The 57,671-nt window shown below is 56.9% G+C and carries 49 protein-coding genes, 1 pseudogene and 1 riboswitch (1 of these 51 running past the window's edge); of the genes and pseudogenes, 24 read left to right on the forward strand and 26 right to left on the reverse strand.

Features of this window, described 5'->3' with window-relative positions:
* Nucleotides 1-242: 242 nt before the first annotated feature.
* Nucleotides 243-1,094 carry a glutamate racemase gene (gene murI, locus D5066_RS18955; protein WP_028014824.1) on the reverse strand — a complete coding sequence of 284 codons (852 nt, stop codon included), beginning with the start codon at nt 1,092-1,094 and terminating at the stop codon, nt 243-245.
* On the reverse strand, nt 1,039-2,886 hold the full coding sequence (gene btuB / locus D5066_RS18960; protein WP_119916893.1) for a TonB-dependent vitamin B12 receptor BtuB: 1,848 nt from the start codon (nt 2,884-2,886) through the stop codon (nt 1,039-1,041). The genes murI and btuB overlap by 56 nt, the downstream gene beginning before the upstream one ends.
* A gap of 66 nt (nt 2,887-2,952) precedes the next feature.
* A riboswitch (cobalamin riboswitch) is annotated at nt 2,953-3,128 on the reverse strand.
* 104 nt (nt 3,129-3,232) lie between these two features.
* On the opposite strand from btuB, the gene trmA reads away from it, so the two are divergent.
* Nucleotides 3,233-4,333 carry a tRNA (uridine(54)-C5)-methyltransferase TrmA gene (trmA, locus tag D5066_RS18965; protein WP_119916894.1) on the forward strand — a complete coding sequence of 367 codons (1,101 nt, stop codon included), beginning with the start codon at nt 3,233-3,235 and terminating at the stop codon, nt 4,331-4,333.
* Between the two features lie 79 nt (nt 4,334-4,412).
* On the opposite strand, the gene D5066_RS18970 is transcribed toward trmA, so the two are convergent.
* Nucleotides 4,413-4,772 (reverse strand): YijD family membrane protein, encoded by a 360-nt coding sequence (locus D5066_RS18970; protein ID WP_119916895.1) that lies wholly within the window; start codon nt 4,770-4,772, stop codon nt 4,413-4,415.
* A 9-nt stretch (nt 4,773-4,781) separates the two neighbouring features.
* The gene (fabR, locus tag D5066_RS18975) at nt 4,782-5,420 is read right to left on the reverse strand and encodes an HTH-type transcriptional repressor FabR (protein WP_008501784.1); all 639 of its coding nucleotides are present in this window, start codon (nt 5,418-5,420) and stop codon (nt 4,782-4,784) included.
* A 196-nt stretch (nt 5,421-5,616) separates the two neighbouring features.
* Here fabR and sthA point away from each other — a divergent pair, with 196 nt between their 5' ends.
* Entirely contained in the window at nt 5,617-7,017 is a 1,401-nt protein-coding gene (gene sthA / locus D5066_RS18980; RefSeq protein WP_008501785.1) for a Si-specific NAD(P)(+) transhydrogenase, read from the forward strand.
* Here sthA and oxyR read toward each other — a convergent pair.
* From oxyR to argC, 4 genes are all read right to left on the reverse strand, one after another.
* On the reverse strand, nt 7,000-7,917 hold the full coding sequence (gene oxyR, locus D5066_RS18985) for a DNA-binding transcriptional regulator OxyR (RefSeq protein WP_023309664.1): 918 nt from the start codon (nt 7,915-7,917) through the stop codon (nt 7,000-7,002). The genes sthA and oxyR overlap by 18 nt on opposite strands.
* Nucleotides 7,918-8,211: 294 nt before the next feature.
* On the reverse strand, nt 8,212-9,585 hold the full coding sequence (argH, locus tag D5066_RS18990; RefSeq protein WP_119916896.1) for an argininosuccinate lyase: 1,374 nt from the start codon (nt 9,583-9,585) through the stop codon (nt 8,212-8,214).
* 74 nt (nt 9,586-9,659) lie between these two features.
* Nucleotides 9,660-10,436, reverse strand: coding sequence for an acetylglutamate kinase (gene argB, locus D5066_RS18995; protein WP_119916897.1), 777 nt, complete (start codon nt 10,434-10,436; stop codon nt 9,660-9,662).
* Nucleotides 10,437-10,442: 6 nt separating this feature from the next.
* Entirely contained in the window at nt 10,443-11,447 is a 1,005-nt protein-coding gene (argC, locus tag D5066_RS19000) for an N-acetyl-gamma-glutamyl-phosphate reductase (RefSeq protein WP_119916898.1), read from the reverse strand.
* 88 nt (nt 11,448-11,535) lie between these two features.
* Between argC and argE the strand changes: the two genes are divergently transcribed.
* The 3 genes from argE to D5066_RS19015 all read left to right on the forward strand — a co-directional run bounded on the left by argE (nt 11,536) and on the right by D5066_RS19015 (nt 16,559).
* Nucleotides 11,536-12,687, forward strand: a complete 1,152-nt coding sequence (gene argE / locus D5066_RS19005; RefSeq protein ID WP_119916899.1) for an acetylornithine deacetylase — start codon at nt 11,536-11,538, stop codon at nt 12,685-12,687.
* Between the two features lie 276 nt (nt 12,688-12,963).
* On the forward strand, nt 12,964-15,615 hold the full coding sequence (gene ppc, locus D5066_RS19010; RefSeq protein ID WP_080330342.1) for a phosphoenolpyruvate carboxylase: 2,652 nt from the start codon (nt 12,964-12,966) through the stop codon (nt 15,613-15,615).
* A 95-nt stretch (nt 15,616-15,710) separates the two neighbouring features.
* Entirely contained in the window at nt 15,711-16,559 is an 849-nt protein-coding gene (locus D5066_RS19015) for a helix-turn-helix transcriptional regulator (protein WP_119916900.1), read from the forward strand.
* Here the strand turns inward: D5066_RS19015 and D5066_RS19020 are convergent.
* From D5066_RS19020 to D5066_RS19040, 5 genes are read right to left on the reverse strand one after another with little or no spacing between them, the layout of a single operon-like run.
* Nucleotides 16,546-16,902, reverse strand: a complete 357-nt coding sequence (locus D5066_RS19020) for a PTS fructose-like transporter subunit IIB (RefSeq protein ID WP_119916901.1) — start codon at nt 16,900-16,902, stop codon at nt 16,546-16,548. The two genes, D5066_RS19015 and D5066_RS19020, sit on opposite strands and share 14 nt — an antisense overlap.
* 2 nt (nt 16,903-16,904) lie before the next feature.
* A complete protein-coding gene (locus tag D5066_RS19025; protein ID WP_119916902.1) occupies nt 16,905-17,780 on the reverse strand; it encodes a [formate-C-acetyltransferase]-activating enzyme in 876 nt (291 codons plus the stop codon).
* Nucleotides 17,746-20,040 (reverse strand): formate C-acetyltransferase, encoded by a 2,295-nt coding sequence (locus D5066_RS19030; protein WP_119916903.1) that lies wholly within the window; start codon nt 20,038-20,040, stop codon nt 17,746-17,748. Before D5066_RS19030 ends, D5066_RS19025 begins: the two co-directional genes overlap by 35 nt.
* 52 nt (nt 20,041-20,092) lie before the next feature.
* A complete protein-coding gene (locus tag D5066_RS19035; RefSeq protein ID WP_119916904.1) occupies nt 20,093-20,413 on the reverse strand; it encodes a PTS fructose-like transporter subunit IIB in 321 nt (106 codons plus the stop codon).
* A 14-nt stretch (nt 20,414-20,427) separates the two neighbouring features.
* On the reverse strand, nt 20,428-21,507 hold the full coding sequence (locus D5066_RS19040; RefSeq protein ID WP_119916905.1) for a PTS fructose transporter subunit EIIC: 1,080 nt from the start codon (nt 21,505-21,507) through the stop codon (nt 20,428-20,430).
* A gap of 301 nt (nt 21,508-21,808) precedes the next feature.
* On the opposite strand from D5066_RS19040, the gene ptsP reads away from it, so the two are divergent.
* Genes ptsP through gldA form a run of 3 tightly spaced genes read left to right on the forward strand, consistent with a single transcriptional unit; the run spans nt 21,809 to nt 26,103 of the window.
* A complete protein-coding gene (gene ptsP / locus D5066_RS19045; RefSeq protein WP_119916906.1) occupies nt 21,809-24,310 on the forward strand; it encodes a phosphoenolpyruvate--protein phosphotransferase in 2,502 nt (833 codons plus the stop codon).
* Between the two features lie 14 nt (nt 24,311-24,324).
* The gene (fsa, locus tag D5066_RS19050) at nt 24,325-24,987 is read left to right on the forward strand and encodes a fructose-6-phosphate aldolase (protein WP_119916907.1); all 663 of its coding nucleotides are present in this window, start codon (nt 24,325-24,327) and stop codon (nt 24,985-24,987) included.
* A 12-nt stretch (nt 24,988-24,999) separates the two neighbouring features.
* Entirely contained in the window at nt 25,000-26,103 is a 1,104-nt protein-coding gene (gene gldA / locus D5066_RS19055) for a bifunctional L-1,2-propanediol dehydrogenase/glycerol dehydrogenase (RefSeq protein WP_119916908.1), read from the forward strand.
* An 83-nt stretch (nt 26,104-26,186) separates the two neighbouring features.
* On the opposite strand, the gene katG is transcribed toward gldA, so the two are convergent.
* The 4 genes from katG to metB all read right to left on the reverse strand — a co-directional run bounded on the left by katG (nt 26,187) and on the right by metB (nt 33,224).
* The gene (gene katG, locus D5066_RS19060; RefSeq protein ID WP_119916909.1) at nt 26,187-28,367 is read right to left on the reverse strand and encodes a catalase/peroxidase HPI; all 2,181 of its coding nucleotides are present in this window, start codon (nt 28,365-28,367) and stop codon (nt 26,187-26,189) included.
* Between the two features lie 146 nt (nt 28,368-28,513).
* A complete protein-coding gene (metF, locus tag D5066_RS19065; RefSeq protein WP_080330332.1) occupies nt 28,514-29,401 on the reverse strand; it encodes a methylenetetrahydrofolate reductase in 888 nt (295 codons plus the stop codon).
* 227 nt (nt 29,402-29,628) lie between these two features.
* Nucleotides 29,629-32,061: a bifunctional aspartate kinase/homoserine dehydrogenase II gene (locus D5066_RS19070; protein WP_041911800.1), complete on the reverse strand. Its 2,433-nt coding sequence runs from the start codon at nt 32,059-32,061 to the stop codon at nt 29,629-29,631.
* A gap of 2 nt (nt 32,062-32,063) precedes the next feature.
* A complete protein-coding gene (gene metB / locus D5066_RS19075) occupies nt 32,064-33,224 on the reverse strand; it encodes a cystathionine gamma-synthase (RefSeq protein WP_014885697.1) in 1,161 nt (386 codons plus the stop codon).
* 276 nt (nt 33,225-33,500) lie between these two features.
* On the opposite strand from metB, the gene metJ reads away from it, so the two are divergent.
* On the forward strand, nt 33,501-33,818 hold the full coding sequence (metJ, locus tag D5066_RS19080) for a met regulon transcriptional regulator MetJ (RefSeq protein ID WP_003862042.1): 318 nt from the start codon (nt 33,501-33,503) through the stop codon (nt 33,816-33,818).
* Nucleotides 33,819-33,866: 48 nt separating this feature from the next.
* Here the strand turns inward: metJ and rpmE are convergent, their stop codons facing one another.
* Nucleotides 33,867-34,079, reverse strand: a complete 213-nt coding sequence (gene rpmE / locus D5066_RS19085) for a 50S ribosomal protein L31 (RefSeq protein WP_003862040.1) — start codon at nt 34,077-34,079, stop codon at nt 33,867-33,869.
* A gap of 200 nt (nt 34,080-34,279) precedes the next feature.
* On the opposite strand from rpmE, the gene priA reads away from it, so the two are divergent.
* The 7 genes from priA to rraA all read left to right on the forward strand — a co-directional run bounded on the left by priA (nt 34,280) and on the right by rraA (nt 42,236).
* A complete protein-coding gene (gene priA / locus D5066_RS19090) occupies nt 34,280-36,475 on the forward strand; it encodes a primosomal protein N' (RefSeq protein ID WP_119916910.1) in 2,196 nt (731 codons plus the stop codon).
* 119 nt (nt 36,476-36,594) lie between these two features.
* A complete protein-coding gene (cytR, locus tag D5066_RS19095) occupies nt 36,595-37,620 on the forward strand; it encodes a DNA-binding transcriptional regulator CytR (RefSeq protein ID WP_119916911.1) in 1,026 nt (341 codons plus the stop codon).
* Between the two features lie 93 nt (nt 37,621-37,713).
* Complete coding sequence (gene ftsN / locus D5066_RS19100; protein ID WP_080330328.1) at nt 37,714-38,700, forward strand: cell division protein FtsN; 987 nt, start codon at nt 37,714-37,716, stop codon at nt 38,698-38,700.
* Nucleotides 38,701-38,794: 94 nt separating this feature from the next.
* On the forward strand, nt 38,795-39,325 hold the full coding sequence (gene hslV, locus D5066_RS19105) for an ATP-dependent protease subunit HslV (protein ID WP_014072345.1): 531 nt from the start codon (nt 38,795-38,797) through the stop codon (nt 39,323-39,325).
* Between the two features lie 9 nt (nt 39,326-39,334).
* Nucleotides 39,335-40,669, forward strand: a complete 1,335-nt coding sequence (gene hslU, locus D5066_RS19110) for an ATP-dependent protease ATPase subunit HslU (RefSeq protein ID WP_028014840.1) — start codon at nt 39,335-39,337, stop codon at nt 40,667-40,669.
* Nucleotides 40,670-40,737: 68 nt separating this feature from the next.
* Nucleotides 40,738-41,658, forward strand: a complete 921-nt coding sequence (menA, locus tag D5066_RS19115) for a 1,4-dihydroxy-2-naphthoate polyprenyltransferase (RefSeq protein WP_119916912.1) — start codon at nt 40,738-40,740, stop codon at nt 41,656-41,658.
* A 92-nt stretch (nt 41,659-41,750) separates the two neighbouring features.
* Nucleotides 41,751-42,236: a ribonuclease E activity regulator RraA gene (gene rraA / locus D5066_RS19120; RefSeq protein ID WP_048210859.1), complete on the forward strand. Its 486-nt coding sequence runs from the start codon at nt 41,751-41,753 to the stop codon at nt 42,234-42,236.
* Nucleotides 42,237-42,823: 587 nt separating this feature from the next.
* On the opposite strand, the gene zapB is transcribed toward rraA, so the two are convergent.
* A complete protein-coding gene (gene zapB, locus D5066_RS19125; protein ID WP_010436935.1) occupies nt 42,824-43,063 on the reverse strand; it encodes a septal ring assembly protein ZapB in 240 nt (79 codons plus the stop codon).
* A gap of 398 nt (nt 43,064-43,461) precedes the next feature.
* On the opposite strand from zapB, the gene D5066_RS19130 reads away from it, so the two are divergent.
* The 4 genes and pseudogenes from D5066_RS19130 (at nt 43,462) to fpr (ending at nt 47,832) form a co-directional block, all read left to right on the forward strand.
* Nucleotides 43,462-44,307 (forward strand): MIP/aquaporin family protein, encoded by an 846-nt coding sequence (locus tag D5066_RS19130; protein ID WP_080330325.1) that lies wholly within the window; start codon nt 43,462-43,464, stop codon nt 44,305-44,307.
* A 21-nt stretch (nt 44,308-44,328) separates the two neighbouring features.
* Entirely contained in the window at nt 44,329-45,837 is a 1,509-nt protein-coding gene (glpK, locus tag D5066_RS19135) for a glycerol kinase GlpK (RefSeq protein WP_062936027.1), read from the forward strand.
* Between the two features lie 141 nt (nt 45,838-45,978).
* Nucleotides 45,979-46,989 (forward strand): annotated as a pseudogene (gene glpX / locus D5066_RS19140) (class II fructose-bisphosphatase).
* Between the two features lie 96 nt (nt 46,990-47,085).
* A complete protein-coding gene (gene fpr / locus D5066_RS19145; protein WP_080330323.1) occupies nt 47,086-47,832 on the forward strand; it encodes a ferredoxin--NADP(+) reductase in 747 nt (248 codons plus the stop codon).
* Here the strand turns inward: fpr and D5066_RS19150 are convergent, their stop codons facing one another.
* Nucleotides 47,833-48,252 (reverse strand): DUF805 domain-containing protein, encoded by a 420-nt coding sequence (locus D5066_RS19150; protein WP_119916913.1) that lies wholly within the window; start codon nt 48,250-48,252, stop codon nt 47,833-47,835.
* A gap of 112 nt (nt 48,253-48,364) precedes the next feature.
* On the opposite strand from D5066_RS19150, the gene D5066_RS19155 reads away from it, so the two are divergent.
* Entirely contained in the window at nt 48,365-48,961 is a 597-nt protein-coding gene (locus D5066_RS19155) for a DUF1454 family protein (protein ID WP_080330321.1), read from the forward strand.
* Between the two features lie 111 nt (nt 48,962-49,072).
* Complete coding sequence (tpiA, locus tag D5066_RS19165) at nt 49,073-49,840, forward strand: triose-phosphate isomerase (protein WP_119916915.1); 768 nt, start codon at nt 49,073-49,075, stop codon at nt 49,838-49,840.
* Nucleotides 49,841-49,878: 38 nt separating this feature from the next.
* Here the strand turns inward: tpiA and D5066_RS19170 are convergent, their stop codons facing one another.
* The 6 genes from D5066_RS19170 to cpxP form a co-directional block, all read right to left on the reverse strand.
* Nucleotides 49,879-51,183, reverse strand: coding sequence for an SLC13 family permease (locus D5066_RS19170; protein ID WP_119916916.1), 1,305 nt, complete (start codon nt 51,181-51,183; stop codon nt 49,879-49,881).
* Nucleotides 51,184-51,256: 73 nt separating this feature from the next.
* The gene (locus tag D5066_RS19175) at nt 51,257-52,000 is read right to left on the reverse strand and encodes a CDP-diacylglycerol diphosphatase (RefSeq protein WP_119916917.1); all 744 of its coding nucleotides are present in this window, start codon (nt 51,998-52,000) and stop codon (nt 51,257-51,259) included.
* Between the two features lie 107 nt (nt 52,001-52,107).
* Nucleotides 52,108-53,097 carry a sulfate ABC transporter substrate-binding protein gene (locus tag D5066_RS19180; RefSeq protein WP_080330317.1) on the reverse strand — a complete coding sequence of 330 codons (990 nt, stop codon included), beginning with the start codon at nt 53,095-53,097 and terminating at the stop codon, nt 52,108-52,110.
* A gap of 218 nt (nt 53,098-53,315) precedes the next feature.
* Nucleotides 53,316-54,278 carry a 6-phosphofructokinase gene (pfkA, locus tag D5066_RS19185; RefSeq protein WP_028014852.1) on the reverse strand — a complete coding sequence of 321 codons (963 nt, stop codon included), beginning with the start codon at nt 54,276-54,278 and terminating at the stop codon, nt 53,316-53,318.
* Between the two features lie 174 nt (nt 54,279-54,452).
* Nucleotides 54,453-55,346, reverse strand: coding sequence for a CDF family cation-efflux transporter FieF (fieF, locus tag D5066_RS19190; RefSeq protein ID WP_119916918.1), 894 nt, complete (start codon nt 55,344-55,346; stop codon nt 54,453-54,455).
* Between the two features lie 153 nt (nt 55,347-55,499).
* Nucleotides 55,500-56,006 (reverse strand): cell-envelope stress modulator CpxP, encoded by a 507-nt coding sequence (gene cpxP, locus D5066_RS19195; RefSeq protein WP_080330314.1) that lies wholly within the window; start codon nt 56,004-56,006, stop codon nt 55,500-55,502.
* Between the two features lie 150 nt (nt 56,007-56,156).
* Here cpxP and cpxR point away from each other — a divergent pair, with 150 nt between their 5' ends.
* Nucleotides 56,157-56,855 (forward strand): envelope stress response regulator transcription factor CpxR, encoded by a 699-nt coding sequence (cpxR, locus tag D5066_RS19200; protein WP_006179159.1) that lies wholly within the window; start codon nt 56,157-56,159, stop codon nt 56,853-56,855.
* Nucleotides 56,852-57,671: the 5' portion of an envelope stress sensor histidine kinase CpxA gene (cpxA, locus tag D5066_RS19205; RefSeq protein ID WP_014885717.1), read on the forward strand. The gene runs 554 nt beyond the window's last position; only the first 820 of its 1,374 coding nucleotides appear in the window; it begins with the start codon at nt 56,852-56,854; its stop codon lies beyond the right edge, outside the window. The genes cpxR and cpxA overlap by 4 nt, the downstream gene beginning before the upstream one ends.

The raw sequence follows: 57,671 nt of genomic DNA on the forward strand, positions 1-57,671 counted from the left end.
GCAGTTGCAACGCGGCTTTCAGCTCACCGTTGCGAGGTCACGTATATTACGTTTTCCTCATTCAGAGTCAAGCGATTATTTTCACTTTTCTCTGTTGGCGTTCATCTCTGAACCCCGCTAACCCGGCGGCTTGCAAGCCGTTGTTCCGTGTCAGTGGAGGCGCATTATAGGGAGTTCTCAGACGTTGACAACCCCTCTTTTAAAAAAAACTTTCAACCGTCTCTTTTTTGCTCAAAACCGTGCTACAGCGCCAGTTTTTCGAGCGTTTCAAAGCCATAACGGCGTAAAACGGGTAAAAGTTGCTCAGTCTCTTTCGTGATAGCCATGCAAAACGCGATATTCGCATCGGTAGATTTCGCATCCGGAGCTTCATGCTCCAGCAGCCAGGCCGTACGACGAGCGATTGCCGCACCAGAATCCACCAGGCGCGTTCCCTCCGGAAGCACTTCTAATAGCTCTTCCTGCAAGAGAGGGAAGTGGGTGCAGCCCAGCACAACCGTATCCGGTGGTTCGGGCATCCGCAGCCACGGACGAAGAATACGACGCAGCTCTTCGAGCGATACCGTCTCGCCGTGCAGTTTCGCTTCCGCCATCTCCACCAGCTCTGCGGAGCCAAGCATTGCAATCTGGCATTCGTTAGCAAAACGGTCGATCAGCTCGCGGGTATAAGGACGCTTTACCGTACCACGCGTGGCCAGTAATCCCACGATGCCGTTAGCCGTCAGGCGCGCGGCAGGCTTTATGGCAGGCACGACGCCCACAACCGGGAACTGGAATTTCTCACGCAGGGCGGGAAGAGAAACGGTGCTCGCCGTATTACAGGCAATGACCGCCAGCGCAAGGGGATAGCGCTTTTGTACCGCGGTGACGATTTCAACCACGCGCTCAACGATAAAGTCCTCACTCTTCTCCCCATACGGAAAAGCGACGTTATCGAAGGCGTAGATGTAATGGAGATCCGGCAGGAGATGCCGAATCTCGTCGTAGACCGAAAGCCCACCGACGCCGGAATCAAACACCAGCACGGTAGGGCGCGGATTAGAAGGTGTAGCTGCCAGACAAGGTGTATTCCCGTCCTGCAGTTTGGTAGCCATAAACTGTCTCGTAATCTTTATCGAACAGGTTGGCTATTTTACCACGAACTGTGAGGTGTGAGGTGATCGGATATGAAACTGCGACATCCCACAGGCTCACGCCGCCCATTTTAACTTTCTCTGACGGATAAGAACCAAAATCAGTGTCGTAACGCGTGCCGAGATAGTGATACGTCAGGCTCCAGTCGAAATCATAGATCTGCGTATCAAGCTGATATTTCACCTGCTGCTTAGCACGACGGTCCAGAAGTTCGTTGGTTGCCGCATTGCGGGCATCCACATAGTCGTAGCCAACGGTATGCGTCAACGGACCTGTATCAAACGACGCCGTCGCTTCCACACCCTTAATGCGTGCTTTGCCGACGTTGTAATATTCCTGAAGGTTATTATTGAAGTCGATGAGATTATCAACGTCATTACGATAGCCGGATACGCGCCAGCTCACGCCTGCCGTCAGGCCTTCAAACGCCCCTTCCCACTGCTTGCTCTCTTCAGGGTCAAGATGGTCATTGCCATAGAAGCCATAGAGTTGGCCCAGATTCGGTGCTTTATAGGCCGTACCATAAGAGGCAATGACGCGGTAACCGTCTACGAACTCCCACGCCGCACTGCTTTGCCAGGTGCCATGGCGACCAAACTGAGAGTTGTCATCGCTGCGAACCGCCCCTTCGAGAGTGACATCACCAAACTGCTGCAGCCCGGTCAGGTAGACGCCGGTGTTACGCAGGTCGTAGCCGTTGGTCACATAGTTTGTACCCGGCTCGGTGCTCTGCTTCTGCCAGTCAACGCCCGCGCCAATGTTTCCGTGCCCCACATCAACGGAGTTGAGCCACTGGACGTTGTACTGTTTGATTTCATCCAGCGTGGCCGTCGAATCGTAACGGCCCAAATTAGGGTCGTAGTTATAGTCCTTGCTGTGGCTATAGCTGGTGAGCAGTTGTGAATGGAAGATGTCATCGTTGAAGCGTAATCCTGCGTCCCAGGTCTGGCTGTAGAGCTGGCGGGTATCGACCAGTACATCAGGGGTAAATGAGCTGTAGTAACCGTCATAGGCCGTACGGTTGCTGTAGCCAAAGCCGCGAACAAATCCGCTCCACTGGTTTGAGAATGCGTGATCCACTGCTCCGTAGAGCGTTTTATTCATAAAGCCGTCGCGATCGGTCTGGGCAAGGCCGCCATTGTTGCCGTCCGCAACCACGTCGAAACCTTTAGTATAGGTGTAATCACCCGCCAGCGTGACGCGCGTGCTGTCGCCCAGCGTTTGCTGAGTACTGCCGCCATAATTCTGGTAACCGTGCGAGCCTGCGCCTGCATTCAGGGTCGTGCCGTCCTTTACGCGGGTGGTAATAATGTTCACTACACCGCCAATCGCATCCGAGCCGTATACCGCAGAACGCGGTCCACGAACATATTCGATACGCTGCACCAGAGAGATCGGGAACTGGCTGAGATCGGACGATCCCGTGACGCCCGCCTGGTTAAGGCGGATGCCGTCAACGAGAATCAGGACGTGACTGGAGTTGGTGCCACGGATAAAGAGAGAAGAGAGTTGCCCCATCCCGCCATTTTGTGCCGTATCCACGCCGGGCAGGCGACGCATAACGTCCAGGACCGAGGTTGACTGCCAGCGGTCAATATCGGCACGCGTAACCACCGACGTTGCTGCCAGAATAGTTTTTTTAGGTTGTTCAAAACGATTTGCCGTCACCACCAACGAGTCAGCGCTATCCTGCGCCCAGCCCGAAAATGCCGTGACGGACAGTGCCGTCAACAGCGATACTTTTTTAATCATTGTTAAAGCATCCACAATATAAGAAGGATGCCGCAGGCCTCATCTATAGCACGCGATGATGAAACCAAATGCGACGTGATCCCGGCAGGTCTTCGGGCTAGGTGGCGTTATACGGATGAAGACTTCCCATTTTCACAGTGTCTACAACGTTCATCCCGCCAGTCTTTACCGCTGCGCGTCAGCTCCAGATTTTCACTGGATTCCCTTTTCACTCTCAGGAGACCGGAAACAGAATGCTACAATTAGACACGTATAGATGTCCAGACAGCTATTGGCCATTAAATCTGGACATCCCCTGAACAATCCCTACAATCCCCGCGTAATTCTTTATCACTCAGGACGCATCATGACCCCAGAACACCTCCCGACAGAACAGTACGACGCGCAGCTGGCAGAGAAAGTTGTCCGCCTGCAAAGTATGATGACGCCGTTCAACGCGCCCGTTCCCGAGGTGTTCCGCTCCCCTGTCAGCCACTACCGCATGCGCGCTGAGTTCCGCATCTGGCATGACGGTGACGACCTGTACCACATCATTTTCGATCAGCAGACAAAATCCCGCATTCGCGTCGACAGCTTCCCGGCAGCGAGCGAGCTTATCAACCAGCTGATGACGCTGATAATTGAAGGCGTGCGTAATAATCCGGTGCTGCGCCACAAGCTGTTCCAGATTGATTACCTGACCACCCAAAGCAATCAGGCGATTGTCTCTCTGCTGTACCACAAAGCGCTGACCGACGAATGGCGCGAGCAGGCCGAAGCCCTGCGCGATGCGCTGCGTGGGCAGAACATCAACGTGCACCTGATTGGCCGCGCGACCAAAACCAAAATCATGCTGGATCAGGATTACGTCGACGAGCGTCTGCCGGTGGCGGGTAAAGAGATGGTTTATCGTCAGGTGGAAAACAGCTTCACCCAGCCCAACGCCGCGATGAACGTGCAGATGCTGGAGTGGGCGCTGAAGGCGACGGAAGGGTCAACGGGCGACCTGCTGGAGCTGTACTGTGGTAACGGCAACTTCTCGCTGGCGCTGGCGCGTAACTTCGATCGCGTGCTGGCAACGGAAATCGCCAAACCGTCGGTTGCCGCCGCGCAGTACAACATTGCCGCCAACCATATCGACAACGTGCAGATCATTCGTATGGCCGCAGAAGAGTTCACCCAGGCGATGAACGGCGTACGTCAGTTTAACCGTCTGGAAGGGATCGATTTGAAGAGCTACCAGTGTGAGACGATTTTTGTCGACCCGCCGCGCAGTGGCCTGGACAGCGAAACAGAGAAGATGGTGCAGGCGTACCCGCGCATTTTGTACATCTCCTGCAATCCGGAGACGCTGTGCAAGAATCTGGAAACATTAAGCCAGACGCACAAGGTTGAACGTCTGGCGCTGTTCGATCAATTCCCGTATACGCACCATATGGAGTGCGGTGTTTTACTTACCGCACGGTGATCTGTAGGCCGGATAAGCGTAGCGCCATCCGGCGTTTTTGGCAGGTGGCGCTTCGCTTACCTGCCCTACAAATAATTCCTTACTCCGGCAACTGGCTCTTACGGCTGCGCATGCGAGAGCCAATCCAGAACACCAGCGCCACAGACAACACAGCCGGGAAGAAGTTAGACCCGATATCCGGATACTCCGCGCGCACCACCGTGCTATACAGCAATACACCCAGAATAAAGCAGGCAGCGGCCAGCCCCGGTAACCCCACCGGCATGGTGCGGTTCAGGTAACGCTGATGCAGGCAGTAAACCGTCAGCACCAGCGCAATAAGTGGGAAAATCGAAAATGGCACGATTGAGCTAAAAATAGCGGCAAGCGTACCATTAATGGATAAGCCAGCGATCAATGCCAGCAACAGCGTCCCTTTATCCTGACCTGACTGTTTCATTACTCACCTTCACTCTTCGGTTTGATGTGCCAGTTTCTCTTGTTCACGGCGATACCAGTAATACGCGCCTTTGGAGATCATCCTGAGCTGCAATACCAGTCGCTCTTCGAGCTGCTTACGTTGTTCAATGCTGACATCCAGCGCTTCGGCACCCGCGCTGAATACAATCGTCACCATCGCCTCGGCCTGTGCTTCGGTAAACGCACGCGGCATATGGTTTTCGAGTTCAAGATAGTCGGCAAGTTCCGCGATGAAATGCTGAATTTCCCGCGCGACGGCGGCACGAAACGCTGCCGACGTGCCCGAACGCTCGCGCAGAAGAAGACGAAACGCGTTTGGGTTATTGCCGATAAATTCCATAAAGGTCGACACGGAGGTGCGGATCACGCTGCCCCCTTTGGCGATACGCTGACGCGCCTGGCGCATCAGCTGGCGCAGCATAAGCCCGCTCTCATCGACCATGGTCAGGCCCAGTTCATCCACATCACGGAAGTGACGATAGAAGGACGTTGGGGCAATCCCGGCCTCGCGTGCGACTTCGCGCAGGCTCAAACTGGCAAAACTCCGCTCAGCACTCAGTTGACTGAATGCGGCTTCCACCAGCGAACGCCGGGTTTTCTCTTTTTGTTGTGCTCTTACGCCCATCACGATAGTTGAATCCTTCCAAAGGCCTGATGGCACTATACCAGAGAATAAAATTAATCTGTTTGCCTGGCTTTGTGAATGATTGTTTACGTGCGGTTTGTGCTCCACTGCCGGAAAAAAGCACAACGATAATTGGGTTACTTCTGCAATGATGTTATGATTCTGTTGCTTTTATGTATAAGAACAGGTAAGCCTTGCCATGCCACATTCCTACGATTACGACGCAATAGTTATTGGTTCCGGCCCCGGCGGCGAAGGTGCTGCTATGGGTCTGGTGAAACAGGGAGCCAGAGTAGCGGTCATTGAGCGCTACCATAATGTCGGCGGCGGTTGCACCCACTGGGGCACCATCCCTTCGAAAGCCCTCCGCCACGCCGTTAGCCGCATTATCGAATTCAACCAGAACCCTCTTTACAGCGACCACTCCCGACTTCTTCGTTCCTCCTTTGCCGACATCCTGAATCACGCGGATACCGTCATTAACCAGCAGACGCGCATGCGTCAGGGTTTTTATGAGCGTAACCACTGTGAGATCCTGCAGGGCAACGCGCATTTTGTGGATGAACACACCCTGGCACTCGAATGCCACGACGGGTCGGTTGAGACGATCACCGCTGAAAAATTTGTTATCGCCTGCGGTTCACGCCCGTACCATCCGGCCGACGTCGACTTCTCGCACCCGCGCGTCTACGACAGCGACTCGATTCTGAGCCTGCACCATGAACCCCGCCACGTCATTATCTATGGTGCAGGGGTCATCGGCTGCGAATACGCGTCGATCTTCCGCGGCATGGACGTCAAAGTTGACCTGATCAACACCCGCGACCGCCTGCTGGCATTCCTCGATCAGGAGATGTCAGACTCCCTCTCCTACCACTTCTGGAACAGCGGCGTGGTGATTCGCCACAACGAAGAATACGAGAAGATCGAAGGCTGCGACGACGGGGTGATCATGCACCTGAAGTCTGGTAAGAAGCTGAAAGCCGACTGCCTGCTGTACGCCAACGGTCGTACCGGCAACACCGATTCACTGCAGCTGGAAAATATCGGGCTTGAAACCGACAGCCGCGGCCAGCTCAAGGTCAACAGCATGTACCAGACCGCGCTGCCGCACGTTTACGCGGTCGGCGACGTGATTGGCTACCCGAGCCTGGCCTCCGCCGCTTACGATCAGGGCCGCATTGCCGCTCAGGCGCTGGTGAAAGGCGAAGCAACGGCGCACCTGATTGAAGATATCCCGACGGGTATCTACACCATTCCGGAAATCAGTTCCGTAGGGAAAACCGAGCAGCAGCTGACGTCAATGAAGGTGCCGTACGAGGTGGGTCGTGCGCAGTTTAAACATCTGGCGCGAGCGCAGATCGTGGGGATGAGCGTAGGTACGCTGAAAATCCTGTTCCATCGCGAGACGAAAGAGATCCTCGGCATTCACTGCTTTGGTGAACGCGCGGCGGAAATCATTCATATCGGCCAGGCGATAATGGAGCAGAAAGGGGGTGGTAACACCATTGAGTACTTCGTTAACACCACCTTTAACTACCCGACCATGGCGGAAGCCTATCGGGTAGCCGCGCTGAATGGCTTAAACCGCCTGTTTTAACGCGCTGTCGAAATGGCCATCCATCGAACCACGGATGGCCTCTGCCAGCTGCTCATAGCGGCTGCGCAGCGGTGACCCCGGACGATACACCAGGCCGATCGTGCGACGCGGCTCCGGCTTGATGCACGGCAGGTACACCACGCCATCACGCTTACGCTCGCGCGGCACGGCCAGCGCAGGCAGCAGCGTAATACCGCTTCCCGCCGCCACCATATTACGCAGCGTTTCCAGGCTGGTTGCGCGGAAATGGGTATCTTCATCGGCACCCGCTTCGAAGCAGAAGCCCATTGCCTGATCGCGCAGGCAGTGGCCGTCTTCCAGCATCAGCAGCTTTTCCCCGGCCAGATCGGCCATCGGTACGCGATCGCGGTTCGCCCACGGGTGATCTTCATAGATCGCCAGCATCATCGGCTCGTCAAACAGCGGCACTTCGATAAAAGCCTCGCTCTCTTTTACCAGCGCCAGAATAGCGCAGTCGAGCTTGCCGCTGTCCAGTTGCGCCAACAGCTGATGGGTTTGCGCTTCATGCAGGTACATTTCGAGTTTCGGGAACGTCTGGTGCAGCATCGGAATGATGTGCGGCAACAGGTACGGGCCAACGGTTGGGATCAGGCCAATATGCAGCGGGCCGGACATCGCCTCCCCCTGCTGGCTTGCCATTTCCTTGAGCACTTTGACCTCGCGCAGCACGGTGCGCGCCTGATCCACCAGCAGCAGACCGGCCTGGGTGAACAGCACCTTACGGCTGGTGCGCTCCAGCAGCATCACGCCCAGCTCGTCTTCCAGCTTGCGGATCTGGCCGCTCAGCGTGGGCTGACTGACGTGGCAGGAATCTGCCGCGCGGCGAAAGTGGCGGTGCTCGGCTAGCGCTACCAGGTATTCAAGATCACGAATATTCATTATTCATCCTCCGTCGCCACGATAGTTCATGGCGATAGATAGCATAGCAACGAACGATTATCCCTATCAAGCTTTCTGTTGAATAATACACCACATAGACGAGGCGGCTCGTGTTTGACCCTTGACGTCCCCGCACCGTCAGCGAGTTTCTCTCAAAACTCGAACAACTAAAGCCAACGTGAACTTTTGCGGACCCCGTGGTCCGCTTTTTTTTGCATAAAAAAGCCCAACTCAGGGTTGGGCTGGGGTGTTGTAGGTCGGGTAAGGCGAAGCCGCCACCCGACATTTCAGGCATCAAACCAACCGGTTTTTCGCGTCCGCAATCGCCTGCGCCACCTGCTTCGGCGACACGCCGCCCTTCGCGGCACGCTTATCCAGACAGGACTGCAGCGCCAGAATCGGATACACATCATCTCCAATCACCGCGCTGAACTTTTGCAGGTCGGCCAGCGCCAGATCTTCCAGCGGTTTGCCCTGACGAATGGCCTCCACCACCGCTTCGCCCACAATGTGGTGCGCTTCACGGAACGGTACGCCCTTCGCGACAAGGTAGTCCGCCAGTTCGGTAGAGTTGGCATAGCCCTGCTGCGCCGCTTCCTGGCAGCGCGGGCGTTTCACCTGAATGCCGTCCAGCACCAGCGCGCCCATATGCAGACAGTCCAGCCAGGTGTCGAGCGCGTCGAACAGCCCTTCCTTGTCTTCCTGCATATCTTTGTTGTACGCCAGCGGCAGCCCTTTCAGAGTCATCATCATGCCGGTCAGCGCGCCCTGCACGCGGCCACATTTGCCGCGGATCAGCTCCAGCGCGTCCGGGTTTTTCTTCTGCGGCATCAGGGATGAGCCGGAGGTCACGCGGTCGGACAGCTCCACAAATCCGGCTTCGCCAGAGTTAAAGAAGATCAGGTCTTCGGCAAAGCGTGACAGGTGGACCATCCCGATAGAAGCATTCGACAGCAGTTCCAGCACGTGGTCACGGTCAGAGACGCTGTCCAGACTGTTACGGGTGGCAGACGCAAAGCCCAGCCAGCCTGCCAGCTGCTCGCGGTCAATTTCATATGCCGTACCCGCCAGCGCACCGCTGCCCAGCGGGCTGACGTCCAGACGCTTCAGGGTATCCTGCAGACGGCTTTCGTCACGCGCCAGCATCTCAACGTAGGCAAGACACCAGTGCGCAAAGGTCACCGGCTGCGCGCGCTGCAGGTGGGTATAACCCGGCATCACCGCGTCCTGATTGTTCTGCGCCGTTTCCACCAGCGCGCCCTGAAGCTGACGGTTGGCCGCCAGCAGTTCGCCGACGGTCTCTTTACACCACAGCTTCAGGTCGGTGGCGACCTGGTCGTTACGGCTGCGCCCGGTGTGCAGCTTTTTACCCAGCTGGCCGACTTTGTCGATCAGCTTGCCTTCCACCCAGCTGTGAATATCTTCGGCATCGCTCTGCAGGATTTGCTGCGGATCCAGACGCACCTCTTCCAGCAGGTTGTTCAGCGCTTCTTCCAGCTGTAATTGTTCGTCTGCGGTCAGTACGCCCACCGTCACCAGCGCTTTGGACCAGGCCACAGAGCCGACAATATCCTGTTCGGCCAGGCGGTAGTCGAAGCGCAAAGAGTCGTTGAACTGTTTGAACCGCTGATCCGCTGCCTGTGTAAAACGCCCACCCCAAAGTGCCATAACATCGTTCCTTTATTCGTTAGTTCTGCCGGGTGGCGCTTCGCTTACCCGGCCTATGGTCATTCAATAAAAACTTACGCTAAAATACGCGTGCCAATCGGCGTGCCGTTAAACAGCGCCGGGAGTTGCTCCGCGTGACGCCAGGAGGCGATATCCACCGGGCGGCCCAGCGTGCGCGCCGCATCCAGCGCGGCGTTCACTTTGACGATCATGCCGTCGGTAATAATGCCCTGAGCGATCAGTTGCTCGGCTTTGGCGGCGGTCATTTCTGCAATGCGCTGGCCTTTACCGTCCAGAATGCCGCTCACGTCGGAGAGCAGAATCAGATCCGCACCCAGCGTGGCCGCCAGCGCGGTCGCCGCCTGGTCCGCGTTAACGTTCATCAGCGCGCCCTCTTCGGTCACGCCGATAGAGCTCACCACCGGCAGGAAACCGCCTTCCAGCAGGGTGTTAATCAGCTTAGGCGAACCTGGCTGCGCCAGTCCAACATGGCCGAGCTCTTCGTCGAGCTGGGTCACTTTTACGCTGTCGCCGTCGCCCAGGTAGAGGCCAACGGACGCAATATGGTGTTTCTTCGCCCACGCCAGCAGCGTCTTGTTCGCCGTACCCGCCAGCGCGCCGGTGATGATGTCAATCTGGTCAGCAGGGGTGACGCGCAGGCCGTTCTTCTTTTTCACCGGCAGGTTGAGCCCTTTCATCAGCTCGTCCACCACGCAGCCGCCACCGTGCACAATCACCAGCGGACGCTGGTGTGATTCGCGATAGTTCACCAGCGCGGTAAACAGACGCTCCAGCGCTTCTTCGCTGTCCAGCAGTACACCACCGAGTTTGATAATTAATGGGTTCATCATCACACCTTAAATAAGAGCCTGCGTTTCAGGGAAGCCGAAACGAATATTTGCGCACTGCATTGCCTGTGCGGCAGCGCCTTTGAGTAAGTTATCTTCCGCGGCGACCACAATCAGATGCTCGCCCTGCACGGCAAAGCCGATATCGCAGAACGGCAGCCCGACCACGTTTTTCAGCGCCGGCACGCCTTTGTCGTACAGACGCACCAGCGGTTTATCCGCATACGCCTGCGTGAAGGCCTCGCTCACCTGCTCTTTGGTCACGCCCGGCTTCAGGCGGCAGGTGATGGTTTCGAGGATCCCGCGCGGGAAGCTGCCCAGGTGCGGGGTAAAAATCACCTCCGCACCCAGATGGGTGGTGATTTCAGGGTGATGACGGTGATTAAACACGCCATACGGCTGAAGGCTCACTTCGCAGAAGCTGTTGGAGATAGCGGCCTTGCGCCCTGCACCGCTCACGCCGCTGGTGGCGTTGATCACCGGCCACTGGCTCAGATCCAGCAGGTCCGCGTCGATCAGCGGCTTCAGGGAAAGCTGCGCCGCCGTCGGGTAGCAGCCCGGCACGGCAATCAGGTTCGCTTCTTTCAGTTTATCCGCACTCCACTCCGCCAGGCCGTACACCGCTTTTTCAAGCAGATCCGGGTGCTGATGGGTGAAACCGTAATATTTTTCGTAGAACGCGCCGTCGTTAACGCGGAACGCGCCGGAGAGATCGAATACCACGCAGCCGGCCGCCAGGAACTGCGGCGCCAGGTCGTGGCTGACCTCGTGCGCGGTGGCTAAAAACACCACATCGACGCCGTCGGTAAACTCGTTGATGTCAGACATCGGCTGCAGCGGCAGATCGACAATGCCTTTAAGCTGTGGATGCAAATCGGAAATTAACTTTCCGGCATCATTGCTTTGCGCTGACACGGTCAAAGCGGTTATGGTCATATGAGGGTGGCGATTTACGTAGCTTACAAGCTCTGCGCCCGCATAACCGCTAGCGCCTACAATCAGCGTATTCAACATCGGGTTCCTTTATGCTCAACGTTAATGTATTTTTATTCACATTTATTGCATGAATATTGATACTATCACGACCTAAGGTGTGTCAACAATGAAAATGAACTTACCGCCATTTATCGAGATCTACCGCGCCCTGATTGCCACACCGTCCATCAGTGCGACCGAAGAAGCGCTGGATCAGAGCAATGAGTCTTTAATCAATCTGCTGGCGGGTTGGTTTAGCGATCTTGGGTTTAACGTTGAGGTTCAGCCCGTTCCCGGAACCCGCCACAAATTTAACCTGCTCGCGAGCACCGGCACCGGCGCGGGCGGCCTGCTGCTGGCTGGTCACACCGACACCGTGCCGTTTGACGATGGCCGCTGGACGCGCGATCCGTTCACCCTGACCGAGCATGACAATAAGCTCTACGGACTGGGCACCGCCGACATGAAAGGCTTCTTCGCCTTTATCCTTGACGCGCTGCGTGACGTGGACGTGACGAAGCTGAAAAAACCGCTCTACATTCTGGCGACCGCCGATGAAGAGACCAGCATGGCGGGCGCGCGCTACTTCTCTGAAAACACGTCTATTCGCCCGGACTGTGCGATCATCGGCGAGCCAACCTCCCTGCAGCCGATACGCGCGCACAAAGGCCATATTTCTACCGCCGTGCGCGTGCTGGGCCAGTCCGGGCACTCCAGCGATCCAGCGCGCGGCGTGAACGCCATCGAGCTGATGCATGACGCTATCGGCCGCATCATGGCCCTGCGCGACGACCTGAAAGAGCGCTATCACTACGAGGCGTTCACCGTGCCGTATCCGACGCTGAACCTCGGTAGCCTGCACGGCGGCGATGCCTCCAACCGTATCTGCGCCTGCTGCGAACTGCATATGGACATCCGCCCGCTGCCGGGCATGACGCTGAGCGATCTCGATGGCCTGCTTAACGAAGCGCTGGCCCCGGTGAGCGAGCGCTGGCCGGGTCGTCTGACGGTCTCCGAACTGCATCCGCCGATCCCGGGCTACGAATGCCCGCCGGACCACCAGCTGGTCGAAGTGGTGGAAAAGCTGCTCGGTGAGAAAACCGACGTGGTGAACTACTGCACCGAAGCGCCGTTTATTCAAACGCTTTGCCCGACGCTGGTCCTCGGTCCTGGTTCTATCAATCAGGCGCACCAGCCGGATGAATATCTGGAAACCCGCTTCATCAAGCCCACCCGCGAACTGATCACCCAGGTTGTGCATCACTTCTGCTGGCATTAAAAAACTGCCCCCTCACCCTAACCCTCTCCCCTCTGGGGAGAGAGCAGGGTGAGGGGGGTAAATCCCGCGATCTCCGTCACATTCCCATAAGCATCTCTTATCTGACGCAATGCGAATTAAATTTCGTAAATTGCGCGCATTTATTCGTTTGCTGAACCGTTTTCGCAGCAATTGACGACGGGGGTTTTACGTGGCTTTATAAAGGGAGATGACAAAATAATGTCCAGAAGATTCTCGCCTGGGCATAAACAAAAATGATGGGGTGACTGGGTTTTTATGAACGAACAATATTCCGCGTTGCGTAGTAATGTCAGTATGCTCGGCAAAGTGCTTGGAGATACCATCAAAGATGCGTTGGGTGAGAACATCCTCGACCGCGTTGAAACCATCCGCAAGCTGTCTAAATCTTCCCGTGCCGGTAACGAGGCTAGTCGTCAGGAGCTGCTCACCACCTTGCAGAACCTCTCAAACGATGAGCTGCTGCCCGTTGCCCGCGCCTTCAGCCAGTTCCTGAACCTGGCCAACACCGCTGAGCAATACCACAGCATTTCGCCAAACGGCGAAGCGGCCAGCAACCCGGAAGTCATTGCCCGCACCCTTCGTAAACTGAAAGATCAGCCCGACCTCAACGAAGCCACCATCAAAAAAGCGGTGGAGTCGCTTTCGCTGGAACTGGTGCTGACCGCACACCCCACCGAAATTACTCGTCGCACCCTGATCCACAAAATGGTGGAAGTGAACACCTGTCTGAAACAGTTGGATAACAAAGACATTGCCGACTACGAACGCAATCAGCTGATGCGCCGTCTGCGCCAGCTGATTGCCCAGTCCTGGCATACCGATGAAATTCGTAAGCATCGCCCAAGCCCGGTCGACGAAGCCAAATGGGGCTTTGCGGTGGTGGAAAACAGCCTGTGGGAAGGCGTGCCTAACTACCTGCGCGAGCTAAACGAACAGCTGGAAGAGAACCTGGGCTACCGCCTGCCGGTCGACTTTGTTCCAGTGCGTTTCACCTCCTGGATGGGCGGCGACCGCGACGGTAACCCGAACGTGACCGCGGAAATCACCCGCCACGTCCTGCTGCTGAGCCGCTGGAAAGCGACCGACCTGTTCCTGAAGGATATTCAGGTGCTGATCTCCGAGCTGTCGATGGTTGAAGCGACGCCGGAACTGCGCGCGCTGGCAGGTGAAGAAGGTGCCAGCGAGCCGTACCGTTTCCTGATGAAAAAACTGCGCGGTCAGCTGATGGCCACTCAGGCCTGGCTGGAAGCGCGCCTAAAAGGCCAGCGCCTGCCAAAACCAGAAGGCCTGCTCAGTCAGAACGAACAGCTCTGGGAGCCGCTCTACGCCTGCTATAAATCACTGCAGGCCTGTGGCATGGGCATCATCGCTAACGGCGAACTGCTCGACACCCTGCGCCGCGTGAAGTGTTTCGGCGTGCCGCTGGTGCGTATCGACGTGCGTCAGGAAAGTACCCGTCATACAGAAGCCCTTGGCGAGCTGACCCGCTATCTCGGCATCGGCGACTATGAAAGCTGGTCCGAAGCCGACAAACAGGCCTTCCTGATCCGCGAGTTGAACTCCAAGCGCCCTCTGCTGCCGCGCAACTGGGAGCCAAGCAACGACACCCGCGAGGTGCTCAACACCTGTAAAGCGATCGTTGACGCGCCGAAAGGATCGGTGGCCGCCTATGTGATCTCCATGGCGAAAACCCCGTCCGACGTGCTGGGCGTTCACCTGCTGCTGAAAGAAGCGGGAATCGACTACGCTCTGCCGGTCGCCCCGCTGTTTGAGACCCTCGACGACCTGAACAACGCCAACGACGTCATGACCCAGCTGCTGAACATCGACTGGTATCGCGGCTTTATTCAGGGCAAACAGATGGTGATGATTGGCTATTCTGACTCCGCTAAAGACGCGGGCGTGATGGCGGCATCCTGGGCGCAGTATCAGGCGCAGGACGCACTGATCAAAACCTGCGAGAAAGCCGGTATTGAGCTGACCCTGTTCCATGGGCGCGGCGGCTCCATTGGCCGCGGCGGTGCGCCTGCTCACGCGGCGCTGCTCTCTCAACCACCTGGAAGCCTGAAAGGCGGCCTGCGCGTGACCGAGCAGGGCGAGATGATCCGCTTCAAGTATGGCCTGCCGGAAGTGACCATCAGCAGCCTGTCGCTCTATACCAGCGCGATCCTGGAAGCAAACCTACTGCCACCGCCGGAGCCAAAAGAGTCCTGGTGCCGCATCATGGACGAGCTGTCAGATATCTCCTGCGATCTGTACCGCGGTTACGTGCGTGAAAACAAAGACTTCGTCCCTTACTTCCGTTCAGCCACGCCTGAGCAGGAGCTGGGTAAACTGCCGCTGGGCTCACGTCCTGCAAAGCGTCGCCCAACCGGTGGCGTCGAGTCCCTGCGTGCGATTCCGTGGATCTTCGCCTGGACGCAGAACCGCCTGATGCTGCCCGCCTGGCTGGGTGCCGGTGCCGCGCTGCAAAAAGTGGTGGAAGACGGCAAGCAAAACGAACTGGAAACCATGTGCCGCGACTGGCCGTTCTTCTCTACCCGTCTGGGGATGCTGGAGATGGTCTTCTCGAAAGCCGACCTCTGGCTGGCGGAATACTACGATCAGCGCCTGGTGAAACCGGAGCTGTGGACGCTGGGTAAAGAGCTGCGCGAGCTGCTGGAAGACGACATCAAAGTGGTGCTGGACATCGCCAACGACTCGCACCTGATGGCGGATCTGCCGTGGATCGCCGAGTCTATCCAGCTGCGTAACATCTACACCGACCCGTTGAACGTTTTGCAGGCTGAACTGCTGCACCGTTCCCGTCTGGCGGAAGAGGAAGGTAAAGAGCCTGATCCGCGCGTTGAACAGGCGCTGATGGTGACGATTGCAGGCGTTGCGGCGGGTATGCGTAACACCGGTTAATGCTTTATGCCCGGCGGCGCTGCGATTACACGGGCCTACGACAGGTAGGCCGGGTAAGCGTTAGCGCCACCCGGCAATACCCTGGTATCCACACCATGCACCACGACATCGCCCACATTCTGACAGACCTGATTAACGGCACGACACCGCTGCGTCAGGTGCATTTTGCAAACCCAGCCATCTCAGCACCCGACCTTGCCTTACAGGTTGATTTCCCACGTCTGGAGATCGTGCTCGACGGTTCGGTGAAAGACCAGGCTGCTTCCGTTTTACAGCAGGGTGATGTTTTATACGTCCCGTCTGGCGGCTGGAACGATCCGCAATGGCAAACGCCCGCGACGACGTTGAGCATCCTGTTTGGCAAACAGCAGCTTGGGTTTAGTCTTTTGCACTGGGATGGTGTTGAAGTGCGTAACCTGGCAAAGCAGCACGTTGCTCGCCGTGGCCCCCGCATTGGCTCCTTCCTGCTACAGACGCTTCATGAAATGCAGATGCAGCCGCACGAGCAACAAACCGCACGGCTGATTATTGCCAGCCTGCTCAGCCACTGCGTCGATTTGCTGGGTAGTCAGATCCAGACCGCCTCGCGCAGCCAGGCCCTGTTTGAAGCCATTCGCGTTTATATTGATGAACATTATGCGACTCCGCTAACCCGGGAATCCGTCGCCCAGGCGTTTTATATCTCTCCGAACTATTTATCGCATCTTTTTCAGAAAACAGGTGCGGTAGGTTTTAATGAATACCTGACCCATACCCGGCTGGAGCACGCGCGTCAGCTGCTGAAAGGGTATGATTTAAAGGTGAAGGAGGTGGCGCATGCCTGCGGGTTTGTCGACAGTAACTACTTCTGCCGCTTATTCCGTAAAAATACGGAACGTTCGCCGTCAGAGTACCGTCGCCAGTATCACAGCCAGCTGACAGGGAAAGCGGTCAGTCCAGAATGACCTGAGTATGCTGCGGCGCGGATACCATTTTTCGTACTGCAGCCATTACCTTGTGCGGATCTCGCAGGAAAGCATTAATCCCGCACTTCACATAGCGGCAGGATTCAAAGCGCTCGCTGCCCGCCAGCTCAATATCCGTGATAAGCAATACGACATCAGCGCGCCGGATATCATCCTCCGTCAACTCACTTTCAATGCCTAACGCCCCCTGCGTCTCAATGCGGGCTGACCATTTCTCCTGCTGGCAAATCCGCTCCAGCCGTTCTGCGGCCATGTAAGTATGCGCCACGCCGCTTACGCACGCGGTTACCGCCACCAGATAACGCCCTGCCGTTATTGTCATTTTCAACCTCCCACGGTGACATGAAACCCTTTACGTTCCGCCATACTGCGCAGGAAAGCAACGTCGTCAGTTGTCGGAGGTATCACCTCCCGCATCGACCATTGTTGCCCAAGCAGGCGGTATTTTGGTTCGCCATACGTGTGAAACGGTAATAGATGCAGCTGACGTATCCCTGTAGGCAGCAAAAACGCCAGCACGCGCGCCATGTTGGTTTCCGTCAGCGTATAGCCAGGAATAAGCGGTACACGGGGGATGATATTTATGCCTTCCGCCACCAGTTGCCTGACGTTTTCCAGCACTCTGGGCAGATTCACCGCCGTCACCGAACGCGCCTGCTCAGGATCCATAATCTTCAGGTCAAAGAGTACTTCATCGCACTGGCGTGCCAGCGGTAGCAATCGTGACAGGGGCGCATCTCCCGCCGTCTCAATCGCGGTGCGAATACCGTAGCGGCGCAAACGCGCAAGCAACTGGGTCGCAAAGGTGGCCTGCATCAATACTTCCCCTCCCGACAGCGTCACTCCGCCGCCCGAAGAGCGAAAGAACACATCGTCTTTCATCACCTCGCGTGCAAGTTCGTCCAGCGTCACGTCGCGTCCGATGCGCTCAAACGCGCCGGACGGACATTCTTCCACATCACGCAGACAGGGTGTGCAGTGCAAACATTTACTCTCCCGACGAACCGTCTCCATTTTCGGGGAGATCGACTCCGGGTTAGCACACCACGGGCAGCGGTGAGGGCAGCCTTTAAAAAAGACCACCGTGCGAATCCCCGCCCCGTCGTTTAACGAATAGCGCTGAATATTGAAAATACGCGCCACGTCGGCGCGTGTTTCAACGACGTTACAGCTGATGCGCGGTGCGGCGGATAATGTCATCCTGGATCTCCTTCGACAGCTCAACAAAGAAGGCGCTGTATCCGGCAACGCGCACCACCAGCCCGGCAAAATCCTGCGGACGCTGCTGCGCTTCACGCAGTGTTTCCGCGTTCACCACGTTGAACTGGATGTGTTGCAACTTAAGCTGCGTGAACGCACGCAGGAAATCCGCCAGCTTTTGCAGCCCAGCGTCGCCTTCAAGCGTCGCCGGTGTGAATTTAACGTTTAGCAGCGTACCGTTAGATAACAGATAGTTATCCAGCTTACTCACCGATTTGAGTACCGCGGTTGGACCCTGCATATCTTGCCCAAGCATCGGTGAGAGCCCGCCGTCCGCCAGTTGCTCACCGGCAAAGCGTCCATCCGGTGTAGCCCCCACCACCGCCCCCAACGGCACATGTGCCGATACGGTATAAGAGCCCGGCGTAAACTGCCCGCCGCGCGGGTTACGGTATTTTTCGACCTCTTTGCAGTAGTGGCGCAGCAGTTCCGCGCTGATGTTGTCGACATCATCGATATCATTGCCGTACTTTTCGAAGCGATTGATCAGCCTTGCTCGCACTTTTTCGCCCTCCGGGGTGGCAAAGTTCGCTTTTAACACGGCTAAGAGCTCATCAAAACTTAAGCGTTGCTGTTCAAAGACCAGCCCTTTCAGGGCGTGTAAGGAATCACTCAGGTTGGCTATTCCGATCCCCTGTACGCCAGAGAAGTTATAGCACGCCCCGCCGTCGGTAATATCTTTCCCGGATTCAAGGCAATCGCTTATGAATGAAGAGAGTAACGGCACTGGCGCCCAGTCGCGATGACCGATATCGCAGATATTGCTCCCCTCGACCATTAGCGCAATGTAGTGATTAATTTTTACGCGAATATGCTCCAGCAAGCCTTCATAACTCAGCGCTGCGTTGCCTTCGTTCTCCTGCATCGCGATTTCCATCACTTTCAGCAGGTTAAACATGGCGATATCGTGCAGACCGTAGGTTTTACCAGGAATAGACAGCTCAACACAGCCGACGACAGCGTAATCACGCGCGTCCTCCAGCGACACGCCGCGATTCAGGAAGGCAGGCACCACCACTTCATCGTTAAAAATTTGCGGAATACCCGTTCCCAGGCGGATTGTCTCTGCGGTTTTCAGCAGGAAAGGTCTGTCGATCAGTTCATTCACCCGCACGCCGAGGTTCGGTTGAGGAAGCTGAACGCTCTGGTAGGCATCCAGGCACAGGAAGGAGAGCATGTTTACCGCGCTACGGCCGTTCTCCGTCAGGCCGCCTAACAGTGCGGTATACCCGGTCGGGAACCCGGCGAAATAGCGGGCGCTGCTGGTCGATCGTAAAAGCACCACGTCATTGCACTTCACCCACAGCGATTCCAGAATCTCTTTCAGGAACGCGGGCTCCTCGCCCTGTGAGAGCGAGGCCTGATAAAACGGCAGCATGTACTGGTCAAAGCGCCCGATGGAGAGCGAGCTGGCGTTGGATTCGTACTGCAAAATGACGTTCATGTACCAGAAAAGCTGACACGCCTGCCAGAACGTCTGTGGCTTATGCTGCGCGTTGTGCCGCGAGATGTCGGCAATTGTCAGCAGTTCCTCGCGGCGCGGCGCATCGCTGACACGGGCCAGTTCTTCAGCCAGCGCCGTGTAGCGCAAAATATGGCGCTGAGAAGCCTCAAGCAGGATCAGCGCCGCAGCATAAAAGGTGTTATGGGGATCGCGGGCGCAGTGTTCACGCAGTTCCTCCACCAGCGCGCCCAGGCCATTATTGAGCAGGCGCGGATAATCAATAATGATATGCCCCTGCCCTTTATCCGTCTGGTTGACGCTAAAAATCTGCGTCCCTACCGCGATTTTCACCTCATCCGTCATCTGGCTGTTGATGAAATCCTTCATCGACCGGTTTTCCCAGTAGGGATACAGCACGTCACGGTAAGTCTGCTTATCCTCATCGCTGATTTCAAAGCGGTCCTGCGGACGGGTCGCGAACTGATCCAGCTCCTTAAGCAGCCAGTACGGATCCATCTCCGGAGACATAATCCCTGCTCGCGGTTTAACGGTGCGGTTCCCGGCAATCAGTTCCTCATCACGAATCGCGATATTTACATGGTCGAGTATGTACGCCGTCGCTTTCGCGCGCCGGATAATCACCGGCTCGCCTTCCGTCTGTTGGTGGCTGGCCGTATAGAGCAAAGCGCGCTCAAGCGAGATTTCACGCGGGCTGGCAAAAAGGGCGTCTTTCAAACGCTGGGTACGATTCGTCATGAGGGAACTCCTGTAACGGTAAAACGACCCCGCCCCAAAGGGCGGGGGAGCATCAGGCGGTTTGCGCCAGGTGGGCATCAATCTTGTTCATGATGGCGTCGGCGCGTTTTACCGCGTCGCTGATGTTGACGCGTACAATGGTTTTCCCGACAAAGCGCTCTTCGAATTTAATGCCAATATCCTTGGTCAGGATCACCATATCCGCGGCGGCAACGTCTTCTGCCGTCAGCTCATTCTCAAGACCAATCGACCCTTGCGTTTCTACCTTCACTTCCCAGCCTTTCGCTTTAGCGGCGCTTTCCAGCGCTTCGGCAGCCATATAGGTATGGGCAACGCCAGACGGACATGCGGTTACTGCGATAATTCGGGCCATGTTCTCTTCCTCACTCAGTTAATTTCGAAATCCAGATCCAGGTCGTCCTCATTTTCTTCGACCTGTTTTGCATTCTTGCGGGCAATACGCTTCAGCACGTTGACGCTGATTGCCGTTACCACTGCGCCCACCGCAACCGCCGCGATATAGCCGAGCTTGCCGTCCACCACCGGAAGCACGATCAACCCGCCCCAGCCGGCATAACATTGCGCGCCCATCACGGCAGCTGTCACTGCGCCACACGCGGAACCCAGCATGATGGAAGGGATCACGCGCAGAGGGTCAGCAGCGGCAAACGGAATTGCCCCTTCGGTGACGCCCACACAGCCCATCACCACCGCCGCTTTCCCCGCCTCACGCTCTTCATCGGAAAAATTCTTGCGACCAACCAACGTTGCCAGACCTAACCCCAGCGGCGGCACGCAAATAGCCACGGCGGCAATCGCAACGACGGTATAGACGCCCTGCGCAACGCAAATCAGCATGAAGGCATACGCCACTTTGTTAACCGGGCCGCCCATATCGAACGCCAGCATGAGACCGAGAATGATGGCGAGTACCACGATGCTGCCCTGCTGCATGCCTTGCAGCCACTGAGTGAGACCGGTGGTCAGCGCGCCAACAGGCTCGCCAAGCCCCCACATCATGACGCCCGCGGTAATAAAGGTGCCGATAATCGGGATGATGAAGATAGGCATGACGGAGCGCAGTACTTTCGGGACCGGCAGTTTTTTCAGGTACCAGACGATAATCCCACCGAAAATCCCGGCGATAATCGCGCCAAAGAACCCCGCACCGAAGCTGTTGCCCACCCAGGCGGCAATGGCACAGGGAGCCAGCGCCGCACGTTCTGCAATTGAGTAGCCAATGTAAGCGGCCAGGAACGGCACCATCAACGTTAAACCCGCTACACCGATATCAAAGAGCTTTTTCAGATTGGGATCGGTTGCGGCATCCGGTACCGCGCCTTTGCCATATAGCATGACCGAAACCGCCAGCAGAATGCCGCCCGAGACCACGAACGGGATCATGTGCGACACCCCGGTCATCAGATGCTGCCGCGTGTTCTTGAGAATATGCACCAACGCTTTCATATGTCGCTCCAGGCCAAAACCATAAAGATGTTGTGGCAAACAATAGGCAATCAGAAAGACGGCGGACAGGAGACAAAAAGGCCATTTACTGGATTTTTGTAATGTCGAAATAAAAATGCGATCCGCCTCGACATTTCACACCGGCGATGCATTACGCAAAACGTCACAACCTGTGAGTGAAATCTCACTTTTAGCGTCACATTACATTTGTCCAGTTTTTGGCAGTTTTGTCACATGGCGCGCTTCATCCTCACGCTCGTATGCTGTTTCGCATCATTGACGATTGGTTTCAGGAGTGTGTATGGCTCTGGTAGTGGAATTTACCTGTGAATTGCCCAACGGCGTTCACGCGCGTCCGGCAAGTCATGTGGAAACGCTGTGCAATACGTTTGTCTCGCAAATCGAGTGGCATAACCTGCGTACGGATCGTAAAGGCGATGCTAAAAGCGCACTGGCATTGATTGGTACCGATACGCTGGCGGGCGATCCCTGCCGTCTGGCGATCTGCGGTGAAGACGAGCAGCATGCCCATCAGCGGCTGGAACAGTGGCTGAGAGAGGAGTTCCCGCATTGCGACGCACCGCTTGAAGGCGTTATCAGCACGGAGCTGGAGCCCTTACCAGAATCACTGACACGCCTGAACCCGACGCTTTTTCGCGCCACTCCGGTATGCAGCGGCAGTGGGCAGGGCATCCTGACGGTACTGGCCTCGCTGGATCTCAACGTCCTGACCGATTTACCCGACGCACAAAGCGTGGAAGCTGAGCAATCGGCGCTGGATACCGGTCTGACGCTGCTGGTCAAACACATTGAGCTGCACGCGCTGGAGGGCGACAGCACCGCCAGCGCCATTCTTGAAGCCCATCGCTCGCTGGCTACGGATACCTCACTGCGCCAGCACCTGCTGTCCGGGGTCAGCCGGGGCTTAAGCTGCGCCCAGGCCATCATCGCCACGGCGAACCATTTCTGCGATACGTTCTCTCGTTCCAGCAGCGCGTATTTGCAGGAACGTGTGCTGGACGTGCGCGACGTCTGCTATCAGCTTTTACAGCATATTTACGGTGAAACGCGTTTCCCGTCTCCGGGGCAGCTGACGCAGCCGAGCGTTTGCCTTGCTGACGACCTTACTCCCGGCCAGTTCCTGGAACTGGATAAAACCATGCTCAAAGGGCTGCTGTTAAAAAGCGGCGGAACCACCTCGCACACCGTGATACTCGCACGCTCCTTCAATATTCCCACTCTGGTCGGCATCGACAGTGAGAGCCTGCTGCAGTGGCGCAATACACCCGTCTTTGTCGACGGCAATGCCGGTGCGGCCGTAGTCAATGCCAGCGATGCGGTGATGCGCTACTATCAACAAGAAGCGCGGGTACAACAGGCGATACGCGAGCAGCAGCGCATCTGGCTCGATCGTGAAGCCAGAACCGCCGACGGTCTGCGTATAGAAATTGCCGCGAACATCGCCCACGCGGTGGAAGCCCAGGGGGCATTTGGCAACGGCGCCGAGGGCGTGGGCCTGTTCCGCACTGAAATGCTTTATATGGACCGCACCAGCGCGCCCGGCGAAAACGAGTTGTACAACATTTTCTGTCAGGCACTGGAGAGCGCAAACGGGCGGAGCATTATTGTGCGCACCATGGATATTGGCGGCGATAAGCCGGTGGAGTATCTGAATATTCCGGCAGAGAACAATCCGTTCCTTGGATACCGCGCCGTGCGCATATATGAAGAGTATTCAACGCTTTTCACCACCCAGCTTCGGGCGATCCTGCGCGCCTCGGCTCACGGCAACCTGAAGATCATGATCCCAATGATCTCCTCAATGGAAGAGATCCTGTGGGTGAAAGAAAAACTCGCCGAAGCGAAACAACAGCTTCGCAATGAACATATTCCTTTTGATGAGAAAATCCCGCTCGGCATTATGCTGGAAGTGCCTTCGGTGATGTTCATCATCGATCAGTGCTGCGAAGAGATTGATTTCTTTAGCATTGGCAGCAATGACCTGACGCAGTATCTGCTGGCCGTCGACCGCGACAACGCCAAAGTCACACGCCATTACAACAGCCTGAACCCGGCGTTCCTGCGCGCGCTGGATTACGCGGTGCAGGCCGTGCATCGCCAGGGGAAATGGATTGGCCTCTGCGGTGAACTGGGCGCGAAAGGGTCAGTACTGCCGCTACTGGTAGGTCTTGGGCTGGACGAGTTAAGCATGGGCTCGCCTGCCATTCCCGCCACCAAAGCACGCCTGGCGCAGCTTGATAGCCGCGCCTGTCGCCAGCTGCTGAACCAGGCCATGGCGTGTCGCACATCGCTCGAAGTGGAGCACCTGCTCGCCCAGTTCCGCATGAATCAGCAGGATACGCCGCTGGTAACGCCACGCTGTATCTCTCTGGATAACGACTGGAACAGCAAAGAAGAGGTCATGAAAGGGATGACCGATAACCTGCTGCTCGCCGGGCGTAGCCGCTATCCGCGCAAGCTGGAAGCCGATCTGTGGGCCCGCGAGGCCGTCTTCTCCACCGGGCTGGGTTTTGGTTTCGCCATTCCACACAGCAAATCAGAGCATATCGAGCAATCCACCATTAGCGTTGCACGCCTGAAATCTTCGGTCATGTGGGGCGATGAGGAGGCACAGTACATCATCATGCTGACGCTAAACAAACACGCCGCCGGCGACCAGCATATGCGTATTTTCTCCCGCCTGGCACGTCGCATCATGCATGACGATTTTCGTAGCGCGCTGGTTCACGCCAGCTCCGAAGAGGCTATCGCCTCCCTGTTAGAACACGAGTTAGAACTTTAATACGAGGAAGAGTAATGGAACTGTACCTGGATACCGCGAACGTGGCAGAAGTGGAACGTCTTGCGCGCGTCTTCCCCATTGCGGGCGTCACCACCAACCCAAGCATCATTGCCGCCAGCCGTGAATCCATCTGGGATGTGCTGCCGCGCCTGCAAAAAGCCATCGGGCCGGACGGCACGCTGTTTGCCCAGACCATGAGTCGGGATGCAGAAGGCATGGTGGCGGAGGCCAAACGCCTGAGCAATGCCATTCCGGACATCGTGGTGAAAATCCCGGTGACGGCTCAGGGGCTTATCGCGATTAAAGCACTGAAAAAAGAAGGCATTACCACGCTGGGCACCGCCGTTTACAGCGCCGCGCAGGGTTTACTGGCCGCGCTGGCAGGCGCGAAATATGTCGCGCCGTACGTCAACCGCGTCGACGCGCAGGGCGGCGACGGTATTCGCATGGTGCAGGAGCTGCAATCCCTGCTTGAACTGCACGCCCCGGAGAGCATGGTGCTGGCCGCCAGCTTTAAAACCCCGCGTCAGGCGCTGGACTGCCTGCTTGCCGGGTGCGAGGCGATCACGCTTCCCTTAGACGTAGCGCAACAAATGCTCGGCACGCCAGCGGTAGAGTCAGCCATAGAGAAGTTCGAGCAGGACTGGAAAAACGCGTTTGGTAACCTCAACCTCTAAGGGAGAAATGTTATGGACCGTATTATTCAATCGCCAGGGAAATACATCCAGGGCGCTGATGTGCTCACCCGTCTCGGCGACTACCTGAAGCCGGTGGCAAATCGCTGGCTGGTTGTGGGCGATAAATTTGTGCTGGGTTTTGCCGAAGAAACTCTGCGTCAGAGTTTTAAACAAGCCGAACTGCATGCCGAAATCGCGCCGTTTGGCGGCGAATGTTCGCAAATTGAAATCGATCGCCTGAAAAAGCTGGCCGATAGTGCCGACTGCCTCGCGGTGCTGGGTATCGGCGGCGGTAAAACGCTGGATACCGCCAAAGCGCTGGCCCACTTTATGGACGTGCCGGTCGCCATTGCACCAACAATTGCCTCCACCGATGCACCGTGTAGCGCCCTCTCCGTGATTTACACCGACAGCGGCGAGTTCGACCGCTATCTGATGCTGCCACACAACCCGAACATGGTTATCGTCGACACCAAAGTGGTGGCGGGTGCGCCGGCACGTCTGCTGGCCGCCGGGATTGGCGATGCGCTGGCAACCTGGTTTGAAGCACGCGCCTGCTCGCGCAGCGGTGCCACCACCATGGCGGGCGGCAAGTGCACGCAGGCGGCGTTAGCGCTGGCGGAACTGTGCTACAACACGCTGGTTGAAGAGGGTGAGAAGGCGATGCTCGCAGCGGAACAGCACGTGGTGACGCCTGCTCTGGAACGCATTATCGAAGCCAACACTTATCTGAGCGGCGTGGGCTTTGAAAGCGGCGGGCTGGCGGCGGCTCACGCCATTCACAACGGCATGACGGCGGTGCCGGATGCGCATCACTTCTACCACGGTGAAAAAGTGGCATTCGGTACGCTGACGCAGCTGGTGCTGGAAAATGCACCGGTTGAGGAGATCGAAACCGTCGCGGCGCTTTGCCACAGCGTTGGTCTGCCAATCACGCTGGCACAGCTGAATATCAAAGAGGATATTCCGGCCAAAATGCGTCTGATCGCGGAAGCCTCCTGCGCCGAAGGGGAAACCATTCACAACATGCCGGGCGGCGTGACGCCGGATCAGGTCTATGCGGCGCTGCTGGTCGCTGACCAGTATGGGCAACGCTTCCTGCAGGAATGGGAGTAAATAGGGTGAATAAAAATCCCCGCATCAGCGGGGATTTTTTTGCCCGTAGGCCGGATAAGCGTTAGCGCCACCCGGCACAATGGTTACTGCAGGTCAAACCGATCCAAATCCATCACCTTCGCCCATGCGGCAACGAAGTCACGGACAAACTTCTCGTGTGCGTCGCTGCTGGCGTAAACTTCGGCCAGCGCGCGCAGGACGGCGTTCGAGCCGAAGACCAGGTCGGCGCGGGTCGCGGTGTATTTCACTTCACCGCTGGCGCGATCGCTACCGGCAAACAGCTCGTTTGAATCGTCTGTCGCTTTCCACTGGGTATTCATATCCAGCAGGTTCACGAAGAAGTCGTTGCTCAGCACGCCCTCGCGGTCGGTGAACACGCCATTCTTACCGCCATCAAAGTTTGCACCCAGTACGCGCAGACCGCCGATCAGCACAGTCAGCTCAGGCGCGGTCAGGGTCAGCTGCTGGGCCTTATCTATCAGCAGTGACTCGGTGGTGGACACATCCACCTGCGCACGGTAGTTGCGGAAGCCGTCGGCAATCGGCTCGAGCAAATTAAACATCTCGATATCCGTCTGGTCCTGACGCGCATCGACGCGGCCCGGGGTGAACGGCACGGTAACGTAAACGCCCGCGGCTTTCGCCGCCTGCTCAACGCCCACAACGCCCGCCAGCACGATGATATCGGCCAGTGAGGCTTTATTAGTGGTGCGCTGAATAGCTTCCAGAGCCGGTAACGCACGAACCGCCGCAGCGTTCACATCCCAGTCGCGCTGAGGTGCCAGCGCCAGACGCGCGCCGTTGGCACCGCCGCGCTTGTCGCCGCCGCGGAAGGTTGACGCAGACGCCCAGGCAACGGAAACCAGTTCGCTCACAGAAAGGCCAGAGGCCGCGATTTCCGCTTTCAGGCTTTCAATATCTTCCTGCGTCGGATGGAACACCGCCTGCGGCAGCGGATCCTGCCAAATCAGATCTTCTTTCGGCACTTCCGGGCCAATGTAACGGGATTTCGGCCCCATATCGCGGTGGGTCAGTTTGAACCAGGCGCGCGCGAAGGCTTCGTTGAAGGCCTGCGGATCGTTCAGGAAGCGGCGAGAAATTTTCTCGAATTCCGGGTCAAAACGCAGCGTCAGGTCAGTGACCAGCATGGTTGGCTTACGTTTTTTCGACGGGTCGAACGGGTCAGGCATGATTTCCGGCGCATCCACGGCTTCAAACTGAATCGCACCCGCCGGGCTGCGGGTCTGCACCCATTCGTATTTGAACAGGTTCTCGAAGAAGTAGTTGCTCCACTGGGTCGGGGTTTGAGACCAGATGACTTCCAGACCGGAGGTGATGGCGTCAGCGCCAATACCGGTGCCGTGCGTACTTGCCCAGCCCAGGCCCTGCGCTTCAATCGGCGAGGCTTCCGGATCGGTGCCTACGTGCGTGGCTTCACCCGCACCGTGAGTTTTACCGAGCGTGTGACCACCTGCAATCAGCGCGACGGTCTCTTCATCGTTCATGCCCATGTTGCCAAAGGTGGCGCGGATCGCCGCCGCCGCAGACAGCGGTTCACCGCTGGCGTTTGGCCCTTCCGGGTTCACGTAAATCAGGCCCATTTCGGTGGCCGCCAGCGGGCGCTTCGCCAGCGCTTCCGGGTCACGGTGGGTCAGCCAGGCTTTTTCATCACCCCAGTTCACGTCCAGATCCGGTTCCCAGACGTCTTCACGCCCGGCGCCAAAACCAAAGGTGCGGAAGCCGGAGTTTTCCAGCGCCACGTTACCCGCGAGGATAAACAGGTCGGCCCAGGAAATTTTTTGTCCGTATTTTTGCTTGATTGGCCACAGCAGGCGGCGCGCTTTATCCAGGCTGACGTTATCAGGCCAGGAGTTCAGCGGCGCAAAGCGCTGTTGGCCGCGTCCGGCACCGCCGCGTCCGTCCACGGAGCGGTAAGTACCTGCCCCGTGCCAGGCCATGCGAATAAACAGACCCGCGTAGCTACCCCAGTCGGCTGGCCACCACGGTTGAGAGTCGGTTAACAGGGCTTTGAGATCGCCCTTGAGGGCGGAATAGTCGAGCTTGCTGAATTCTTTGCGGTAGTCGAAGTCTTCACCCAGCGGGTTCGAACGGTTGGAATGTTGATTTAGAAGATCGATGCGGAGTTGTTTAGGCCACCACTCTTTGCTGCCGGTACCTGCCCCCGCGCTGTGATCGACGCCGCCCTGATGGAACGGACATTTGCCGGCGGATGCCGCGTTATTGGTCTCGTCTGACGTGCTCATCGCTATGCTCCCTTTACAGTGATACCGTTACGATATACACCACTAGCAATAAGATATAGTTGAATTAATCCACAGATTCGATAGTTAATACCTTTTAACTTTTTATCTGATTAAAAAGCCCTCACTTTGTGAGGGCTTTTTGCTGATTACGCCGGACGAACGCCCAGCGTATGACAGATGGCGTAGCTCATCTCCGCGCGGTTAAGCGTATAGAAGTGGAAGTCTTTCACCCCTTCACGGCTTAAGATCTTCACCATGTCCATCGCGATGTTGGCCCCCACCAGCTTGCGGGTTTCCGCATCGTCGTCCAGCCCTTCGTACATTTTGGACATCCACAGCGGAATGCGTACGTTGGTCATATCGGCAAATTTCTTCGCCTGTTTGAAGTTAGAGACCGGCAGAATGCCCGGGATGATTTCGACGTCGATACCTGCCGAGACGCAGCGGTCTCGAAAGCGCAGGTAGCTTTCCACGTCAAAGAAGAACTGGGTGATAGCGCGGTTAGCACCGGCGTCCACCTTACGCTTCAGGTTAAGCAGATCCGCCTGGGCGCTTTTCGCTTCCGGATGAACTTCAGGGTAGGCGGCCACAGAGATATCGAAGTCGGCCACCTCCTTCAGCAGCCCGACCAGATCGGCCGCATACATTTCTGGCTTGCCGCTGCCGGGAGGGAGATCGCCGCGCAGGGCAACGATATGGCGGATACCGTTGTTCCAGTAGTCCTGGGCAATGGCGCGCAGCTCATCACGGGTGGCGTCGATACAGGTCAGGTGCGGTGCCGCTTCCAGACCGGTTCTGTCCTTAATGCCTTTAATAATGCTGTGCGTACGGTCACGCTCGCCGGAGTTCGCACCGTAGGTCACGGAGACAAACTTCGGTTTCAGGCTGCTCAGGCGATCGATAGAGCTCCACAGGGTTTGCTCCATTTCACTGGTGCGCGGCGGGAAAAATTCAAAAGAGACGTTAATCTGGCCGTTTACTTCGGCCAGGCTCTGATTCAGTGCTTCCCGCTGGTTGGCGTGAAAAAAGCTCATACCTTACCTCTATCTTTCGCGTGTCGTTGTCTGTTTTGTCGTGAACTTCTATACGTTTAGACGTCCAGATGTAAAAATGACGGAAAAGCGGCGTGACGTCAACAGAAATAATCACATTAACGGTGAGGTTTGCTCAGGAAAGATGAAGAGAGTTCATGATGGGATGAGGAGGCCCCTCACCCCGGCCCTCTCCCCTTTGGGGAGAGGGTTAGGGTGAGGGGGAGAGATTACAGCAGCTTAGCCAGACGGTTAATATCAGACTGGATCGCCCCGGCGGTGACGTCGCGCCCCGCGCCCGGACCGCGGATCACCAGCGGGTTATCGCGGTACCAGCGGCTTTCAATGGCGAAGACGTTATCGCACGGCAGCAGCGCCGCCAGCGGATGGTCAGGACGTACCGCCTCGACACCCACGCGCGCCTTACCGTTCGCCTCGAAACGCGCCACGTAGCGTAGCACCAGCCCCATCTCGTTTGCCGCTTCCAGACGCTGCACCATCTGATCATTCAGCTCGTCGCCGTTTTCAAAGAAGTGATCAACGGACCCTTCCTCGCAGCCCGCAGGCACCAGCGACTCGACGCGTACGGAATCCGGCTCGATGTCATAACCGGCTTCGCGCGCCAGGATCACCAGCTTGCGCATCACGTCTTTACCGGAGAGGTCAACGCGCGGATCGGGCTCGGTTAAGCCCTGCTGCCACGCCTGATCCACCAGGTCGGTGAACGGTACGGTACCGTCAAACTGCAGGAACAGCCAGGAGAGCGTGCCGGAGAAGATACCGCTCAGCGCCAGAATGCTGTCGCCGCTTTCAATCAGGTCGCGCACGGTGTGGTTTACCGGCAGGCCCGCACCAACGGTGGCGTTATAGAGCCAGTGGCGACCCGTTTTTTCAAACGCGTCGTGGATCTGACGGTATTTATCGGTGCTGCTCGCCCCCGCCAGCTTGTTGGCGCTGATGACGTGGAAACCGTGGCTGGCGAAATCCAGATACTGATCGGCAAGCTGTTCGCTGGCGGTGACGTCCAGCACGACCAGATCGTCATACGGGTGCGCGCGCATCCACAGGAACAGCGACTCTTCATCCTGCTCGACCGCTTCATCGTTGAAGAAGGCCAGCGCCCGACTGGCGTCCAGCCCTTCGTAGTTCAGCAGGCTGCGGCGGCTGTCCACCACGCCCGCAAGAATAAATTCAAACCCAGTACGCGCCGAAAGCGTCACCTGCTCACGAGCAAACAGCTCCAGCCAGCGGGAACCGATGTTGCCTTTACCAAACAGCACCAGGCCGATACGTTTTTCCGCGCGGAACAGCGAGGTGTGCAGACCCTGAATCAGGCTTTCGGTTGGGCCTTTACGCAGTACGGCGACCAGGCTGATACCCTCTTCCGACTGCCAGGTGAACTCAACCGGCTGGCCTTTCAGCTGCTGCCAGAAGCGGTGGCAGTGGAGCGGGTTACGGGTGACGCCCGCGCCCACCATCGCCACCAGCGCCAGACCCTGACGCAGGCGAAGCTCGCCCGGCAGGCCCGCTTCATCGAGAATTTTCAGCGCGCTGTCCGCCACTTCAGCGGTATAGCAGAACTGCAGTAGCTGACGATCATTGTGAACGCCAACGGCCAGCGGACGCACCTGGGCGCGTTTCAGGATCGTGTCGATATCTTTATGCGCCAGTCTGAAGTCCTGACCCGCAGGAACCTGGAACTCAATCAGGCAGATGTCGTCGTGGCTGGTGACAATACGCGCGCCCGTGCCGGATGCCAGCACGCGCTCGATGCGGGTGGAACCCTGGTCCGGCGTGTAGCTACAGCGCAGCTGCAGGTCGATATCGCTGCCGGAAACCGGCTGCAGCGTGCGGGCGTGCAGCACCGGTGCCGCCAGACGCGCCAGCTCGCTGGCTTCGTCGAGACGCAGCAGCGGCAGAAGGCAGGCATCTTTCACCTTACGCGGGTCCGCGCTGTAGACACCGGCCACGTCGCTCCAGATGGTGACGCGGGATACGCCCGCCAGGGCACCAATTTGCGTAGCCGAGTAGTCCGAGCCGTTACGGCCCAGCAGCACGGTTTCGCCCGCATTGCTACGGCTGATAAAGCCGGTGACGACGATACGTTTACCGGGGTGCTGCACCAGCAGTTGTTGCAGCAGCGGATAGGACAACCCTTCGTCCACCTGCGGCTGCGCGGCACGTTCGGCACGCAGGAAATCACGCGCGTCGAGCCAGGCCGCGTCCACACCGAGATGTTGCAGCACGGCGGCCATCAGGCGCGCGGACCACACTTCACCATGGCCCACCACTTCGGCATAGACCGCGTCGGTAATGCCGCTGTCCAGCAGGGCGGCCAGACGCTCAAGGTCATGCGTGAAGGCGCTGATCAGCCCGTCCGCCACGTCCGCAGGCAGCAGGCCGGCAATCAGCTCGCTCTGGTAACGACGCAGTGACTGTTGCACCTGATGCGCAGAAAGGCGATCGGTCTGGCTCAGTTTCAGCCAGCTGATCAACTGGTTGGTGGTGCTGCCCGCCGCCGAGACAACCATCATGTCACCCGGCTGTGAATACTCGGTCATGATCCCTGCAACGCGCAGGTAACACTTCACATCAGCAAGACTACTACCACCAAACTTGTGCAGCTGACGACCCTTCGCCCCTGCCTGCGCTATCACACTCATGATTACCCCTTGGCTGCGACCCGGAAGCCATTTTCCAGATCGGCAATTAAATCTTCAGAATCTTCAATACCGGTCGAGATACGCAGCAGCGTCTCGGAAATGCCGGCGGCGGCACGTGCTTCCGGTGCCATACCTGCGTGCGTCATGGTTGCGGCGTGGGAGATCAAGCTTTCAACCCCACCTAATGATTCCGCCAGCGTAAACAATGACAGCCCGCTCAGGAAGCGACGCAGCGTTTGCTCGTCACCGTCCAGTTCAAAACTTAACATCGCGCCAAATCCTTTCTGCTGACGCGCGGCAATCTCGTGCCCCTGATTTTCCGGCAGCGACGGGTGATAAAGCTTCTTCACCAGCGGCTGGGTTTTCAGGAAATCGACAATCGCCTGGGCATTACGCTGCGCTACTTCCATACGCGGCGACAGCGTGCGGATGCCGCGCAACAGCAGATAGCTGTCGAACGCGCCCGCGGTGACGCCAATGTTATTGGCCCACCATGCCAGTTCCGTGACAACGTCGGGATCTTTAGCAATCACCACGCCCGCCACCACGTCAGAATGGCCGTTCAGATATTTAGTACATGAATGCAATACCAGATCCGCACCCAGTGCTAACGGGTTCTGAAGGGCCGGACTGAGGAAGGTATTATCCACTACACTTATCGCTCCCGCATCCCTTGCGAGCTGACAAATTTTCGCAATGTCGACAACGCGCAACAATGGGTTGCTTGGACTTTCCACCAGAACCAGCTTCGGCTTCTCGGCCAGCGCCTGTTTTAGCGCCTGCTCGTCGTTTTGGTCGACAAACAGCACGCGGTAGCAGCCGCGCTTTGCCAGGCTGTCAAACAGACGGTAGCTGCCGCCGTAGCAGTCGTGCGGCGCAACCAGCAGATCGCCCGGTTTCAGGAATACCGTCGTCACCAGGTGGATGGCAGACATGCCCGTATTGGTTAATACTGCCCCTGCGCCCCCTTCCAGCTCCGCCAGCGCACGCTGGGTCACGTCACGCGTAGGGTTGCCACGACGCGAGTAGTCATGCGCGCGGGGTTCATTAAATCCGGTGAAATTGTAAGTACTGGAAAGATGAATCGGCGGGACAACGCAGCCGTACTGCTCGTCATCGTTCAATCCGCTACGCACTGCGATGGTGGCCTGTTTACGCGTCATGGTGAGGGCTTCCTGGCGAATAAGGTGAAATGTCAGGCACCAGAGTAAACATTGATGATATGGACGTCAATACATCTGGACATCTAAACTTCTTTGCGTATAGATTGAGCAATGCGCAAATAGCCGTTAAAATTATATGCTTTAGGACACGCTGCAGCGGCAATATCCGTGCCACGGTATCGTCTCTACGGTAAACTATGCAGGTTTGCGGTTCAAAATCGGTGGTTACAGGTTTTGCACCTTTAGATTAATGACTGAGAGGATTAAAGGTATCTCATGGCTGAATGGAGCGGCGAATATATCAGCCCATACGCTGAGCACGGTAAGAAGAGTGAGCAAGTAAAGAAAATTACGGTTTCCATTCCTCTGAAGGTGTTGAAGATCCTCACCGATGAACGTACGCGTCGTCAGGTGAACAACCTGCGTCACGCAACCAACAGTGAACTGCTTTGCGAAGCGTTTCTGCATGCGTTTACCGGCCAACCGTTGCCGAACGATGACGATCTGCGCAAAGAGCGCAGTGACGAAATCCCGGAAGAGGCGAAGGTGATCATGCGTGAACTGGGTATTGACCCGGAGACGTGGGAATACTGAGTTGCGGATACAAAAAAGGCACCTTGCGGTGCCTTTTTTTCGGGAAACTTATTTAGCGCCCGGGATGCTGAAACGCTTGTTGAAGCGGTCAACACGGCCACCGGTTGCAACATCACGCTGCTTACCAGTGTAGAACGGGTGGCATTTGCCGCACACGTCCAGGTTCAGATCGTGACCCACGGTGGAGCGGATCTGGATAGAGTTACCGCAAGAGCAGTTTGCAGTAATCATTTCGTATTTCGGGTGAATATCTTTTTTCATGGGAGAACCTCAGTTAAGGCCGCGTCGCTCTTCCAGCCCTAACGCCAGACACCACGCGATGTTGAATGTAATTTCTCTGGCGTAATATACACCAAAGGCGGCGAATCATACAGAATTTGACCAGCGTATGCAAACTGATCCGCACGCCGCTTTCACTAATGTGTATACTAACGCGCCACTTTTCAAGTCAGGAAGATTCGATGCCCGTCGCTCACGTTGCCCTGCCCGTTCCGCTTCCCCGCACCTTTGACTACCTGCTGCCCGACAGCATGAACGCCAAAGCGGGCTGTCGCGTGACCGTGCCGTTTGGCAAACAGCAGCGCGTGGGGATCGTCGTCTCCGTCAGCGACAAGAGCGAACTGCCGCTTAACGAACTGAAGTCGGTCGTTGAGGTGCTGGACAGCGAGCCGGTTTACTCCACCAGCACCTGGCGACTGCTGCTGTGGGCGGCGGATTATTATCATCACCCGATTGGCGATGTTCTGTTCCACGCCCTGCCGATTATGCTGCGCCAGGGCAAGAGCGCCAGCCATGCGCCGATGTGGTACTGGTTTGCCACCGAGCAGGGTCAGGCCGTGGACATCAACAGCCTGAAACGATCGCAGAAACAGCAGCAGGCGCTGGCCGCACTACGTCAGGGGAAAATCTGGCGGCACCAGGTCGACGAGCTTGAGGTCAGCGAAACCGCGCTACAGGCCTTAAGAAAGAAAGGGCTGAGCGAGCTGGCCAGCGAAGCGCCCGCACTTTACGACTGGCGCGACGGCTTCTCCGTCTCGGGCGATCGCCTGCGCCTGAACACCGAGCAGGCTACCGCCGTAGGGGCGATTCACAGCGCCTCGGACCATTTTTCCGCCTGGCTGCTGGCGGGCGTGACGGGCTCGGGCAAGACGGAAGTCTACCTGAGCGTCCTGGAAAACGTACTCGCGCAGGGTAAACAGGCGCTGGTGATGGTGCCGGAAATCGGCCTGACGCCGCAGACCATTGCCCGCTTCCGCGAACGCTTTAACGCGCCGGTTGAGGTACTGCACTCCGGGCTGAACGACAGCGAGCGCCTTAGCGCCTGGCTGAAAGCGAAAAACGGCGAAGCGGCGATTGTGATTGGCACCCGCTCGTCGCTGTTTACGCCGTTTAAAAATCTTGGCGTTATCGTGATCGACGAAGAGCACGACAGCTCCTATAAACAGCAGGAAGGCTGGCGCTATCACGCTCGCGACCTGGCGGTCTACCGCGCGCACAGCGAGCAGATCCCTATTATTCTCGGATCCGCCACGCCTGCGCTCGAAACGCTGCACAACGTGCGCCAGCGTAAATACCACATGCTGCGCCTGACGCGTCGCGCGGGGAATGCCCGCCCGGCCATTCAGCACGTGCTGGATCTCAAAGGTCAGCAGGTCCAGGCCGGGCTCGCGCCTGCCTTAATTACCCGCATGCGTCAGCATTTGCAGGCGGGGAACCAGGTGATCCTGTTCCTGAACCGTCGCGGATTTGCCCCCGCCCTGCTGTGCCACGACTGCGGCTGGATTGCCGAATGCCCGCGCTGCGACCACTACTACACCTTCCACCAGGCCCAGCGTCATCTGCGCTGCCACCACTGCGACAGCCAGCGCCCGGTGCCGCGCCAGTGCCCGTCGTGCGGTTCCACGCATATCGTGCCGGTCGGTCTGGGCACGGAACAGCTGGAGCAGGCCCTTGCACCCTTCTTCCCGGACGTGCCCCTGTCCCGAATCGACCGGGATACCACCAGCCGCAAAGGCGCGCTGGAACAGCAGCTGGCGGAGGTACATCGCGGCGGCGCGCGCATTTTGATTGGCACCCAGATGCTGGCCAAAGGGCACCACTTCCCGGACGTGACGCTGGTCGCTCTGCTGGACGTTGACGGCGCGCTGTTCTCGGCAGATTTCCGCTCCGCCGAGCGTTTTGCCCAGCTTTATACCCAGGTGGCAGGGCGTGCCGGTCGCGCGGGGAAACAGGGAGAAGTGGTGCTGCAAACGCACCACCCTGAACATCCGCTGCTGCAAACCCTGTTGCACAAAGGCTATGACGCCTTTGCCGAGCAGGCGCTGGCTGAGCGCCAGACCATGCAGCTGCCGCCGTGGACCAGCCACGTCATCATCCGCGCGGAAGATCACAACAATCAGCAGGCGCCGCTTTTCCTGCAGCAGCTGAGAAACCTCCTGCAGGCCAGCCCGCTGGTGGATAATCAGCTGTGGATCCTGGGCCCGGTGCCGGCGCTGGCGCCAAAGCGCGGTGGACGTTTCCGCTGGCAAATTTTACTCCAGCACCCGTCGCGCGTTCGCCTGCAGCACATCGTCAGCGGCACGCTGGCGCTCATCAACACTCTGCCGGAAGCGCGTAAAGTGAAGTGGGTGCTGGATGTCGATCCCATCGAAGGCTGAAGACGGATCGAAAAATTTAACGCGCCTCACACTTTTTATGAAAATTCTGTAACCGATTCCATTAACTATCTGTAAAAATGGTGATGTCCGCAGTTCGGTGTTCAGGCGAGGAGAAGACGTTGAAGTCCAGGAAAGAGGTTGCCACGGCGACCATGAAAGACGTTGCCGAGAAAGCACAAGTCTCAACGGCAACCGTGTCCCGCGCATTAATGAACCCGGATAAAGTCTCCCAGGCGACCCGCAACAAGGTCGAGCAGGCGGCCCTGGAAGTGGGTTATTTCCCGCAGGCTATGGGGCGGAACATCAAGCGCAATGAGTCGCGGACGATTCTGGTGATTGTGCCGGATATCTGCGATCCCTTCTTCAGCGAGATCATTCGCGGCATCGAAGTAACGGCGGCAGAGCAAGGCTATCTGGTGCTGATTGGCGACTGCGCCCACCAGAACCAGCAGGAAAAAACCTTTATCGACCTCATTATTACCAAGCAGATTGACGGCATGCTGCTGCTTGGCTCGCGCCTGCCGTTTGATGCCAGCATCGAAGAGCAGCGCAATTTACCGCCGATGGTGATGGCCAACGAATTTGCACCCGAGCTGGAGCTGCCGACGGTGCATATCGATAACCTGACGGCCGCGTTCAACGCGGTGAACTATCTTCAGGAGCTGGGGCATAAGCGCATTGGCTGCATTGCCGGGCCGGAAGAGATGCCGCTCTGTCACTATCGCCTGCAGGGCTATGTTCAGGCGCTGCGCCGGACCGGTGCGATTGTCGATCCGCACTACATCGCGCGCGGCGATTTTACTTTCGAAGCGGGCGGACAAGCGCTGGAGAAACTGCTGGCGCTGCCGGAACCGCCGACAGCAGTGTTCTGCCACAGCGACGTGATGGCACTGGGCGCGCTGTCTCATGCTAAACGCCGTGGCTTACGCGTGCCAAAAGACCTGTCGATTATCGGCTTCGATAATATTTCGCTTTCAGAGTTTTGCGATCCGCCTCTCTCTACCGTTTCACAACCGCGCTATCAGATTGGCCGTGAAGCGATGCTGCTTTTACTGGATCAGCTGCAGGGTCAAACGGTTAGCAGCGGCTCGCGGTTACTGGACTGCGAGCTGATTGTTCGCGGCTCTACCCAGGCATTGACTTAAAGTAAACGCCTTTCGGACACCCTTATCTGGTCAAAGCCCCGCCGCTTAAGTAACATGGCGGGCTGACGAACGAATAAATACAGCGAAACGATAGTGGCACAACGAGATTATGTACGTCGCGGCCAGCCGGCACCTTCGCGACGCAAAAAGAGCAGTTCAAAAAGCAAGCAGCGTAATCTGCCTGCGGTCTCGCCAGCAATGGTCGCTATTGCTGCGGCCGTGCTGGTGGCCTTTATTGGTGGCCTGTACTTCATCACGCACCATAAAAAAGAAGAGTCCGAGGCGCTTCAGGGCAACAAAGTGGTGGGAAACGGTCTGCCGCCGAAACCTGAAGAGCGCTGGCGCTACATTAAAGAGCTGGAAAGTCGTCAGCCTGGCGTGCGCGCACCTACCGAGCCTTCAGCCGGTGGTGAAGTGAAGAATGCCGATCAGCTGACGGACGAACAGCGCCAGCTGCTGGCACAGATGCAGGCCGATATGCGCCAGCAGCCGACACAGCTGAATGAAGTACCGTGGAATGAACAAACGCCAGCGCAGCGTCAGCAAACGTTGCAGCTGCAGCGCCAGCGCCAGGCACAAATTCAGCAGCAGCAACAACAGCAGTGGACGCAAACTCAGCCGGTACAGCAGCCGAAGGCCCAGCCATACCAGCAGCCGCAGCAGCAGACGCGCACGGTGCAGTCGCAGCCGGTACAACAGCCAAAAGCGCAGCCGCAAAAACAAGCGGCGCAGCCGTATCAGGATCTGCTCCAGACGCCAGCGCATACCACCGCGCAGCAGCCGAAAACACAGCAGGCCGCACCGGTGACCAAAGAAACCGAAGCGCCGAAGCAGACGGCTGAGAAAAAAGACGAGCGCCGCTGGATGGTGCAGTGCGGTTCGTTTAAAGGTGCCGAGCAGGCGGAAACGGTACGTGCTCAGCTGGCCTTTGAAGGATTTGACTCACGCATTACCACCAACAACGGCTGGAACCGCGTGGTGATTGGCCCTGTCAAAGGCAAAGAAAATGCCGACGGCACTATCTCCCGTTTGAAAGTGGCGGGTCACACAAACTGCATTCGACTCGCCTCCGGGGGTTGAAACCCCCAAATTCCCCCCCATCTATCATTTAATTCAGCCCTGAGCACAGGCTCAGGGCTTCTGTTTCCCGAATTTGTAACCAGGGGGTCTGCTCGTGACAACAATAGTAAGTGTACGCCGTAACGGCCAGGTGGTAATTGCCGGTGATGGCCAGGCCACGCTGGGTAATACCGTCATGAAAGGCAACGTGAAGAAAGTCCGTCGTCTTTATAACGACAAAGTGATCGCCGGTTTCGCAGGCGGCACGGCGGATGCCTTCACGCTGTTTGAACTGTTTGAACGCAAACTGGAAATGCACCAGGGTCATCTGGTGAAAGCCGCCGTTGAGCTGGCAAAAGACTGGCGTACCGACCGCATGCTGCGCAAGCTCGAAGCGCTGCTGGCCGTGGCCGATGAAACCGCCTCGCTGATCATCACCGGTAACGGTGACGTGATTCAGCCGGAAAACGACCTGATTGCCATCGGCTCTGGCGGCCCTTATGCCCAGGCTGCAGCCCGCGCGCTGTTGGAGAATACCGACATGAACGCGCGTGATATCGCGGTGAAGGCGTTGGATATTGCAGGTGATATCTGCATTTATACCAACCACAACCACACCATCGAAGAATTGACCTCCAAAGCGTAAGGATCTCCCATGTCTGAAATGACCCCACGCGAAATTGTCAGCGAACTGAACAAACATATCATCGGCCAGGATAACGCCAAGCGTTCCGTGGCTATCGCCCTGCGTAACCGTTGGCGCCGCATGCAGCTCGACGAAGAGCTGCGCCACGAAGTCACACCGAAAAACATTCTGATGATCGGCCCGACCGGCGTTGGTAAAACCGAAATCGCTCGTCGCCTGGCGAAGCTGGCGAACGCGCCGTTCATCAAAGTGGAAGCCACCAAGTTCACCGAAGTGGGCTATGTAGGTAAAGAAGTGGACTCCATCATCCGCGATCTGACCGACTCGGCGATCAAGATGGTGCGCGTCCAGGCGATTGAGAAAAACCGCTACCGCGCGGAAGAAATGGCGGAAGAGCGCATTCTCGACGTGCTGATCCCACCGGCAAAAAACAACTGGGGGCAGGCTGAACAGCAGGCTGAGCCTTCAGCCGCGCGTCAGGCGTTCCGCAAAAAACTGCGTGAAGGCCAGCTGGACGACAAAGAGATTGAGATCGACCTCGCGGCTGCGCCGATGGGTGTGGAAATCATGGCGCCTCCGGGCATGGAAGAGATGACCAGCCAGCTGCAGTCCATGTTCCAGAACCTGGGCGGTCAGAAACAGAAAGCGCGTAAGCTGAAAATCAAAGACGCGATGAAGCTGCTGATTGAAGAAGAAGCGGCGAAGCTGGTGAACCCGGAAGAGCTGAAGCAGGACGCCATCGACGCGGTTGAGCAGCACGGTATCGTATTTATCGATGAAATCGACAAAATTTGTAAGCGCGGCGGCAACAGCTCCGGCCCGGACGTGTCCCGCGAAGGCGTTCAGCGCGACCTGCTGCCGCTGGTTGAAGGCTGCACCGTCTCTACCAAGCACGGTATGGTGAAAACGGACCACATTCTGTTTATCGCTTCAGGGGCGTTCCAGGTTGCCAGCCCGTCAGATCTGATCCCGGAACTGCAGGGTCGTCTGCCAATCCGCGTTGAGCTGCAGGCGCTGACCACCGAAGATTTCGAACGTATCCTGACCGAGCCAAACGCCTCTGCCACCGTGCAGTACAAAGCGCTGATGGCGACCGAAGGCGTGAACCTCGAGTTCACCGAAGACGGTATCAAACGTATCGCCCAGGCCGCATGGCAGGTCAACGAAACCACCGAGAACATCGGTGCGCGTCGTCTGCATACCGTGCTGGAACGCCTGGTGGAAGATATCTCTTATGATGCGAGCGACCTCAACGGTCAAACCATTACCATTGACGCAGATTATGTGAGCAAACATCTGGATGCGTTAGTGGCAGATGAAGATCTGAGCCGTTTTATCCTATAATCGCGGTTATTGCATTCTCATCACTGTTAATGGGGGCTAAGGCCCCCATTTTTATTGGCTAAATTACTATGACTGATATCAGCCGTACTCAGGCGTGGCTCGAAAGTCTGCGCCCTAAAACGCTTCCTCTGGCCTTTGCCGCGATTATCGTCGGCACCGCCCTTGCCTGGTGGCAGGGTTATTTTGATCCGCTGGTCGCCGCGCTGGCATTGATTACTGCCGGCCTGCTGCAAATTCTCTCCAATCTTGCTAACGACTACGGCGATGCGGTGAAAGGCAGCGATAAGCCCGATCGTATCGGGCCGCTGCGCGGGATGCAGAAAGGGGTGATTACCCAGGCACAGATGAAACGCGCGCTGATTATCACCGTGGTGCTGATTTGCTTATCCGGCCTGGCGCTGGTGACGGTCGCCTCGAAAACCACCAGCGATTTCATTGGCTTCCTGGTGCTGGGCCTGCTCGCCATTATCGCGGCGATTACATACACCGTTGGCACGCGGCCTTACGGGTATATTGGCCTCGGTGATATCTCCGTGCTGGTGTTCTTCGGCTGGCTGAGCGTGATGGGAAGCTGGTACCTGCAGGCGCATACCGTTATCCCTGCCCTGTTCCTGCCCGCCACCGCCTGCGGCCTGCTGGCGACGGCGGTGCTCAATATTAACAACCTGCGCGACATCGACAGCGATCGTGAGAACGGTAAAAACACGCTGGCGGTACGTCTGGGGCCGGTCAATGCGCGCCGCTATCATGCCTGCCTGCTCATCGGCGCGCTGGTGTGTCTGGCGCTGTTTAACCTGATCTCCTTGCAGAGTTTGTGGGGCTGGCTGTTTGTCCTTGCCGCACCGCTGCTGATTAAGCAGGCCCGCTTTGTGATGCGTGAACTCAGCCCATCCGCCATGCCGCCGATGCTTGAACGTACGGTAAAAGGCGCGTTGCTGACTAACCTGTTGTTCGTCATCGGGATTGTCTTAAGCCAGACGCTGCGTTAACTGACAAATATCAATTAACAATTGATGATTTTGCCAACAACGCATTTCGCACGATATACTGAACACATTCGCAGCAACTGAGCGTTAAACCTATGAAATACGATACCTCCGAGCTATGTGACATCTATCAGGAAGATGTCAACGTCGTTGAACCGCTGTTCTCCAACTTTGGTGGACGGTCGTCGTTTGGCGGACAAATCATCACGGTGAAATGTTTCGAGGATAACGGGTTGCTGTACGATCTGCTCGAACAGAACGGCCGTGGCCGCGTTCTGGTGGTCGACGGCGGCGGTTCCGTGCGTCGCGCATTGATTGACGCGGAACTGGCCGGAATTGCCGCCCAGAACGAGTGGGAAGGCATTGTGGTATACGGCTCCGTGCGCCAGGTAGACGATCTCGAAGACCTTGATATCGGAATTCAGGCCATCGCGGCCATTCCGGTAGGCGCTGCGGGTGACGGCATCGGCGAAAGCGACGTGCGCGTTAATTTCGGCGGCGTGACCTTCTTCTCCGGAGATCATCTCTACGCTGATAATACCGGCATTATCCTGTCCGAAGATGCGCTGGATATCGAGTAGCAAGACAGTCAGCGTGAACCATAAAAAAACCGCCATCAGCAATGTGGCGGTTTTTTTGTCCCTCGGGATTCGCGGTCCGTTGGGAAGTCTTGCAACCTTTAACCAGGATTTTTATCTTACCCTGGTTCAAACCTCAGGTAACCCCATCGACCCTTTATAAATTCCTAATTATCTGTGAGGACCTTAACTATGCAGCTATTGCTCATTATGATGCTGCTGCGTCCCTTTCCGCCATCTCGCAAATGGGCATCGGTCCAGGGAAAGGTATATTCACAACCGTATAGCAACCTTTAACCGGGCTTGTGTCCACCGACTTATCACCGGTGGTGAACGGTGGAGCGGTTAGCTGCAGGGACCGCATAATGAAACGCTATTTATGTATCGCGTTCATTGTCGCCAGCGTACTCGTGGTAAAGAGCGATGAACCGAGTGGATTTGTTGCTTTTGTTATGACAGCGCAGGACAAGTAGCGTTAAGGCCGCCTTTGGCGGCCTTTTTTATGGTTGTCGCCGACTGACATCAAACCATAAAAAAAGCCGGGTGGCGGCTTCGCCTTACCCGGCCTGTTCAGTTCATCCCAATGGGAATTAAACCTCTTCCATACGTCCCAGCAGCGCCTGCAGGCGATCCTGCCAGCCGTTCTGCTGTTCGCGCAGCTGGTTGTTTTCGCGCTCCAGTTCTTCACGGCCGTGCTGAGCGTTCTGAACTTCCTGCGCCAGGCTGTTGTTCTTCTCTTTCAGCTCTTCAATTTCCATCTGCAGCAGCGTGATGGTGTCAATCGCCTGCTGTACTTTCGATTCCAGTTTCTCAAACACTTCTAAAGACATGATCCTACCTCTCCTGAATTGCAAGGCGACGCTTTAACGTAAACGCGCACAACATATGTTCCGATTGTATGGAGCCCTGCCGCGCCTGTCCAGCGGCATGCCACGCAGATCGCGGTTTGCAACACTTTTCGGCCTCGTCCTGGTGCGTTCGCGGCATATACCTCTAAGTTGTTAACTCATTCGTTAAAGAAATGATTCAGCTCACGGTTCGTAACTGACGTAAAAACGCGCTTTATGGCGCGAAAACGCTCATTTTATTGACGCAGACCACACATTTTGATTTCGATATTTCTCGTTTTTGCTCGTTAACGATAAATTAACACTATGTCTACAGGACATCGTGGCTGTCACGGGCGGCCACGCTAACAACAAACATCAATTTCTTCAGGATTCCGATTATGAGTCAGACATCAACCTTAAAAGGCCAGTGCATTGCCGAGTTCCTTGGTACCGGGTTGTTGATATTCTTCGGAGTGGGTTGTGTCGCTGCACTAAAAGTGGCGGGTGCCAGTTTTGGTCAGTGGGAAATCAGTATCATCTGGGGTCTGGGCGTGGCGATGGCTATCTACCTGACTGCAGGGGTCTCTGGTGCACATCTTAACCCGGCGGTGACAATCGCACTGTGGCTGTTCGCGTGCTTCGACGGACGCAAAGTTGTTCCTTTCATTATTTCTCAATTTGCCGGCGCGTTTTGCGCAGCGGCGTTAGTTTACGGGCTTTATTACAATCTTTTCATCGACTTCGAACAGACGCATCATATGGTTCGCGGCAGCGTCGAAAGTCTGGATCTGGCAGGCATCTTCTCAACCTACCCTAACCCGCATATCAATTTTGTGCAGGCGTTCGCAGTTGAAATGGTGATTACCGCTATTCTGATGGGCGTTATCCTGGCGCTGACCGACGACGGAAACGGCATTCCGCGCGGCCCGCTGGCACCCCTTCTGATTGGCCTGCTGATTGCGGTGATTGGCGCATCCATGGGCCCGCTGACCGGCTTCGCGATGAACCCGGCGCGTGATATCGGACCCAAAGCGTTTGCCTTTATCGCAGGCTGGGGCGACGTGGCCTTCACCGGCGGCAAAGACATTCCTTACTTCCTGGTTCCGCTGTTTGCGCCGGTTGTCGGGGCTGCGCTGGGCGCATTTAGCTACCGCAAATTAATTGGTCGCCACTTACCGTGCGACACCTGTGTGGACGAGGAGAAGGAGACGACTTCTACCACACAACAAAAAGCTTCGCTGTAATCTGACTACGGGACACATACCATGACCGAAAAAAAATATATTGTTGCGCTCGACCAGGGCACTACCAGCTCCCGCGCTGTCGTAATGGATCATGACGCGAACATTGTCAGCGTGTCTCAACGTGAATTTGAGCAAATTTATCCCCGTCCAGGCTGGGTAGAACACGACCCGATGGAGATCTGGGCGTCACAAAGCTCCACGCTGGTCGAAGTGCTGGCGAAAGCCGACATCAGCTCCGACGAGATTGCCGCGATTGGTATTACCAACCAGCGTGAAACCACGGTGGTGTGGGAACGCGAAACCGGTAAGCCTATTTACAACGCCATCGTCTGGCAGTGCCGCCGTACTTCAGAGATCTGCGAACAGCTTAAGCGCGACGGAATGGAAGAGTACGTGCGTAGCGCCACCGGCCTGGTGGTTGACCCGTACTTCTCCGGCACCAAAGTGAAGTGGATCCTCGACCACGTGGAAGGTTCACGCGAGCGTGCAAAACGCGGCGAGCTGCTGTTCGGGACCGTCGACACATGGCTTATCTGGAAGATGACCCAGGGACGCGTTCACGTTACCGACTACACCAACGCCTCGCGTACCATGCTGTTCAACATCAATACCCTGGAGTGGGATGACAAGATGCTGGACGCGCTGGACATTCCGCGCGCGATGCTGCCTGAAGTGCGTAAGTCTTCAGAAGTGTACGGCCAGACCAACATCGGCGGTAAAGGCGGCACCCGTATTCCTATCGCCGGTATTGCCGGTGACCAGCAGGCGGCACTGTTCGGCCAGCTGTGCGTCAAGGAAGGGATGGCGAAGAACACCTACGGTACCGGCTGCTTTATGCTGATGAACACTGGCGAGAAAGCGGTGAAATCAGAAAACGGTCTGCTGACGACCATCGCCTGCGGCCCGCGCGGTGAAGTGAACTATGCGCTGGAAGGTGCGGTGTTCATGGCGGGTGCATCCATCCAGTGGCTGCGCGACGAGATGAAGCTTATCAGCGATGCGTTCGACTCCGAGTACTTCGCCACCAAAGTGAAGGATACCAACGGCGTGTACGTGGTACCTGCGTTTACCGGTCTGGGCGCACCATACTGGGATCCGTATGCCCGCGGCGCGATTTTCGGTCTGACGCGTGGTGTGAATTCTAACCACATTATTCGCGCCACCCTGGAATCTATCGCCTACCAGACGCGCGACGTACTGGAAGCGATGCAGGCTGACTCCGGCATCCGTCTGCACGCCCTGCGCGTGGACGGCGGCGCGGTGGCTAACAACTTCCTGATGCAGTTCCAGTCCGACATTCTGGGCACCCGCGTTGAGCGCCCTGAAGTGCGTGAAGTGACGGCGCTGGGCGCGGCGTACCTTGCCGGTCTGGCGGTTGGCTTCTGGCAGAACCTGGACGAGCTGCAGGAAAAAGCGGTCATCGAGCGCGAATTCCGCCCGGGCATCGAAACCACCGAGCGTAACTTCCGCTACAGCGGCTGGAAGAAAGCGGTGAAACGCGCCCTGGCGTGGGAAGAGCACGAAGAGTAAGACAAAACACTCACCCCTCACCCCGGCCCTCTCCCCAAAGGGGAGAGGGTTAGGGTGAGGGGCTCCGACCGCACCGGTCCCTCCCCCCTCCCCACTCTGTGATAAACTTCGTGCAATTCCTTTTGACTGTACGAGTCCCTCATGAAACGTGAACTTGCTATCGAGTTTTCCCGCGTCACCGAAGCGGCCGCCCTCGCAGGCTATAAATGGCTGGGTCGTGGCGACAAAAATACCGCAGACGGCGCGGCCGTCCATGCCATGCGCATTGTGCTTAACCAGGTCAACATCGACGGCACCATCGTCATCGGCGAAGGCGAGATCGACGAAGCGCCAATGCTCTACATCGGTGAAAAAGTCGGTACCGGCAAAGGCGATGCCGTGGATATCGCGGTGGACCCGATCGAAGGTACCCGCATGACGGCGATGGGCCAGGCCAACGCGCTGGCGGTGCTGGCCGTGGGCGATAAAGGCTGCTTCCTCAACGCGCCGGATATGTATATGGAAAAGCTGATAGTCGGTCCTGGTGCGAAAGGTGCAATCGACCTCAGCCTGCCGCTGGATGCTAATCTGCGCAATATCGCGGCGGCGCTGGGTAAACCGCTCAATGAACTCACTGTGACTATTCTGGCAAAACCGCGCCACGACGCCACCATCGCGTACCTGCAGGCACTCGGCGTGCGCGTGTTTGCTATCCCTGATGGTGACGTTGCCGCCTCCATTCTGACATGCATGCCGGACAGCGAAGTCGACGTGCTTTAAGGTATCGGCGGCGCGCCGGAAGGCGTGGTCTCTGCGGCGGTGATCCGCGCCCTGGACGGCGATATGCAGGCGCGCCTGCTGCCGCGTCATGAGGTGAAAGGTGACAGCGACGAGAACCGTCGTATCGGTGAGGACGAGCTGGCACGCTGCGCAGCGATGGGCATCGAAGCCAATAAAGTGCTGGCGCTGAACGACATGGCGCGCAGCGATAACGTGGTCTTCTCCGCAACCGGCATCACCAAAGGCGACCTACTGGACGGCATCACCCGCAAGGGCAACATGGCGACCACTGAAACCCTGCTGATCCGCGGTAAATCGCGCACCATTCGCCGCATTCAGTCTATCCACTATCTCGACCGCAAAGACCAGAATGTGCAGACGCACATTCTGTAAAACCGTTTGACCGATAGAGCTTTCCGGCCCGAAGGGGCTGGAAATGTTTCCCACAAGTACGGAAGATAGAACAGAGAAACAGCACAGGAGAAGATCATGGCGGACTGGGTAACAGGTAAAGTCACAAAGATAGAATTCTGGACCGATGCGCTATTTAGTCTCACCCTGCATGCTCCCGTGCACCCGTTTAAGGCCGGGCAATTTGCCAAGCTGGGGCTGGATGTCGACGGCGAGCGCGTGCAGCGCGCCTATTCTTACGTTAACGCGCCGGATAACCCGGACCTCGAGTTCTATCTGGTCACCGTCCCGGACGGCAAGTTGAGCCCGCGTCTTGCCGCCCTTAAGCCCGGCGACGATGTGCAAATTGTGAGTGAAGCGGCAGGTTTCTTTGTGCTCGAAGAGATCCCGGATTGCGATACCCTCTGGATGCTGGCGACCGGCACGGCCATCGGCCCGTATCTCTCTATCTTGCAGTACGGTAAGGATCTGGAGCGCTTTAAAAACATCGTGCTGGTTCACGCCGCGCGCTATGCCGCAGATTTAAGCTATCTCCCGCAGATGCAGGCGCTGGAACAGCAGTACGGCGGAAAGTTAAAGATTCAGACGGTAGTCAGCCGCGAAACCGTAGCAGGAACGCTTACCGGTCGCGTACCGGCGTTAATTGAGAGTGGCGCACTGGAAGAAGCGGTGGGCTTACCGATGACAGCCGAGACCAGCCACGTCATGCTGTGCGGTAACCCGCAGATGGTCCGAGACACGCAGCAGCTTCTGAAGGATACCCGGCAGATGACGAAACATCTTCGCCGCCGACCGGGCCATATGACCGCCGAACACTACTGGTGATCAGCGGTATTTCACCTCGACGGTGTCTTTACCGTATTTGTTTTCGCTCTGGGTGCCGATAAACGCGCCCAGATCGACAATCATCATCACGAAGATGACCGACGGCAGCAGCCTGCCCACGACCCACGGCAGGATGGACGGCAACATCGACCAGTTCCCTGCCACCAGCATCCACGCCAGTACGATCAGAAATGCCCACGCGCCGGAACGTCCGCGATCGTGCAGGCGCTTCACCACGACAGCCGCCGTTGGCCATAGCAGGCAAACCAGCGCGAAGGCCGCCGTTTGCGTGCTCAGCCAGGCGTTGTAAGCAACGAAAAACAGAAGCAGCATGGCGACGACCCACGTTACCATCCATACCCAGAAATCACGGCGTCCAATACGCCCTTTGAATGAAAACAGCCACTGCTGTATGGTCATGTAAGGTTCCTTATTATCATTTAGCCCGCATTTTACCCTGGAGTTGTGACCTTTTGACAAGCCGACCAGATATCGTTTTAATCATGAGCACTTACGGCCAGGGGCAATGTTGATGAAAAGTTCGGCACACTCTCTTTTCCTGTGTTTAGCGATGCTCGGCGCGGGTTTTCCGCTGCACGCCGCCGACACCGCGGCCCCCACCACCGCGCCGTATTTGCTGGCGGGCGCGCCGTCCTTCGATCAATCCATCAGCCAGTTCCGTGAAGCCTTCAATCAGGCCAACCCAACGCTGCCGCTGGATGAATTTCGCGCCATTGATAGCTCCCGCGATGCCCCTACACTGACCCGTGCTGCGAGCAAGATTAACGAGAATTTGTATGCCTCCACGGCGCTCGAACGCGGTACGTTAAAAATCAAAAGCATGCAGATCACCTGGCTACCGATTCAGGGGCCAGAGCAGAAAGCCGCTAAATCGAAGGCGCTTGATTACATGAGCGCGGTGCTGCAGGCATTTACGCCTGCGCTGACGAAAAAGCAGAGCCAGCAAAAGCTGCAAAAACTGCTGGCCGCCGGTAAAAACAAGCGGTACTACGCCACGACCGAAGGCGCGATCCGCTATGTGGTGGCGGATAACGGCGAAAAAGGACTGACCTTCGCTGTTGAACCGATTAAGCTGGCACTATCTGACACCCTTGGCGGGGCGAATTAATGACAAAAAGCAAAGCCTTTCAGGGGAAAATCTCTATACTGATTCACAGACCATGCTGCCCGACAGGGCGGCCATATTCCTTAATTCGCTTATTTAGCGTGGAGAATTGAAATGCGACATCCTTTAGTGATGGGTAACTGGAAACTGAACGGCAGCCGCCACATGGTAAACGAACTGGTTGCGAACCTGCGTAAAGAGCTGGCTGGCGTGACCGGCTGCGCGGTTGCTATCGCTCCGCCGGATATGTACCTGGATCTGGCTAAACGTGCCGCTGACGGCAGCCACATCGTGCTGGGCGCGCAGAACGTTGACGTTAACCTGTCTGGCGCGTTCACCGGTGAAACTTCCGCTGAAATGCTGAAAGATATCGGCGCGAAATACATCATCATCGGCCACTCCGAGCGTCGCACCTACCACAAAGAATCTGACGAGTTCATCGCGAAGAAATTCGCCGTGCTGAAAGAGCAGGGTCTGATCCCGGTTCTGTGCATCGGTGAAACCGAAGCGGAAAACGAAGCGGGCAAAACCGAAGAAGTGTGCGCACGTCAGATCGACGCCGTGCTGAAAACGCAGGGCGCGGCAGCGTTCGAAGGCGCGGTTATCGCTTACGAGCCAGTCTGGGCGATCGGTACCGGCAAATCTGCTACCCCTGCGCAGGCTCAGGCGGTGCACAAATTCATCCGTGACCACATTGCTAAAGCTGACGCGAAAGTGGCTGAGCAAGTGATCATCCAGTACGGCGGCTCCGTAAACGCGTCCAACGCTGCTGAGCTGTTCACCCAGCCAGACATCGATGGCGCGCTGGTTGGCGGTGCATCCCTGAAAGCTGACGCTTTCGCGGTGATCGTTAAAGCGGCAGAAGCGGCTAAACAGTCGTAATGGCCTTTGTGGCGGGTGGCGCTTGCGCTTACCCGCCGCTACAAACGACCTAATACACTAAACCACAGATAATCCAGCGGCAGCAGCACCAGATACGTCGCTATCGCCAGCGCCAGACAGAGCAGCATCCCCGCCTTCGCAGGCACTTTCCCTAACCCCATCGCTACCACAATCGGCGACGCCTGATACGGCAGCAGCGGCGTGGAATAGCCCAGCACCTGAATCATAATCACCGACAGCAGCGGGAAACCGGTCGCGTCCGAGAAGCTCTGCGCCAGCGTGGTATACAGCGCCGGAACGCCGTTGGCGGTCATAATGAAGTTGAGCGCCGTGGTGATGCCGGTCAGGGCCAGGAAACTGGTGAACGGTTTGTCCGCATCCAGCGGCATAATGCGCAGCAGCGCCTCGCCCACGGCCGTCCCGATACCCGTTTGCGTCACGACGATCGCCAGCCCAAGAATGCCCGCGACGTAGATACAGGTGCGCATGTTCACCCCGGCAGAAAATTCGTCCCCGGTAATGAAACCCACGCGCGGCAGCATGACGATGATCGACGCCGCCAGCCCCGTCCACGCGGGCCCTACGCCGTGCCAGCTCTCCGTCACCCACATCACTAACACCACCGCCAGCAGCCAGGCAAGACGCTTTTCGTCCCGCCCCATGGGTTCAGACGGCATGAGTTCCTTCGGCGGTTTTGGGCTACCGGGAAATAGCCAGCAGATGAGGCCAATCAAAATCAGGCCTTTGAGAATACCGAGCACCGGCGTGTGCAGCAGCAGATACGGAACATAGTTCAGATGAATGCCGTACGAGCCTTCTGCCGCGCCGCTCATCACCAGGTTGGGCACATTAGCGGGCAGAATAGTGGCCGAGAGCTGGAAGGTGCCGAACCCGACGGCCAGCGCAAGTCCGAACCAGGCGCGGGAGCCGTCGGCGATACCGGCGCGCTTTGCCATCGCCGCGACAATGGGCATCAGCAGCGCAATACGCCCCATGTTCGACGGCATCACAAACGCCAGCGCGTAGCTGAGCAATACCACGCTCGCCACCATCATCACCCAGGAGTCGGTGAGCTTTGCCGACAGCGCCCGGGCGGCCCTGTCCGCCAGGCCGGTTTTACGGATCGCCACGCCGAGCACAAAGCCGCTGAAGACCAGCCAGAAAGCCGACGAGGCAAAACCACCAAAAATCACCTCTGGCGGGGCGATTCTGGCAGCCATTGCCGCCGTGAAGAACAGCAGCGCGGTGATAAATTCCGGCAACAGCGACGTCGCCCACAGCACGATGGTGACGCCCACAATCAATGAAGGCAGCAGCAGAGGATGCGTTAACCAGAGCGACATACCTGTCTCCTGTAGAATTTTTCAGCAAGTCTACGGTGACAGGCAGCCCGAGTAAACGCGATTTATGGTGGGGTTACTTCAGGATAGCGCATTGATGATCCTGCAATTGCTCTGCTGACGCGCGGTTAAGCGTGAGCAGGTTACGCTCGGTCGCCAGCAAAACAAACGAACCATCCGACTGCTGGGCCATGGCCAGCGCGAAACGTCCCATATGGTCGCGCGCTTCCGGCAACTCTTCCGCCAGCATCATAAACGGACTGCGCTGGACCAGCTCATTTTCCGTCACCCGACGGGCAAGATACTCATGCCCTTCCAGCCCGCCCGGGAACGGTAGCCACTGGGTGCTGATTTCTCCCTGCGCCGCGTTGAGCTTCTCGCGTACATCCGGGCGCAGGCAGGAGATATGGATATGGAAATGGTTCTGCGTGCGGCCTGTCGGTGAGTTAATCGTCAGCGAAATGGCGCTGTCCGGGACCTCGGAGCCGCGCTTCAGGGTCATAAAGCTGCGCGACTGCCACGCCAGCCAGAAGAAGTTCGGCGTGTGAGACTCGGTCAGGAGCGGGCTTTCAGTGCCGTTGATGCGATACGTTGGCATCAGCAGATACTGCAGCGGCCCGTTGCGGTCCTTAAATACCACATAGCCCGCGTCAGGCTTCACCTGCGCGCAGGGTGCCGGGTTACGATGTTGCTGCTGGTTAGGCAGACACTGGTCGAGAACGATATGACGCAATGCATTCGGATTACCCGCTTTTATCCAGTACACGCCGCCTGCGGCCAGGGCGATGACAATCAGGATCAATAAGATAATTTTTTTCACAACGCGTTCCCTGTTTTTAATAGAGGCAAAAGAGTAACGCAAAATGATGACCAAATAAAAAACCCGGTGGATTTCTCACACCGGGTTGCCGTGTCGTTTGCTAACCTTTAGCGCTGGCTAATCTGGTCGAAGGTGCCGCCATTAGAGAAGTGCTCTTTCTGCGCTTTCGTCCAGCCGCCGAACACATCATCGATGGTGAAGAGCTTCAGTTTCGGGAATTCGCTATCGTATTTCTTCGCGACAGCCGCATCGCGTGGACGATAGAAGTTCTTCGCCGCGATTTCCTGGCCCTCCGGCGAGTAGAGATACTTCAGGTAGGCTTCCGCCACCGCTTTGGTTCCTTTCTTATCAACGACCTTATCGACCACGGAAACGGTCGGCTCGGCGAGGATGGATTCGCTCGGAGTCACGATCTCAAACTTGTCTTTACCCAGTTCGTTGGTCGCCAGCAGGGCTTCGTTTTCCCAGGCAATCAGCACATCGCCAATTCCGCGCTCGACGAAGGTGTTGGTTGCGCCACGCGCGCCGGAGTCCAGCACTTCAACATTTTTGTAGAGGGATTTGACGAACTCCTGTGCTTTCGCCTGATCGCCGTTGTTGTGGTGCAGCGCGTAGCCCCAGGCTGCCAGGTAGTTCCAGCGTGCGCCGCCGGAGCTTTTCGGGTTCGGGGTAATCACAGAAACGCCCGGTTTGATCAGGTCGTTCCAGTCCTTAATCTGTTTCGGGTTGCCTTTACGCACCAGGAAAACGATGGTCGAGGTGTATGGCGCAGAGTTGTCCGGCAGGCGTTTGATCCAGTTTTTGTCGATACGGCCACGCTCGGCGATAGCGTCGACATCGTAGGCCAGCGCCAGCGTAACCACATCGGCTTCAATACCGTTGATGACGGACGTCGCCTGCTTACCGGAGCCACCGTGCGACTGACGAACCACCACGTTATCGCCGGTTTCCTGCTTCCAGTGGGCCGCAAACGCTTTGTTGTACTGCTCGTACAGCTCACGCGTCGGGTCGTACGACACGTTCAGTAACTGGATGTCCTTTGCCAGAACGCTGGTCGATGCCAGCAATAATGTTAACCCCACGCCCCATTTATTCATCGCCCAGCTCTCTTGTGTAGTGTTTTGATGAATGCAGCGTGCCAGAAAGAGAACCAATGATTAAAGAATAAAAAAAGATTGGCTATAACGTGCAGGAATAAAAAGGGGGGTTATGCGCACAAAAAAAGCCCGGTGGCGCTTCGCTTACCGGGCCTACGGATCGTGTTTTTGTAGGCCGGGTAAGGCGAAGCCGCCACCCGGCACGATACCAACGCCGATCAGTACAGTTTTTTCGCGCAGTCCAGCCAGTCACCTTTGAACGGACGCTTCATGTTTTCAATCGCGTCGATGATGTCATGGTGTACCAGCTGTTCGTTCTGAATACCGACGCAACGGCCGCCGTGACCCTGCAGCAGCAGCTCGATAGCGTACGCGCCCATACGGGAGGCCAGGATACGGTCGTACGGGCCCGGGGAACCGCCGCGCTGGATGTGACCCAGTACGGTCGCACGGGTTTCGCGTTTGGTTTCAGTTTCGATGTACTTCGCCAGCTCGTCAACGTCACAGATGTGCTCGGTGATCGCCACAATCGCGTGTTTCTTACCCTTCGCGATACCGGCTTTGATTTCAGCAACCAGATCTTCGCGGCTGAACTCCACTTCAGGAACCACCACGAACTCACAGCCACCGGCGATAGCCGCCGCCAGGGTCAGGTCACCGCAGTAACGGCCCATCACTTCAACGATAGAGATACGCTGGTGAGAAGAAGAGGTGTCACGCAGGCGGTCAATGGCTTCCACAACGGTGCCCAGCGCGGTGAAGTAACCGATGGTGTAGTCAGTGCCTTTGATGTCGTTGTCGATGGTGCCCGGCAGGCCGATGCACGGGAAGCCCATTTCGGTCAGACGTTTTGCACCCATGTACGAGCCGTCACCGCCGATGACCACCAGCGCGTCCAGGCCACGTTTTTTCATGTTCTCAATAGCCACTTCACGGATGTGTTCATCACGGAATTCCGGGAAGCGCGCAGACCCAAGGAAGGTACCGCCACGGTTGATCATGTCAGACACGCTGTAACGGTCGAGCTGAACCATACGGTCTTCGTACAGACCCAGGTAACCATCATAGATACCAAAAACTTCCAGACCTTCCGTCAGCGCTGCACGGACAACCCCACGAATTGCCGCGTTCATGCCCGGCGCATCACCGCCGCTTGTCAACACACCGATTTTCTTAATCATGACTACCTCTGAACTTAGGAATGCAAAATTGAAATCTGTTGCCGGAAGAAACTTATCGACCAACGAATACTGCAAATAGTATATCAATCCCTTCTGGCTGAATTGATTCAGGTCAGACCAAATGGCGGTAATTTATACACAAAATGCTGGTCTGGCTCACTTTTTTACAACGAATTACGAAAGCCCAATATGTCCGGGTACAACCGAGCAGGGATCCTGGTGAATGATGACGTCGGAACCAGGAAAACGCTGCAAAATCGCCTGCTCGACCTGCTCAGCAATCACGTGAGCCTGTACCAGTGGCAGGTTGTCTTCCATTTCAATGTGAATCTGAATAAAGCGGGTCGGCCCTGACTGCCGCGTTCGAAGATCGTGTGCACCGCTGACGCCGGGCCAGGAGGTCACGATAGAAAAAATTTCATTGCGTTCTGAGTCCGGGAGGGCGCGATCGAGCAGTGACTGCACCGCTTCATACCCCATCCGTAAGGCGCTATATAAAATATAGATACCAATCCCTAACGCAAACAACGCATCGGCCCGATGCCAGCCATACCAGGCCAGACCGAGCGCAATAAGAATAGCCCCATTCATCATAACATCAGATTGATAATGAAGCATATCCGCCCGTACGGCCTGGCTTTGCGTTTTGCGAACCACCCAGCGCTGGAACGTTACCAGAACAAGTGTGCTTATAAGTGCAATAACCGTGACGACCACGCCAACGCCGGGATTGTTCATCGGCGAAGGCGAAATAAGGTGCTGAATACCAGTCAAAAACAGGAACAGCGCGGAGCCAGAAATGAACATACTTTGCGCCAGCGCTGCGAGCGACTCCGCTTTGCCGTGACCAAACGTATGCTCTTCATCCGCCGGTTGCAGCGAGTAGCGCACCACCAGCAGGTTGGTCAGCGAGGCGGCAATATCCACCAGTGAATCCACCAGCGCCGCCAGAATACTGACCGAGCCGGTATACCACCAGGCAAAGATTTTAATCAGCAGCAGGCCAGTGGCCATGACGGTCGCCGCAATGGCGGCCCGGCTTACCAGCCTTCCATAGGATTGATTCATAAACGCTCCTGTCATGTCATGCCGCTAGTATAACGGAAGCATGGGGAGGCAAAGGATGAATAAACGGTTAACGAATCAGAATGCGGGACAAAAAAAACCCCCACATCATGTGGGGGAAGACAGGGATGGTGTCTATGGCAAGGAAAACAGGGTTTACTGGTTACTACGGGTACTGCTATTGCTACTGAAAAACGTCGTTTCTGAGCTTCGCTGCATCCGTGCAACCTCACGCAGCTGGTCCATACGCTGCTGATGTCTGGCATTCAAAACCGCTTGCTGCTCGGGCGTTAGCAGGTGGAACATCTGGTTGCGGACCTTCGCCATCTCTACCTGGCGGGCAACCTGTTCCTGTGCCATTTTTTCGGCCTGAGCGCGCACAGCGCTTTCGTCAAAATTTTCTGCGGTGACAAGGCGATGCATTGTCTCCATTTCGCTAACATTAACAGGGGGCTGGTCGTGTCGTGCCCTCTGCATCAGATCTCGCATCTGTTGACGCTGATGTTCGGTTAAACTTATGCCGTCAAACATATGGCTTTGGCTGCTGTGCTGCGTTGCGCCCTCTTGCGAGGAACCGTTATCGCCGATGATAGCTACAGCAGCCTGGCTAAACGCACTGAACGCCAGCGTTGAGGCCATGACGGCAGCGGTAACTTTGCGCATCACTTGCTCCCAAAATCTTTCGTGTCGCGATTCAACGAGAGACAGTCTACGATTCAGGCTGCAAACATGCGTCAGGGGGTGTAAAACAACGTAAAGTCATGGATTAGATAGCCTTGATGTCGTAATTTCTGCCTCGGAGGTATTTAAACAATGAATAAAATCCTGTTAGTTGATGATGACCGAGAGCTCACATCCCTTTTAAAGGAGTTGCTCGACATGGAAGGTTTCAACGTCCTGGTTGCCCATGATGGCGAGCAGGCGCTGAGTCTCCTTGACGACAGCATCGATCTACTTTTGCTCGACGTAATGATGCCAAAGAAAAATGGTATTGATACGCTGAAAGAGCTTCGCCAGACACACCAGACCCCCGTTATCATGCTGACCGCTCGCGGCAGCGAACTTGACCGCGTTCTCGGCCTTGAGCTGGGTGCGGATGACTATTTACCGAAGCCGTTCAACGACCGTGAACTGGTGGCCCGTATTCGCGCGATCCTGCGTCGTTCCCACTGGAGCGAGCAGCAGCAGAATACCGACAACAGCTCACCAACGCTGGAAGTGGACTCCCTGAGCCTGAACCCGGGCCGTCAGGAAGCGAGCTTTGACGGCCAGACGCTGGAACTGACCGGCACCGAGTTCACCCTGCTGTATCTGCTGGCGCAGCATCTCGGCCAGGTCGTTTCGCGTGAACATTTAAGCCAGGAAGTGCTGGGCAAACGTCTTACCCCGTTTGACCGCGCCATCGACATGCACATCTCTAACCTGCGCCGTAAGCTGCCGGAGCGTAAAGACGGTCACCCATGGTTTAAAACCCTGCGTGGACGCGGTTATCTGATGGTTTCCGCTTCATGATAGGCAGCTTAACCGCCCGCATCTTCGCCATCTTCTGGCTAACGCTGGCACTGGTTTTAATGCTCGTTTTGATGTTGCCAAAACTCGACTCACGCCAGATGACGGAGCTGCTCGACAGTGAGCAACGTCAGGGCGTGATGATCGAGCAGCACGTGGAAGCGGAGCTGGCAAACGATCCGCCGAACGATTTAATGTGGTGGCGCAGGCTGTTTCGCGCTATCGACAAGTGGGCGCCGCCCGGACAACGCCTGCTGCTGGTGACCAGCGAAGGCCGCGTGATTGGGGCCGATCGCAATGAAATGCAGATTATCCGCAACTTTATTGGCCAGGCGGATAACGCCGATCACCCACAGAAGAAGAAATATGGTCGGGTAGAGATGGTCGGTCCTTTCTCGGTACGGGATGGGGAAGATAATTACCAGCTCTATCTGATTCGCCCTGCGAGCAGTTCCCAGTCCGACTTCATCAACCTGCTGTTTGACCGTCCGCTTCTGCTGCTGATTGTCACGATGCTGGTCAGTTCCCCGCTGCTGTTATGGCTGGCGTGGAGCCTGGCGAAACCAGCGCGTAAGCTGAAGAATGCCGCCGATGAAGTGGCGCAGGGTAATTTGCGACAACACCCGGAACTGGAAGCTGGACCGCAGGAGTTCCTTGCCGCAGGGACGAGTTTTAACCAGATGGTGAGCGCGCTGGATCGGATGATGACTGCCCAGCAACGCCTGCTGTCGGACATCTCCCACGAACTGCGCACTCCGCTCACGCGCTTGCAGCTGGGCACCGCCCTGCTGCGTCGCCGCAGCGGGGAAAGCAAAGAGC

This window comes from Enterobacter chuandaensis, assembly GCF_003594915.1.
Lineage (GTDB): Bacteria > Pseudomonadota > Gammaproteobacteria > Enterobacterales > Enterobacteriaceae > Enterobacter > Enterobacter chuandaensis.

Bases quoted from the DNA above. Each gene is read 5' to 3' on its own strand.
- murI (WP_028014824.1), bottom strand. From the start codon at position 1,094: ATGGCTACCAAACTGCAGGACGGGAATACACCTTGTCTGGCAGCTACA.
- btuB (WP_119916893.1), bottom strand. From the start codon at position 2,886: ATGATTAAAAAAGTATCGCTGTTGACGGCACTGTCCGTCACGGCATTT.
- trmA (WP_119916894.1), top strand. From the start codon at position 3,233: ATGACCCCAGAACACCTCCCGACAGAACAGTACGACGCGCAGCTGGCA.
- D5066_RS18970 (WP_119916895.1), bottom strand. From the start codon at position 4,772: ATGAAACAGTCAGGTCAGGATAAAGGGACGCTGTTGCTGGCATTGATC.
- sthA (WP_008501785.1), top strand. From the start codon at position 5,617: ATGCCACATTCCTACGATTACGACGCAATAGTTATTGGTTCCGGCCCC.
- oxyR (WP_023309664.1), bottom strand. From the start codon at position 7,917: ATGAATATTCGTGATCTTGAATACCTGGTAGCGCTAGCCGAGCACCGC.
- argH (WP_119916896.1), bottom strand. From the start codon at position 9,585: ATGGCACTTTGGGGTGGGCGTTTTACACAGGCAGCGGATCAGCGGTTC.
- argB (WP_119916897.1), bottom strand. From the start codon at position 10,436: ATGATGAACCCATTAATTATCAAACTCGGTGGTGTACTGCTGGACAGC.
- argC (WP_119916898.1), bottom strand. From the start codon at position 11,447: ATGTTGAATACGCTGATTGTAGGCGCTAGCGGTTATGCGGGCGCAGAG.
- argE (WP_119916899.1), top strand. From the start codon at position 11,536: ATGAAAATGAACTTACCGCCATTTATCGAGATCTACCGCGCCCTGATT.
- ppc (WP_080330342.1), top strand. From the start codon at position 12,964: ATGAACGAACAATATTCCGCGTTGCGTAGTAATGTCAGTATGCTCGGC.
- D5066_RS19015 (WP_119916900.1), top strand. From the start codon at position 15,711: ATGCACCACGACATCGCCCACATTCTGACAGACCTGATTAACGGCACG.
- D5066_RS19020 (WP_119916901.1), bottom strand. From the start codon at position 16,902: ATGACAATAACGGCAGGGCGTTATCTGGTGGCGGTAACCGCGTGCGTA.
- D5066_RS19025 (WP_119916902.1), bottom strand. From the start codon at position 17,780: ATGACATTATCCGCCGCACCGCGCATCAGCTGTAACGTCGTTGAAACA.
- D5066_RS19030 (WP_119916903.1), bottom strand. From the start codon at position 20,040: ATGACGAATCGTACCCAGCGTTTGAAAGACGCCCTTTTTGCCAGCCCG.
- D5066_RS19035 (WP_119916904.1), bottom strand. From the start codon at position 20,413: ATGGCCCGAATTATCGCAGTAACCGCATGTCCGTCTGGCGTTGCCCAT.
- D5066_RS19040 (WP_119916905.1), bottom strand. From the start codon at position 21,507: ATGAAAGCGTTGGTGCATATTCTCAAGAACACGCGGCAGCATCTGATG.
- ptsP (WP_119916906.1), top strand. From the start codon at position 21,809: ATGGCTCTGGTAGTGGAATTTACCTGTGAATTGCCCAACGGCGTTCAC.
- fsa (WP_119916907.1), top strand. From the start codon at position 24,325: ATGGAACTGTACCTGGATACCGCGAACGTGGCAGAAGTGGAACGTCTT.
- gldA (WP_119916908.1), top strand. From the start codon at position 25,000: ATGGACCGTATTATTCAATCGCCAGGGAAATACATCCAGGGCGCTGAT.
- katG (WP_119916909.1), bottom strand. From the start codon at position 28,367: ATGAGCACGTCAGACGAGACCAATAACGCGGCATCCGCCGGCAAATGT.
- metF (WP_080330332.1), bottom strand. From the start codon at position 29,401: ATGAGCTTTTTTCACGCCAACCAGCGGGAAGCACTGAATCAGAGCCTG.
- D5066_RS19070 (WP_041911800.1), bottom strand. From the start codon at position 32,061: ATGAGTGTGATAGCGCAGGCAGGGGCGAAGGGTCGTCAGCTGCACAAG.
- metB (WP_014885697.1), bottom strand. From the start codon at position 33,224: ATGACGCGTAAACAGGCCACCATCGCAGTGCGTAGCGGATTGAACGAT.
- metJ (WP_003862042.1), top strand. From the start codon at position 33,501: ATGGCTGAATGGAGCGGCGAATATATCAGCCCATACGCTGAGCACGGT.
- rpmE (WP_003862040.1), bottom strand. From the start codon at position 34,079: ATGAAAAAAGATATTCACCCGAAATACGAAATGATTACTGCAAACTGC.
- priA (WP_119916910.1), top strand. From the start codon at position 34,280: ATGCCCGTCGCTCACGTTGCCCTGCCCGTTCCGCTTCCCCGCACCTTT.
- hslU (WP_028014840.1), top strand. From the start codon at position 39,335: ATGTCTGAAATGACCCCACGCGAAATTGTCAGCGAACTGAACAAACAT.
- menA (WP_119916912.1), top strand. From the start codon at position 40,738: ATGACTGATATCAGCCGTACTCAGGCGTGGCTCGAAAGTCTGCGCCCT.
- rraA (WP_048210859.1), top strand. From the start codon at position 41,751: ATGAAATACGATACCTCCGAGCTATGTGACATCTATCAGGAAGATGTC.
- zapB (WP_010436935.1), bottom strand. From the start codon at position 43,063: ATGTCTTTAGAAGTGTTTGAGAAACTGGAATCGAAAGTACAGCAGGCG.
- D5066_RS19130 (WP_080330325.1), top strand. From the start codon at position 43,462: ATGAGTCAGACATCAACCTTAAAAGGCCAGTGCATTGCCGAGTTCCTT.
- glpK (WP_062936027.1), top strand. From the start codon at position 44,329: ATGACCGAAAAAAAATATATTGTTGCGCTCGACCAGGGCACTACCAGC.
- fpr (WP_080330323.1), top strand. From the start codon at position 47,086: ATGGCGGACTGGGTAACAGGTAAAGTCACAAAGATAGAATTCTGGACC.
- D5066_RS19150 (WP_119916913.1), bottom strand. From the start codon at position 48,252: ATGACCATACAGCAGTGGCTGTTTTCATTCAAAGGGCGTATTGGACGC.
- D5066_RS19155 (WP_080330321.1), top strand. From the start codon at position 48,365: ATGAAAAGTTCGGCACACTCTCTTTTCCTGTGTTTAGCGATGCTCGGC.
- tpiA (WP_119916915.1), top strand. From the start codon at position 49,073: ATGCGACATCCTTTAGTGATGGGTAACTGGAAACTGAACGGCAGCCGC.
- D5066_RS19170 (WP_119916916.1), bottom strand. From the start codon at position 51,183: ATGTCGCTCTGGTTAACGCATCCTCTGCTGCTGCCTTCATTGATTGTG.
- D5066_RS19180 (WP_080330317.1), bottom strand. From the start codon at position 53,097: ATGAATAAATGGGGCGTGGGGTTAACATTATTGCTGGCATCGACCAGC.
- pfkA (WP_028014852.1), bottom strand. From the start codon at position 54,278: ATGATTAAGAAAATCGGTGTGTTGACAAGCGGCGGTGATGCGCCGGGC.
- fieF (WP_119916918.1), bottom strand. From the start codon at position 55,346: ATGAATCAATCCTATGGAAGGCTGGTAAGCCGGGCCGCCATTGCGGCG.
- cpxP (WP_080330314.1), bottom strand. From the start codon at position 56,006: ATGCGCAAAGTTACCGCTGCCGTCATGGCCTCAACGCTGGCGTTCAGT.
- cpxR (WP_006179159.1), top strand. From the start codon at position 56,157: ATGAATAAAATCCTGTTAGTTGATGATGACCGAGAGCTCACATCCCTT.